This is a genomic window from Streptomyces sp. NRRL S-244, from assembly GCF_000717915.1.
Lineage (GTDB): Bacteria > Actinomycetota > Actinomycetes > Streptomycetales > Streptomycetaceae > Streptomyces.
The window spans coordinates 112,709-167,603 of record NZ_JOCX01000010.1; the positions used below are offsets into that span (position 1 = coordinate 112,709).

At 73.2% G+C, this 54,895-nt stretch carries 55 protein-coding genes and 1 pseudogene (2 of these 56 cut by a window edge); 33 read left to right on the forward strand and 23 right to left on the reverse strand.

Features of this window, described 5'->3' with window-relative positions; all coding sequences use genetic code 11:
• Together IF02_RS0114370 and IF02_RS0114375 are read right to left on the reverse strand one after the other, a co-directional pair.
• Positions 1-2,443, reverse strand: the 5' portion of a protein-coding gene (locus IF02_RS0114370; RefSeq protein ID WP_030156881.1) for a cation-translocating P-type ATPase. It extends 26 nt beyond the left edge of the window; the window shows 2,443 of its 2,469 coding nt (coding positions 1-2,443); it begins with the start codon at positions 2,441-2,443; the stop codon falls past the left edge of the window.
• Between the two features lie 117 nt (positions 2,444-2,560).
• Positions 2,561-2,845 (reverse strand): DUF2530 domain-containing protein, encoded by a 285-nt coding sequence (locus IF02_RS0114375; protein WP_030156883.1) that lies wholly within the window; start codon positions 2,843-2,845, stop codon positions 2,561-2,563.
• 149 nt (positions 2,846-2,994) lie between these two features.
• Here IF02_RS0114375 and IF02_RS0114380 point away from each other — a divergent pair, with 149 nt between their 5' ends.
• Entirely contained in the window at positions 2,995-4,449 is a 1,455-nt protein-coding gene (locus IF02_RS0114380) for an NCS2 family permease (RefSeq protein WP_030156885.1), read from the forward strand.
• Between the two features lie 21 nt (positions 4,450-4,470).
• Here the strand turns inward: IF02_RS0114380 and IF02_RS0114385 are convergent, their stop codons facing one another.
• Positions 4,471-4,653 carry a hypothetical protein gene (locus tag IF02_RS0114385; protein ID WP_030156886.1) on the reverse strand — a complete coding sequence of 61 codons (183 nt, stop codon included), beginning with the start codon at positions 4,651-4,653 and terminating at the stop codon, positions 4,471-4,473.
• Positions 4,654-4,771: 118 nt separating this feature from the next.
• Here IF02_RS0114385 and IF02_RS0114390 point away from each other — a divergent pair, with 118 nt between their 5' ends.
• Both IF02_RS0114390 and IF02_RS0114395 read left to right on the forward strand, forming a co-directional pair.
• Positions 4,772-5,209 carry a MarR family winged helix-turn-helix transcriptional regulator gene (locus IF02_RS0114390; protein WP_030156888.1) on the forward strand — a complete coding sequence of 146 codons (438 nt, stop codon included), beginning with the start codon at positions 4,772-4,774 and terminating at the stop codon, positions 5,207-5,209.
• Positions 5,210-5,364: 155 nt separating this feature from the next.
• Positions 5,365-6,627, forward strand: coding sequence for an MFS transporter (locus IF02_RS0114395; protein ID WP_030156889.1), 1,263 nt, complete (start codon positions 5,365-5,367; stop codon positions 6,625-6,627).
• Positions 6,628-6,637: 10 nt separating this feature from the next.
• Here IF02_RS0114395 and IF02_RS0114400 read toward each other — a convergent pair whose 3' ends face one another.
• Complete coding sequence (locus IF02_RS0114400; RefSeq protein ID WP_030156890.1) at positions 6,638-7,675, reverse strand: membrane protein; 1,038 nt, start codon at positions 7,673-7,675, stop codon at positions 6,638-6,640.
• A 76-nt stretch (positions 7,676-7,751) separates the two neighbouring features.
• Between IF02_RS0114400 and IF02_RS0114405 the strand changes: the two genes are divergently transcribed.
• A complete protein-coding gene (locus IF02_RS0114405; RefSeq protein ID WP_030156891.1) occupies positions 7,752-8,435 on the forward strand; it encodes a GDSL-type esterase/lipase family protein in 684 nt (227 codons plus the stop codon).
• Positions 8,436-8,542: 107 nt separating this feature from the next.
• Positions 8,543-9,130 (forward strand): Uma2 family endonuclease, encoded by a 588-nt coding sequence (locus tag IF02_RS0114410; RefSeq protein ID WP_030156892.1) that lies wholly within the window; start codon positions 8,543-8,545, stop codon positions 9,128-9,130.
• Between the two features lie 74 nt (positions 9,131-9,204).
• On the opposite strand, the gene IF02_RS0114415 is transcribed toward IF02_RS0114410, so the two are convergent.
• From IF02_RS0114415 to IF02_RS0114435, 5 genes are all read right to left on the reverse strand, one after another.
• On the reverse strand, positions 9,205-10,194 hold the full coding sequence (locus IF02_RS0114415; RefSeq protein WP_030156893.1) for an aldo/keto reductase: 990 nt from the start codon (positions 10,192-10,194) through the stop codon (positions 9,205-9,207).
• A gap of 222 nt (positions 10,195-10,416) precedes the next feature.
• The gene (thpR, locus tag IF02_RS0114420) at positions 10,417-10,968 is read right to left on the reverse strand and encodes an RNA 2',3'-cyclic phosphodiesterase (protein WP_030156894.1); all 552 of its coding nucleotides are present in this window, start codon (positions 10,966-10,968) and stop codon (positions 10,417-10,419) included.
• 47 nt (positions 10,969-11,015) lie between these two features.
• The gene (locus IF02_RS0114425; RefSeq protein WP_030156896.1) at positions 11,016-12,500 is read right to left on the reverse strand and encodes a flotillin family protein; all 1,485 of its coding nucleotides are present in this window, start codon (positions 12,498-12,500) and stop codon (positions 11,016-11,018) included.
• A 132-nt stretch (positions 12,501-12,632) separates the two neighbouring features.
• Positions 12,633-12,851, reverse strand: a complete 219-nt coding sequence (locus IF02_RS0114430; protein ID WP_030156898.1) for a hypothetical protein — start codon at positions 12,849-12,851, stop codon at positions 12,633-12,635.
• A 44-nt stretch (positions 12,852-12,895) separates the two neighbouring features.
• Positions 12,896-13,804: a DUF3027 domain-containing protein gene (locus IF02_RS0114435; RefSeq protein ID WP_030156899.1), complete on the reverse strand. Its 909-nt coding sequence runs from the start codon at positions 13,802-13,804 to the stop codon at positions 12,896-12,898.
• A gap of 391 nt (positions 13,805-14,195) precedes the next feature.
• Here IF02_RS0114435 and IF02_RS0114440 point away from each other — a divergent pair, with 391 nt between their 5' ends.
• The 4 genes from IF02_RS0114440 (at position 14,196) to IF02_RS0114455 (ending at position 17,822) form a co-directional block, all read left to right on the forward strand.
• The gene (locus IF02_RS0114440; protein WP_030156901.1) at positions 14,196-15,569 is read left to right on the forward strand and encodes an MFS transporter; all 1,374 of its coding nucleotides are present in this window, start codon (positions 14,196-14,198) and stop codon (positions 15,567-15,569) included.
• Between the two features lie 157 nt (positions 15,570-15,726).
• Positions 15,727-16,212 (forward strand): hypothetical protein, encoded by a 486-nt coding sequence (locus IF02_RS0114445; RefSeq protein WP_030156903.1) that lies wholly within the window; start codon positions 15,727-15,729, stop codon positions 16,210-16,212.
• Positions 16,213-16,225: 13 nt separating this feature from the next.
• A complete protein-coding gene (locus IF02_RS0114450) occupies positions 16,226-16,960 on the forward strand; it encodes a futalosine hydrolase (protein WP_030156905.1) in 735 nt (244 codons plus the stop codon).
• Positions 16,947-17,822: a 1,4-dihydroxy-6-naphthoate synthase gene (locus tag IF02_RS0114455; protein ID WP_051696220.1), complete on the forward strand. Its 876-nt coding sequence runs from the start codon at positions 16,947-16,949 to the stop codon at positions 17,820-17,822. The genes IF02_RS0114450 and IF02_RS0114455 overlap by 14 nt, the downstream gene beginning before the upstream one ends.
• A 102-nt stretch (positions 17,823-17,924) precedes the next feature.
• On the opposite strand, the gene IF02_RS36085 is transcribed toward IF02_RS0114455, so the two are convergent.
• Positions 17,925-18,308, reverse strand: a complete 384-nt coding sequence (locus IF02_RS36085; protein WP_030012939.1) for a cold-shock protein — start codon at positions 18,306-18,308, stop codon at positions 17,925-17,927.
• 201 nt (positions 18,309-18,509) lie between these two features.
• On the opposite strand from IF02_RS36085, the gene IF02_RS0114465 reads away from it, so the two are divergent.
• On the forward strand, positions 18,510-18,761 hold the full coding sequence (locus IF02_RS0114465; RefSeq protein WP_030156909.1) for a hypothetical protein: 252 nt from the start codon (positions 18,510-18,512) through the stop codon (positions 18,759-18,761).
• 40 nt (positions 18,762-18,801) lie between these two features.
• Here IF02_RS0114465 and IF02_RS0114470 read toward each other — a convergent pair whose 3' ends face one another.
• On the reverse strand, positions 18,802-19,473 hold the full coding sequence (locus IF02_RS0114470) for an HAD family hydrolase (protein ID WP_051696221.1): 672 nt from the start codon (positions 19,471-19,473) through the stop codon (positions 18,802-18,804).
• A gap of 80 nt (positions 19,474-19,553) precedes the next feature.
• Here IF02_RS0114470 and IF02_RS0114475 point away from each other — a divergent pair, with 80 nt between their 5' ends.
• The 3 genes from IF02_RS0114475 to IF02_RS0114485 are packed head-to-tail and all read left to right on the forward strand — an operon-like array spanning position 19,554 to position 22,455.
• Positions 19,554-20,603, forward strand: coding sequence for a FecCD family ABC transporter permease (locus IF02_RS0114475; protein ID WP_030156913.1), 1,050 nt, complete (start codon positions 19,554-19,556; stop codon positions 20,601-20,603).
• A complete protein-coding gene (locus tag IF02_RS0114480; RefSeq protein WP_030156914.1) occupies positions 20,600-21,664 on the forward strand; it encodes a FecCD family ABC transporter permease in 1,065 nt (354 codons plus the stop codon). Before IF02_RS0114475 ends, IF02_RS0114480 begins: the two co-directional genes overlap by 4 nt.
• Positions 21,661-22,455 (forward strand): ABC transporter ATP-binding protein, encoded by a 795-nt coding sequence (locus tag IF02_RS0114485; RefSeq protein ID WP_030156916.1) that lies wholly within the window; start codon positions 21,661-21,663, stop codon positions 22,453-22,455. Before IF02_RS0114480 ends, IF02_RS0114485 begins: the two co-directional genes overlap by 4 nt.
• Positions 22,456-22,465: 10 nt before the next feature.
• On the opposite strand, the gene IF02_RS0114490 is transcribed toward IF02_RS0114485, so the two are convergent.
• Entirely contained in the window at positions 22,466-23,479 is a 1,014-nt protein-coding gene (locus IF02_RS0114490; RefSeq protein ID WP_030156917.1) for a hypothetical protein, read from the reverse strand.
• Positions 23,480-23,586: 107 nt separating this feature from the next.
• Between IF02_RS0114490 and IF02_RS0114495 the strand changes: the two genes are divergently transcribed.
• From IF02_RS0114495 to IF02_RS0114520, 5 genes are all read left to right on the forward strand, one after another.
• A complete protein-coding gene (locus tag IF02_RS0114495) occupies positions 23,587-26,067 on the forward strand; it encodes a helicase C-terminal domain-containing protein (RefSeq protein WP_051696236.1) in 2,481 nt (826 codons plus the stop codon).
• A gap of 61 nt (positions 26,068-26,128) precedes the next feature.
• A complete protein-coding gene (locus IF02_RS0114500; protein WP_030156921.1) occupies positions 26,129-26,731 on the forward strand; it encodes a DUF4291 domain-containing protein in 603 nt (200 codons plus the stop codon).
• A 315-nt stretch (positions 26,732-27,046) separates the two neighbouring features.
• On the forward strand, positions 27,047-28,300 hold the full coding sequence (locus tag IF02_RS0114505) for an LPXTG cell wall anchor domain-containing protein (RefSeq protein WP_030156923.1): 1,254 nt from the start codon (positions 27,047-27,049) through the stop codon (positions 28,298-28,300).
• 222 nt (positions 28,301-28,522) lie between these two features.
• Positions 28,523-31,084 (forward strand): tetratricopeptide repeat protein, encoded by a 2,562-nt coding sequence (locus IF02_RS32410; RefSeq protein WP_051696222.1) that lies wholly within the window; start codon positions 28,523-28,525, stop codon positions 31,082-31,084.
• 65 nt (positions 31,085-31,149) lie between these two features.
• A complete protein-coding gene (locus IF02_RS0114520; protein WP_030156926.1) occupies positions 31,150-32,805 on the forward strand; it encodes a DNA repair helicase XPB in 1,656 nt (551 codons plus the stop codon).
• Here IF02_RS0114520 and IF02_RS32415 read toward each other — a convergent pair.
• Both IF02_RS32415 and IF02_RS0114530 read right to left on the reverse strand, forming a co-directional pair.
• Positions 32,759-33,643, reverse strand: coding sequence for a glycosyltransferase family 87 protein (locus IF02_RS32415; protein WP_078622091.1), 885 nt, complete (start codon positions 33,641-33,643; stop codon positions 32,759-32,761). The two genes, IF02_RS0114520 and IF02_RS32415, sit on opposite strands and share 47 nt — an antisense overlap.
• A gap of 68 nt (positions 33,644-33,711) precedes the next feature.
• A complete protein-coding gene (locus IF02_RS0114530) occupies positions 33,712-33,897 on the reverse strand; it encodes a hypothetical protein (protein ID WP_030156930.1) in 186 nt (61 codons plus the stop codon).
• Positions 33,898-34,210: 313 nt separating this feature from the next.
• Between IF02_RS0114530 and IF02_RS0114535 the strand changes: the two genes are divergently transcribed.
• The gene (locus IF02_RS0114535; protein WP_030156931.1) at positions 34,211-36,364 is read left to right on the forward strand and encodes a HelD family protein; all 2,154 of its coding nucleotides are present in this window, start codon (positions 34,211-34,213) and stop codon (positions 36,362-36,364) included.
• A gap of 115 nt (positions 36,365-36,479) precedes the next feature.
• Here IF02_RS0114535 and IF02_RS0114540 read toward each other — a convergent pair whose 3' ends face one another.
• Positions 36,480-37,184, reverse strand: coding sequence for a copper homeostasis protein CutC (locus IF02_RS0114540; protein ID WP_030156933.1), 705 nt, complete (start codon positions 37,182-37,184; stop codon positions 36,480-36,482).
• 116 nt (positions 37,185-37,300) lie between these two features.
• Here IF02_RS0114540 and IF02_RS0114545 point away from each other — a divergent pair, with 116 nt between their 5' ends.
• Both IF02_RS0114545 and IF02_RS0114550 read left to right on the forward strand, forming a co-directional pair.
• Entirely contained in the window at positions 37,301-37,969 is a 669-nt protein-coding gene (locus tag IF02_RS0114545; RefSeq protein WP_030156934.1) for a hypothetical protein, read from the forward strand.
• Between the two features lie 56 nt (positions 37,970-38,025).
• Positions 38,026-39,267 carry a Cmx/CmrA family chloramphenicol efflux MFS transporter gene (locus tag IF02_RS0114550; RefSeq protein ID WP_030156936.1) on the forward strand — a complete coding sequence of 414 codons (1,242 nt, stop codon included), beginning with the start codon at positions 38,026-38,028 and terminating at the stop codon, positions 39,265-39,267.
• 40 nt (positions 39,268-39,307) lie between these two features.
• On the opposite strand, the gene IF02_RS0114555 is transcribed toward IF02_RS0114550, so the two are convergent.
• Together IF02_RS0114555 and IF02_RS0114560 are read right to left on the reverse strand one after the other, a co-directional pair.
• Positions 39,308-39,577: a DUF4031 domain-containing protein gene (locus IF02_RS0114555; protein ID WP_030156937.1), complete on the reverse strand. Its 270-nt coding sequence runs from the start codon at positions 39,575-39,577 to the stop codon at positions 39,308-39,310.
• A 7-nt stretch (positions 39,578-39,584) separates the two neighbouring features.
• Complete coding sequence (locus tag IF02_RS0114560) at positions 39,585-39,962, reverse strand: hypothetical protein (protein WP_030156939.1); 378 nt, start codon at positions 39,960-39,962, stop codon at positions 39,585-39,587.
• A 101-nt stretch (positions 39,963-40,063) separates the two neighbouring features.
• On the opposite strand from IF02_RS0114560, the gene IF02_RS0114565 reads away from it, so the two are divergent.
• From IF02_RS0114565 to IF02_RS0114575, 3 genes are all read left to right on the forward strand, one after another.
• The gene (locus tag IF02_RS0114565) at positions 40,064-40,999 is read left to right on the forward strand and encodes a MurR/RpiR family transcriptional regulator (protein WP_030156941.1); all 936 of its coding nucleotides are present in this window, start codon (positions 40,064-40,066) and stop codon (positions 40,997-40,999) included.
• Complete coding sequence (murQ, locus tag IF02_RS0114570; protein ID WP_051696223.1) at positions 40,996-41,964, forward strand: N-acetylmuramic acid 6-phosphate etherase; 969 nt, start codon at positions 40,996-40,998, stop codon at positions 41,962-41,964. Before IF02_RS0114565 ends, murQ begins: the two co-directional genes overlap by 4 nt.
• Positions 41,965-42,030: 66 nt before the next feature.
• Positions 42,031-43,515 carry a PTS transporter subunit EIIC gene (locus IF02_RS0114575; protein ID WP_030156944.1) on the forward strand — a complete coding sequence of 495 codons (1,485 nt, stop codon included), beginning with the start codon at positions 42,031-42,033 and terminating at the stop codon, positions 43,513-43,515.
• A 38-nt stretch (positions 43,516-43,553) separates the two neighbouring features.
• Here the strand turns inward: IF02_RS0114575 and IF02_RS0114580 are convergent, their stop codons facing one another.
• Entirely contained in the window at positions 43,554-44,879 is a 1,326-nt protein-coding gene (locus IF02_RS0114580) for a helix-turn-helix domain-containing protein (RefSeq protein ID WP_030156946.1), read from the reverse strand.
• A gap of 214 nt (positions 44,880-45,093) precedes the next feature.
• Here IF02_RS0114580 and IF02_RS0114585 point away from each other — a divergent pair, with 214 nt between their 5' ends.
• The 4 genes from IF02_RS0114585 (at position 45,094) to IF02_RS0114600 (ending at position 47,252) form a co-directional block, all read left to right on the forward strand.
• Positions 45,094-45,810: a DUF4232 domain-containing protein gene (locus IF02_RS0114585; protein WP_030156947.1), complete on the forward strand. Its 717-nt coding sequence runs from the start codon at positions 45,094-45,096 to the stop codon at positions 45,808-45,810.
• Between the two features lie 26 nt (positions 45,811-45,836).
• Positions 45,837-46,427: a GNAT family N-acetyltransferase gene (locus IF02_RS0114590; protein ID WP_030156949.1), complete on the forward strand. Its 591-nt coding sequence runs from the start codon at positions 45,837-45,839 to the stop codon at positions 46,425-46,427.
• 142 nt (positions 46,428-46,569) lie between these two features.
• Positions 46,570-46,842, forward strand: coding sequence for a hypothetical protein (locus IF02_RS0114595; RefSeq protein ID WP_030156950.1), 273 nt, complete (start codon positions 46,570-46,572; stop codon positions 46,840-46,842).
• Complete coding sequence (locus tag IF02_RS0114600) at positions 46,839-47,252, forward strand: PIN domain-containing protein (protein WP_030156952.1); 414 nt, start codon at positions 46,839-46,841, stop codon at positions 47,250-47,252. The genes IF02_RS0114595 and IF02_RS0114600 overlap by 4 nt, the downstream gene beginning before the upstream one ends.
• Here the strand turns inward: IF02_RS0114600 and IF02_RS0114605 are convergent.
• Together IF02_RS0114605 and IF02_RS0114610 are read right to left on the reverse strand one after the other, a co-directional pair.
• The gene (locus IF02_RS0114605) at positions 47,242-47,787 is read right to left on the reverse strand and encodes a hypothetical protein (RefSeq protein ID WP_234318208.1); all 546 of its coding nucleotides are present in this window, start codon (positions 47,785-47,787) and stop codon (positions 47,242-47,244) included. The genes IF02_RS0114600 and IF02_RS0114605 overlap by 11 nt on opposite strands.
• Entirely contained in the window at positions 47,784-48,002 is a 219-nt protein-coding gene (locus IF02_RS0114610) for a hypothetical protein (protein ID WP_030156956.1), read from the reverse strand. The genes IF02_RS0114605 and IF02_RS0114610 overlap by 4 nt, the downstream gene beginning before the upstream one ends.
• Positions 48,003-48,117: 115 nt before the next feature.
• Between IF02_RS0114610 and IF02_RS0114615 the strand changes: the two genes are divergently transcribed.
• From IF02_RS0114615 to IF02_RS36090, 3 genes and pseudogenes are all read left to right on the forward strand, one after another.
• Positions 48,118-48,957 (forward strand): helix-turn-helix domain-containing protein, encoded by an 840-nt coding sequence (locus tag IF02_RS0114615; RefSeq protein WP_030156957.1) that lies wholly within the window; start codon positions 48,118-48,120, stop codon positions 48,955-48,957.
• The gene (locus IF02_RS0114620; protein ID WP_030156959.1) at positions 48,941-49,195 is read left to right on the forward strand and encodes a DUF397 domain-containing protein; all 255 of its coding nucleotides are present in this window, start codon (positions 48,941-48,943) and stop codon (positions 49,193-49,195) included. The genes IF02_RS0114615 and IF02_RS0114620 overlap by 17 nt, the downstream gene beginning before the upstream one ends.
• A 42-nt stretch (positions 49,196-49,237) precedes the next feature.
• Positions 49,238-49,510: pseudogene (locus IF02_RS36090) on the forward strand (Uma2 family endonuclease); the annotation flags it as partial.
• Here the strand turns inward: IF02_RS36090 and IF02_RS0114625 are convergent.
• Both IF02_RS0114625 and IF02_RS0114630 read right to left on the reverse strand, forming a co-directional pair.
• Positions 49,446-50,846, reverse strand: a complete 1,401-nt coding sequence (locus IF02_RS0114625; RefSeq protein WP_030156961.1) for a PQQ-binding-like beta-propeller repeat protein — start codon at positions 50,844-50,846, stop codon at positions 49,446-49,448. The pseudogene IF02_RS36090 and the gene IF02_RS0114625 sit on opposite strands and share 65 nt — an antisense overlap.
• A 107-nt stretch (positions 50,847-50,953) precedes the next feature.
• Entirely contained in the window at positions 50,954-52,147 is a 1,194-nt protein-coding gene (locus IF02_RS0114630; protein ID WP_030156962.1) for a S8 family peptidase, read from the reverse strand.
• A gap of 373 nt (positions 52,148-52,520) precedes the next feature.
• Here IF02_RS0114630 and IF02_RS35920 point away from each other — a divergent pair, with 373 nt between their 5' ends.
• Positions 52,521-52,856, forward strand: coding sequence for a protease inhibitor I9 family protein (locus IF02_RS35920; protein WP_030156964.1), 336 nt, complete (start codon positions 52,521-52,523; stop codon positions 52,854-52,856).
• A 105-nt stretch (positions 52,857-52,961) separates the two neighbouring features.
• Complete coding sequence (locus tag IF02_RS0114640) at positions 52,962-54,611, forward strand: serine/threonine-protein kinase (protein WP_030156966.1); 1,650 nt, start codon at positions 52,962-52,964, stop codon at positions 54,609-54,611.
• Positions 54,612-54,627: 16 nt separating this feature from the next.
• On the opposite strand, the gene IF02_RS0114645 is transcribed toward IF02_RS0114640, so the two are convergent.
• On the reverse strand, positions 54,628-54,895 hold the 3' end of the coding sequence (locus IF02_RS0114645) for a phosphoribosylanthranilate isomerase (RefSeq protein WP_030156968.1). Its footprint extends 332 nt past the window's final position; only the last 268 of its 600 coding nucleotides appear in the window; the start codon falls outside the window, past its right edge; it ends in the stop codon at positions 54,628-54,630.

A 54,895-nucleotide genomic window follows, 5' to 3' on the forward strand; every position in this document is an offset into this window, starting at 1 on the left:
AGCGGAAGGTGAGTTCGATCAGGGCCGAGGCGGCGGCCGCGATGGCGACCGCCGTCCAGGGGAGTTCGGTGCCGACCAGCTTCAGCTCGAAGAAGTTCTGGAGCCAGGGGACGACCAGGACGATCAGGAAGGCGCCGCCCATCGAGCCGACCAGGACCACCCGCCACCACGTGTACGGGCGGGCGATGATCACCAGGACCCACATCGAGGTCAGGAACAGCGTCAGCGTCGCCGCGCTGGTCTCGGCCTGGAGGGCCTCCGGGCCCGTGTAGTGGTGGCGGGCCACCAGGTACGTCACGAAGGTGGCCACCGCCGCGATCACGCCGCCCGGGATCGCGTACCGCATCACCCGTTTCACGAAGTGCGGCTTCGCGCGCTCCTTGTTCGGCGCCAGCGCCAGGAAGAAGGCCGGGATGCCGATGGTCAGGGTGGACAGCAGCGTCAGGTGGCGCGGCAGGAAGGGGTACTCGACCTGGAAGCAGACCACCAGGATGGCCAGCAGCACCGAGTAGACGGTCTTCGTCAGGAAGAGGGTCGCGACGCGGGTGATGTTGCCGATGACCCGGCGGCCCTCGGCGACCACCGAGGGGAGCGTGGAGAAGCTGTTGTTCAGGAGGACGATCTGGGCGACCGCGCGGGTGGCCTCCGAGCCGGACCCCATGCTCACGCCGATGTCGGCGTCCTTGAGGGCCAGGACGTCGTTGACGCCGTCGCCCGTCATCGCGACCGTGTGGCCCTTGGACTGCAGCGCGCCGACCATGTCGCGCTTCTGCTGCGGGGTGACCCGCCCGAAGACGGCGTTCTCGTCGAGGACCTTGGCCATCTCGGCCTGCTCGGCCGGCAGCTTGCGCGCGTCGACCGTGTTCTCGGCGCCCGGCAGGCCCAGCTTGCCGGCCACCGCCCCCACCGAGACCGCGTTGTCGCCGGAGATGACCTTCGCGTGGACCTTCTGGTCCTCGAAGTAGCGCAGGGTGTCGGCCGCGTCGGGGCGCAGCCGCTGTTCCAGGACGATCAGGGCGGTCGGCTTGACCCCGGCCCCGACGGCCGGGTCGTCGAGCTCGCGCGCGGCCCGGGCGAGCAGCAGGACGCGCAGGCCCTGCTCGTTGAGGCCGTTGATCTCGTCGAGGGCCGGGTCTCCGGCCGGGAGGAGCACGTCGGGGGCGCCGAGCAGCCAGGTGTTGTTCTCGCCGTCGCCCTCGCTGAAGCTGGCGCCGCTGTACTTGCGGGCGGAGGAGAACGGCAGGGACTCGGTGCACCGCCACTCGGCGCTGTCCGGGTAGGCGTCGATGATCGCCTGGAGGCTGGCGTTGGGGCGGGGGTCGGACTCGCCGAGCGCGCCGAGCACCCTTTTGACGTACGCGGGCTCCGCGCCGCCGAGCGGGCGGAGCTCGGTGACGTCCATGCCGCCCTCGGTGAGGGTGCCGGTCTTGTCGAGGCAGACCACGTCGACGCGGGCGAGGCCCTCGATGGCCGGGAGTTCCTGTACCAGGCACTGCTGGCGGCCGAGCCGGATGACGCCGATCGCGAAGGCGACGGAGGTCAGCAGGACGAGGCCCTCGGGGATCATCGGGACGATGCCGCCGACCGTGCGGGCGATGGCGTCCTTGAGGTTGTTGTCCTTGACGACGAGCTGGCTGATGATCAGGCCGATCGAGGTCGGGATCATCATCCAGGTGACGTACTTGAGGATGGTGGAGATGCCGGAGCGCAGCTCGGAGTGGACGAGCGTGAAGCGGGTGGCCTCTTCGGCCAACTGGGCGGCGTAGGCCTCCCGGCCGACCTTGGTGGCGGTGAACGCGCCTCCGCCGGCGACGACGAAGGACCCGGACATGACGGGGTCGCCGGGCTTCTTCAGGACGGGGTCGGCCTCGCCGGTGAGCAGGGACTCGTCGATCTCCAGGCCCTCGGCCTCGCCGACGGAGCCGTCGACGACGACCTTGTCGCCGGGGCCGAGCTCGATGACGTCGTCGAGGACGATCTCGGAGGTGGAGATCTCGGCGGTCCGGCCGTCGCGGCGGACGCTGGGTTTGGCCTCGCCGATGACGGCGAGGCCGTCCAGGGTCTTCTTGGCCCGCATCTCCTGGATGATGCCGATGCCGGTGTTCGCGATGATCACGTAGCCGAACAGGCTGTCCTGGAGCGGCGCGACGATGAGCATGACCACCCAGAGCACGCCGATGATGGCGTTGAACCGGGTGAAGACGTTGGCGCGGACGATCTCGGTGGTGGAGCGGCTGCTGCGTACGGGCACGTCGTTGACGGCTCCGCGGGCGACGCGCTCGGCGACTTCGGCGGTCGTCAGGCCTGCGGGCTTGAACCGGGGTGCGGGCGGCCGGACCGGGTGTACCGGATCCAGCTCGGCTCCCGCGTCGATGGCCGCGCCGCCGGGCCCGCCGCCACCCGGCTCGGAACCGTTGGGTTCAATGTCTGCCCGCTGCGTCATGCTTTCGACGGTAAAGGGGGTTCTACCGCTTCACCCGCCGAGAAGTCCGAAGATCCGACTTCGGGATGACCCGAATCGTCCCTTGGTCTCCATGGGTCCGCGGACCCATGGTCCCCCTCAGTCGGTGGCGCCGCTCTCCTCGTCCCGCGCGGCCAGCTCGGCCGCGTGCCGCTTGAGCGCGGCGTCGCGGCCCCGGACGTACCAGAGGCCGATCAGGCCGAGGAACCCGCCGGCCGCGCAGCACCAGACCCACCACAGCAGGTCCCGGTCGGCGAACCAGCCGTAGAACGGGAGCTGGGCCAGGAACATGACGAACCACAGGATCGTGCCGCCGGTGACGGTCGCGACGATCGGGCCCTCAAGGGGCGCGGGCGCCTCGTGCTTCGCAGTCCATTTCGCCATGACCCCAAGTCTAGGTGCGTCGAAACGGGGTCTACGCGCGGAGATGGACGGGCTTTCGTTCATGTGTTCATACTGAAACGGTGTGGGCATGGCCCATTTTCTTCGTATGAATCACTCAATGCCCCCGCGATGAAGACCCAGAGGACCGCATGAGCACGTCGGCCCCCGCCCCCGCGCCCACCCTCCCGGACCCCGCCCCGCGCGGCGGGTCCGCCCTGGACCGCCACTTCAAGATCTCCGAGCGCGGCTCCACGGTCGCCCGCGAGGTCCGAGGCGGTTTCGCCACCTTCTTCGCGATGGCCTACATCATCGTGCTGAACCCGATCATCCTGGGCAGCGCGAAGGACATGTACGGGCACCAGCTCGACAGCGGCCAGCTCGTGACCGCCACCGTCCTGACGGCGGCCTTCACCACGCTCCTCATGGGCGTCATCGGCAACGTCCCGATCGCGCTCGCCGCCGGCCTCGGCGTCAACACCGTCGTCGCCCTCCAGCTCGCCCCGCGCATGAGCTGGCCCGACGCCATGGGCATGGTGGTCCTGGCCGGCTTCGTCGTGATGCTGCTGGTCGCCACCGGCCTGCGCGAGCGGGTCATGAACGCCGTCCCGATCGGCCTGCGCAAGGGCATCGCGATCGGCATCGGCCTGTTCATCATGCTGATCGGCCTGGTCGACTCGGGCTTCGTCACCCGCATCCCAGACGCCGCGCACACCACCGTGCCGCTCACCCTCGGCACCGGCGGCCACCTGCACGGCTGGCCCGTCCTGATCTTCATCGTCGGCGTCCTGCTGACCCTCGCCCTGCTGATCCGCAAGACGCCCGGCGCGATCCTGATCTCCATCGTGGTCATGACCGTCATCGCCGTCGCCGTCCAGCTGATCGCCGGGCTGCCGGACTCGGGCTGGGGCCTGACCGTCCCCGAGTGGCCGGGCAACCCGGTGGCCGCGCCCGACTTCGGGCTCGTCGGCCAGGTCAGCCTGTTCGGCGGCTTCGGCAAGGTCGGCCTGCTGACCGGCATCCTCTTCGTCTTCACCGTGCTGCTGTCCTGCTTCTTCGACGCGATGGGCACGATCCTCGGCGTCGGCGACGAGGCCAAGCTGATCGACAAGGACGGCAACTTCCCCGGCATCAACAAGGTGCTGCTCATCGACGGCCTGGCCGTCGCCTCCGGCGGCGCCACCTCGTCCTCGGCGACCACCTGCTTCGTGGAGTCCACGGCCGGCGTCGGCGAAGGCGCCCGTACGGGCCTCGCCAACGTCGTGACCGGCGGCCTCTTCACCGTGGCCCTGTTCCTGACCCCGCTCGCCACCATGGTCCCGTCCCAGGCGGCCACGCCCGCCCTCGTGGCGGTCGGCTTCCTGATCCTGGCGGGCTCGGTCAGGGACATCGACTGGAGCGACTTCACCATCGCCGTCCCGGCCTTCCTGGCCATGGTGATGATGCCGTTCACGTACTCGATCACCAACGGCATCGGCTTCGGCTTCATCGCCTTCTGCGTGCTGCGGCTGGCTACCGGCCGGGGCCGTGAGGTCCCGGCGGCCCTGTACGTCGTGTCGGCGGTGTTCGTCTTCTACTACGCGATGCCGGCCCTCGGCCTCACGTAAGCATCCACGGGCTCGCGTCACTCACGTCAGCCCGTAGAACTTCTCCGTCTCGTCGACGGCCGCCTTGAAGCGCTCGTCGAAGTCATCGCGAATGAGCGTCCGGACGACATAGTCCTGGACGCTCATTCCGCGTTTCGCGGCATGAGTCCGGAGGCGGTCGAGCAGCTCCCCGTCTATGCGCATGCTCAGCACGTGTGTCCCCATGGCGAAAGAGTCGTGGCACAGGACGTGGACGCGTGTCACTTTCCGCTGCGGACTCACCCGTACGAGTGACACGCTTAAATGGCGTTCCTTAGAGAGAGTAATGAGGTAGTCTAAAGAGATGCTCGACCTTACCCATGGCGACGACGCTGCCGCCGTGAACGACCTCCGCTCCGCCGTCATGCGGCTGGGCCGGCGCCTCAAGCACCAGCGCGTCGACGAATCGCTGAGCCCGACCGAGATGTCGGTCCTGGGCACCCTCGCCCGCTGCGGCCAGGCCACCCCCGGTGAGCTGGCCCGGCGCGAGCACGTCCAGCCGCCGTCGATGACGCGCATCGTGGCGCTGCTGGAGGCCAAGGGACTGGTCAGGCTGCAGCCGCACCCGGACGACCGCCGCCAGAAGGTGGTCACCCAGACCGAGGAGGCCGAAGCGATGCTCGAGGAGAGCCGTCGCAAGCGGAACGCCTTCCTGGCCGGGCTCGCGGCCGAGCTCACCGAGGACGAATGGGCCAAGCTGCGCGAGGCCGCGCCCGTCCTGGAGAAGCTCGCGCACTTGTAAGGAACGACGCCAGGAGGCGAACGCTTTTGAGTACGGGAACCGGAGCAGATTCCGCACCCGGCCATACATCCACCACTACCACCGAGTGCGCCGCGCACTCCACGGGCTCCATACGCTCCACACGCTCCATACGCTCCACGGGCAAGAACAACTCGATGTTCAGCTCGCTGAAGATCCGGAACTACCGGCTCTTCGCCACGGGACAGGCCGTCTCCAACACCGGCACCTGGATGCAGCGCATCGCCCAGGACTGGCTGGTCCTGTCCCTGACCGGCTCGGCTTCGGCCGTCGGCATCACGATCGCGCTGCAGTTCCTGCCGATGATGGTGTTCGGCCTCTACGGAGGCGTACTCGCGGACCGGCTGCCCAAGCGGCCGCTGCTGATCGCCACGCAGACCCTGATGGGCCTGACCGGTGTCGCCCTGGCCGCCCTCACCCTCGCCGGACACGTCCAGGTCTGGCACGTGTACCTCGCGGCCTTCCTGCTCGGCCTCGTCACCGTCGTGGACAACCCCGCGCGGCAGACGTTCGTCTCCGAGATGGTCGGCAAGGAGCAGCTCGCCAACGCCGTCAGCCTGAACTCCGCGAACTTCCAGTCCGCGCGGCTGGTCGGCCCGGCGATCGCCGGTGTGCTGATCACCGCCGTCGGCGTCGGCTGGGCCTTCCTGCTGAACGGGCTGTCCTTCGCCGCGCCCGTCGCCGGCCTGCTCCTGATGCGGACCCGCGAACTGCACCCGGTCGAGCCGCAGCCGCGCGCCAAGGGGCAACTGCGGGAGGGTCTGCGGTACGTCGCCGGCCGCCCCGAGCTGATCTGGCCGATCGTGCTGGTGGGCTTCATCGGCACCTTCGGGTTCAACTTCCCGATCTGGCTGTCGGCGTTCGTCAGCGACGTGTTCCACGGGGACGCGGGCACGTACGGGCTCTTCAACACGCTGATCGCCGCGGGCTCCCTGGCGGGCGCGCTGCTGGCGGCCCGGCGCGGGCACTCGCGGCTGCGGCTGCTGGTCGCGGCCGCCGTCCTGTTCTCCGCACTGGAGGTCGTGACGGCCTTCGCGCCCGGCTTCTGGCTGTTCGCGGCGCTGCTGGTGCCGATCGGGATGTTCGGTCTGACGGTCAACGTCACCGCGAACGCGAGCGTCCAGATGGCCACCGACCCCGAGATGCGGGGCCGGGTGATGGCGCTGTACATGATGGTGTTCACCGGCGGCACCCCGATCGGTGCGCCGGTCGTCGGCTGGGTGACGGACACGTACGGGGCCCGGATCGGCATGGCCGCGGGCGGCCTCGCCTCCCTGGCCGCCGCCGCGACGATCGCGGTGATCCTGTCCCGGGTCGGCAACCTCCGCCTGAGCGTGAGCCGCCGCGGAGTCACGTTCGTCCCGTCGCCCCGCCCCCGCGAGCTGGTGACGGCGGCCTGAGGCCCTGTCGTCAGTCGCGCGGCTTGCGGCGCAGGAGCCGCTTGGCTCCGAGGACCAGGACCGTGCCCACGGCCAGGACGGCCGCGCCCTTCGTGAAGCCGCCCCCGCCCTGCTCACCCGCAGGGCCGGGGGCACCGGCGGCCGGGGTCGCGCCCGGCTTCGCCGGGGCCGCCGAGCCGCCGGACGCCGATGCCGCCTTCACCGGAACCGCCACCACCCGGCTCGACTCCCCCTCCGATCCGAACAGCAGCGTCGTACCGTCCGCCGAGTACGTCACCGACTCGGCCTGCCCCTGCCACGGCGCGTCCACCCGCTCGCCCTCGCCCTCCGGCTTCCCGTCCTTCCAGGGATAGGTCTTCGCGAAGAAGTAGCCGCGCAGCGTCAGTCGGCCGCCGTCCGGGGAGAACGCCCCGTCCGTCACCCACGGCAGGTCCGCGATCCGCCGGAACACGTTCGTCCCCGAAGCCGACAGCTTCTCCGGCCCCTCGTACAGCCCGCCCTTGTCCTCGCTCTTGCTCGCGATGTAGACCCGGCCCGTCACCGGATGCACCATCAGCGCCTCCGCGTTGCGCGCCCCGTCCGCGTACTTCACCGTGAACTGCTCGGCCTTGACCGTGACATCGGCCAGCTGCTTCGGCTCCGGGAAGCGGTAGATCCAGACGTGGTCCCAGGTCCCGTTCAGGTTGTCCCCGATGTCGCCGACGTACAGCTGCCCGTCCGGGCCCAGCGAGATCGCCTCGACGTCGCGCGGGGTGCCCACGCCCGTCAGCGTCACCCTCGCCACGGTCTTGCCCGTCGCCGAGTCCACCGCGTAGACGTACGGGCCGTCGTCGCTGTCGTTGTGCGTCCAGTACACGCCCGGGTGGATCCGGCTCGCCGCCAGCCCGCTCGACTCCTTGATCCGCGGATCGGTGATCGTGAACCCGGAGGCGCCGGCGGCGGACGACCGGGCGACGGACGAGCCTGCGACGGACGACTCGGCAGCGGCGGCGGCCGAACCCGGCAGCACGACAAGGGCAATGACGGCGGTCAACGGCAGCAGGCGCATACCCCAAGCGTGCCAGCCCGCCCCGCGTGTCCGGCATCACAGGGGCTCCCGGCGCGTGATCCGCGATGATGACCGGATGCGTTTCATGTTCGTCGGCGATTCCATGACCATCGGACGCGCCGGCGACTACACCTGGCGCTACCGGATGTGGCAGCACCTGGGTGCCGTCCCGGGCGGCCCGTACGAGATCGTCGGCCCGCGCACCGCGCTCTTCGACACTGTCGCGAACGAGCCGGTCAGCCACGCGTACGCCGACCCCGGCTTCCCGGAGCACGCCCGCCGCCACCTCGCCGGCTGGGGCGAGGGCTGGCAGCACATGGCCCCCCTCATCGGCTCCGCCGTCCGCTCCGGCGAGCCCGACGTGCTGCTCGTCTCCCTCGGCCTGATCGACCTCGGCTTCTACACCGGCGCCGAGGAGACCGCGGCCAACGCCCGCCGCTTCATCGCGGAGGCCCGGGCGGCCCGGCCGGACATCCGGATGGTCCTGCTCCCGGTCATCCCGAACGTGCGGGCCGAGTCCGACGCGCCGTTCGCGGCCGAGGTGGCCCGGTTCAACGAGCTCCTCGCGAAGGCCGTCGCCGACCTGTCGACCGACGCCTCGCCGATCCTGCTGGCCGCGCGCCCGGCCGCGTACGAGATCGCGCACGACACGTACGACGGCACCCACCCCAACGCCTCGGGCGAACACCGCCTGGCCGGGGAGTTCGCGGCGGTCCTGCACCAGGCCTGGGGCATCGGCGGCCCCTACCGAACCCTCTGACACCCCGTAGGGCCGCACCCGGCATTCCGGCCGTGGCCCTGTCTCCGTGCGTATCGTTGTACTACGCGGCTGCCCGCGACTGCGCGGCAGCGGGGAGGAGCGCCACGATGACCGTCGTGGAGACCGACAGGATCGAGATGGCCGACATCAGCAGCGAGCATGCCTTGGACGAGATGTTCGAGGCGCTTGAGCCCGTCCCCGAGGGATTGAAGGTCGAGATCGTCGAGGGGACCGTCTACATGTCGCCGCAGCGGGACACGCACTGGGAGATCATCCGCAGGATCGTCCGTGCACTGGAAGACGAGTTCGGCATGGGGGTCAAAGCCCTCTCGGACGTACGCATCGACTTCCCGGGTCGGCTGAACGGGTTCGCGCCGGACGTCGCGCTGCTCAGTACCGATGCCACGAAGGACGAGTCGGCTCACTGGCGCCACGAGGACGTGGAATTCGTCGCCGAGGTGATCTCCAAGGGCACCGCGGCGAACGACTACGGCCCCAAGAAGGCCGCGTACGCCACCGCCGAAGTGCCCGCGTACCTCATCGTCGATCCGTACACCCGCCGCTGCGTGCTCCACACCCGGCCCAAGGACGGGGACTACGCCACGGAGACGAAGATCGCCTTCGGGGACGAGATCGACCTCACGGACGCGGTGGAGGGCCTGAAGCTCGACACCTCCGAGTTCCCCCGCGACTGATCCGCGCCGCGGTCCGCGACCGGTCGGCGCCCCGCACCGGGGCGCGGACCGGTCGCGCCGTCACCTCGGCCGGATCACCAGGCGAAGGCCTCGGGCGAGGGCCCCGGGCCGGGGAAGACCTCGTCCAGGCCGGAGAGCACCTCGTCCGACAGCTCCAGGTCCAGCGCCCGCAGCGCGCTCTCCAGCTGCTCCGCCGTACGGGGACCCACGATCGGCCCCGTCACCCCGGGCCGGGTCAGCAGCCACGCCAGCGCCGTCTCGCCGGGCTCCAGGCCGTGCTTGTCGAGCAGGTCCTCGTACGCCTGCACCTGCGCCCGTACGGAGGTGTTGGCCAGGGCGTCCGCGGAGCGCCCGGAGGCGCGGCGGCCGCCCTCGACCTCCTTCTTGATGACGCCGCCCAGCAGCCCCCCGTTCAGCGGGGACCACGGGATCACCCCGAGCCCGTACTCCTGCGCGGCCGGGACGATCTCCATCTCGGCGCGCCGCTCGGCGAGGTTGTACAGGCACTGCTCGCTGACCAGCCCGACCGAACCGCGCCGGGCGGCCGCCTCGTTGGCCTGGGCGATCTTGTAGCCGGGGAAGTTCGACGACCCGGCGTACAGCACCTTGCCCTGCTGGATCAGCACGTCGACGGCCTGCCAGATCTCCTCGAACGGAGTCCGGCGGTCGACGTGGTGGAACTGGTAGAGGTCGATGTAGTCCGTCTGGAGCCGCTTGAGGCTGGCCTCGACGGCCCGGCGGATGTTCAGCGCCGAGAGCCGGTCGTAGTTGGGCCACGGGTCGCCTTCGCCGGCCATGTTCCCGTACACCTTGGTGGCCAGCACGGTCTTGTCCCGCCGGCCGCCGCCCTGGGCGAACCAGGTGCCGAGGATCTCCTCGGTGCGGCCCTTGTTCTCGCCCCAGCCGTAGACGTTGGCGGTGTCGAAGAAGTTCAGGCCCGCGCCGAGCGCGGCATCCATGATCGAGTGGCTGGTGGGTTCGTCTGTCTGCGGACCGAAGTTCATCGTGCCGAGTACAAGTCGGCTGACCTTGAGTCCGGTGCGTCCGAGCTGTGTGTACTTCATGAACCCCAAGCCAATCGCCTGGAGTCCACTCCAGGCAAGGGCCCGCGCGGGCGGGATGCCGTCGGCGGGTCGCCGTCCGGGGCGCGGCTACTGGCCCACGGCGGCTGCCACGGCCACTACGACGAACATCAGCACGAGTACACCGGCCATCACACGGTTTCGGGTCTTGGGATCCACCCGTCGAGCGTAACGCGGGCGCCGGGGTTCCCGTACCGAGGGGCCTCAGGCGGCCAGCGGCCAGGCCTCGACCACCTCGTAGCGGGGCTGCTCCCCGGGGATCCCGCCCGTCGGGAGGTTGCTGCGGACCAGGCTGAGCTCCCCGGCCCGCCAGGGCGTGCCCTCGAAGCCCGCCAGGGCCTCGACGTACGGGTGCATGTCGGCGCCGGTGCGGCTGCGGGCCAGGGTGAGGTGGGGGGTGTAGCGGCGGTGGTGCTCCATCGGCACCCCGGCCCGGCGGGCGGCGGCGTCGGCGCGCTCGGCGAGCATCCGCATCGGGTCGAGCCCGCCGGCCGCGCCGACCCACAGGGCCCGGTCGCCGAAGTGCCCGGAGCCGTGGATGCGCAGGCTGAAGGGTTCGGTGCGGTGGGCGGCGCGGGCCAGGCGGGCGTGCAGGTCCACCAGGAGCTCCTCGCGCACCTCGCCCATGAAGGCGAGGGTGAAGTGCCAGCCCGCCTCCCCCGTCCAGCGCAGCCGGTCGTCCCGGAGGGGGGCCACGGCTTCGCGCAGCTCCTCGACGGCCTGCTGGGGCGGCATCAACGCGGCGAACAGCCTCATGGGCGCGAGCCTAACCCGGACGACGGGTCAGGCTCGCGCCGGGCGGGTTACGCGTCCGCGATCGGGATCTGCTGAGCCGTCGACGACGCCGGCGTCTTGCCGTTCACCGGGGTGGTGTCCGGGGCGGCGGCCGGCTGGGACATCGACGAGAGCAGCTGGCGGGCCAGGCCCAGGCCCGTGCCGCCCATGGTCAGCGCCTTGGCGAACATCTCCGACATGCCCTCCGCGCCGTTCAGGAGGACCATGTGCTCCACGTTGCCGAAGGCACCCGCGCCCGCCTCCACGATCGCCGGCCAGTTCTCGGCGAGCTGCTGGGCGACGACCGCCTCCTGGTTCTCGGCCAGTGCGGCGGCGCGCGCCTTGATGGCGTCGGCCTCGGCGAGGCCCTTCGCCTTCGCCGACGCCGCGACCGCGAGCCCCTTCGCCTGGGTGGCAGCGGCCTCGGCCTCACCGGTCGCCCGGGTGGCCTTCGCGGCCGCCAGACCCCGGGCCTCGGTGGCCGCCGCGTCCGCGGTCGCCGCCGTCGTGACGCGCGTGGCTTCGGCCGCGGCCGCCAGCTCGGTCTCCTTGGCCTTGGCCTGCGCCGCCGAGATGCGGGCGTCGCGCTCCGCCTCGGCGCGGGTGCGGGTCTCGTACGCCGCCGCGTCCGCGGGCTTGCGTACGTCCGCCTGGAGCTGCTGCTCGCGCCGGTGGGCTTCGAGCTCGGCGACGCGGGTCTCCTGTACGACGACCTCCTGGCGGGCCGCGGCCTCCGAGAGCGGGCCCGCCTGGCGGGCGGTCGCGGCGGCCTTGTCGCGCTCGGCCTGGTAGCCGGCCTGGAGGATCTCGCTGTCGCGGGTGGCCTCCGCCATCCGCGCGAAGGCGGTCTGCTCGGCCTCGGTGGCCAAACGGTTCGCCTCGGCCTGCGCGATGCGCGCGTCCCGCTGGACGGCGGCCGCGTGCGGCATCGCCAGGTTCTTGATGTAGCCCGTCGGGTCCTCGATCTCGTGGATCTGGAGCGAGTCGACGATCAGGCCGAGCTTCTCCATCTCCGTACCGCAGGCCGCCCGGGTCTGCCCCGTCAGCTTCTCCCGGTCGCGGATCATGTCCTCGACCGTCAACCCGCCCACGATGGACCGCAGATGGCCGGCGAAGACGATGTGCACCCGCTCGGGCATCATCTTCTGCTGGTCCAGGAAGCGGCGCGCCGCGTTCGCGATGGACACGAGGTCGTCGCCGATCTTGAAGATCACGACGCCCTTGACCCGCAGCGGGATGCCCTGGTGGGTCACGCAGTCCACGTTCAGCTGGGTCTCGTTGAGGTCCAGCGAGAGCTTGCGCACCGCCTGCACACCGGGGACCACGAGGGTTCCGCGCCCGGTGACGATCCGGAACCCCATGCCCTCGCCGATGCCCTCGGTGCGGTGCGTGGAGCCGGAGATGACGAGTGCCTCGTTCGGTTCGGCCACTCGCCACATGAGCTTGAACAGGCCGATCAAGGCCAGGATTGCGGCGAGAACGATTCCCGCCACGACGCCGATAGCCATCGGCAACGCCCCCTTATCGCAGTGCCGTTCGACACTGACGAGGGCGAGTGTGCTCCTGCGGCGGGCCGTTAAGAAGACGCTGGCGCTTTCTTGTCGCCATCTTGATACGAACCACATCCGCCCAGGTGGCACCGGGGCTCAGTTGTCGTACGCCGCCATCACGTACACCGTGCGCGGCGGCAGGTACTCGACGACGGTCACGACCGTTCCGACCGGCAGCCGGCCCGTCCCGTGCGCCGGATGGGCGAGGAAGTGCTCCGCGCCGCCCCGGATGCGGACGATCACCTCGCCCACGAGCCCGGGGCCCACCGTCCCGGTCACCCGGCCGTCCAGCCCCACCATGCCGTCTTCCCCCATGCGCCGAGGGTACGCCGCCGGGGGACGGCCGTCGCTCCGTACGACTACGAGTGCCCGAGGTCCGCGGCCGGGAGGTCCGTCGAGGGGACCGAGCCCGTGTCGGGGGCCGGGCGCAGCGGGAACTCGTCCGTGGCCATCGAGTCGAGCACCGGCGGCGCCGGGCGCAGCGGCTTCGGCATGACCGCGGCCTCCGAGTGGCCGCCGCAGCCGTACGAGAGCGAGACGAGGTGCCCGTCGGCCGGGCCGAACTCGTTGGCGCAGACCCCGAAGGCCTGGCCCAGCGAGCCGCCGATGGCGACGAGGAACCCGCAGGAGACGCAGGAGGCGGGCGCGGCCTGCGCCATCGGGGTCTTGGCGCCGAAGGACTCGTCCCAGCGGTCGGCGGCGCTGTGCAGCCCGTACCGGGACAGGACCCGGGCGCGCCGCATGCCGAGCTCCTCGGCGACGGAGGTGATGGAGCCCCGTACGGGGACCACGGCGCGGTCGGTGACGTCGGCGTCCTCGGCCTCGACCAGTTCGGCCATTTCGGTGGAGACGACCGAGTTCGGCGGCGGCGCGTCCTCGCCCGACCAGCCCGGCTCCAGCCGCAGGTCCTCGGCGTCGGTGGGCAGCAGGTCGCCGGGGCCCATGTCGCCCGGGCGCAGCCGCTCGCTCCACGGCACCCACTCGGGGGCGAGGAGGGCGTCGTCGCCGGGAAGCAGCACCGTTTCGTCGAGGGTGACGTTCTTGGCGCGGGAGGCGCGCGTGACGGTGACGGCCCAGCGCCAGCCCCGGTAGCCGGGGTCCTTGCACTCGAAGAAGTGCGTGACGACCCGGCCGCCCTCCGCCACGGCGGAGACGTGCTCGCCCACCACGGAGGGAGCGGCGGCTTCCTCGGCCGCCGTGCGGGCGAGGTCTACCGCCTCGGCGCACAGGCGGTCGGGGGTACGGCTTCGCGTCGTCGCAGCACTCACAGGTCTCGTTCTCTCCTACGCCGTCTCACGAGTGCGCCGTCCGTACTGTCGTCCTGAACGACCCGTCGGTCCTGTCCGTACGTGGCGCGGGCGGAGCGGACCAGAGGGCCGCGTCGACGTCCGCACCCGATCGGCCTCGGGCGCACCTACCTGCCATCCATTCTGCGGGATAGCGAAGAGGCGCGCGGCCGAGAGCAACCGCCGGTGGCGCGCTACGCACGCTACCTCCTCCGACGCCTTGGGCCCACATGCAAGGTCCGATTCGCGGACGAGACCGTGTGCCGACATCGCCCCTACGACCTCCCGACGCCGGCCCGACGCCGGCCCGACGGCGATCCGTCGGGCGCCCGTAACGCGCCGGGACGGGACCGGCAGGGGCGCGTGGGGCACTATGGCGGGTGTGGCACCCGTACGGTCGTCCCGCGACGGCTCGGGACCGGCCAGGCGGGCCGGCCGGGCCGTCGGGCGTGCCCTGCAGCGCCCCTTCACCGGTACGGCGCGCGGGATCCGGCGGGCCACGCACGCGCACGGGGCGGGTGAATCGGGTCTCGGCAAGCTGATCGAGCTGCACGCCATCAACGGCGCCGGCGATGTGATGATCACCGTGGCGCTGGCCTCGACGGTGTTCTTCTCGGTACCCACGGACGAGGCACGCGGCCGTGTCGCCCTGTACCTGGCGATCACCATGGCCCCCTTCACCGTCCTGGCCCCGGTGATCGGCCCGGCGCTGGACCGGCTGCCACACGGCCGGCGGGCCGCGATGGCCTGCGCGATGCTCGCGCGGGCGCTGCTCGCGGTGATGATGTCGGGCGCGGTGGCCACGGGCGGGCTGGAGCTCTATCCGGCGGCGCTGGGCGTACTGGTCGCGTCCAAGGCGTACGGGGTGGTCCGCAGCGCGGTGGTGCCGCGGCTGCTCCCGCCGAATTTCTCACTCGTCAAGGCGAACTCCCGGGTCACCCTGGCGGGCCTGCTCGCCACCGGCGCGGCGGCGCCCGTCGCGGCGGGGCTGCACGCCATCGGCCCGCCGTGGCCGCTGTACGGGGCCTGCGCCATCTTCGTCTGGGGCACGTTCGCGGCGTTCTCGCTGCCGCACAAGGTGGACGAGGCCAAGGGCGAGCGGCGGGCCCGGCTGTCCACGCACGAACCGCACTCGCGCAAGCCGGGCCTGCGCACGGTGAGCCCGTCGGTGCTGTGCGGCCTGCTGGCGAACGCCTCGATGCGCGCGCTGTCCGGGTTCCTGATCTTCTTCCTGGCGTTCCTGCTGCGCGAGCACCCGCTCGCCGGACAGAGCGCGGCGGTCTCGCTGGGCATCGTGGGCGTCTCGGCGGGCCTCGGGAACGCCTGCGGGACGGCGGCGGGGGCGTGGCTGCGGGCGCGGGCCCCGGAGACGATCATCGCGTCGGTGCTGTCGGTGACCCTGGGGGTCGCGATCATGGCGGCGGTGTTCTTCAGCGGGCTGTTCATGGCCGTGCTGGGGGCCACCGCGGGCTTCTGCCAGGCGCTGGCCAAGCTGTCGCTGGACGCGATGATCCAGCGGGACGTGCCCGAGGCCGTACGGACGTCCGCGTTCGCCCGTTCGGAGACGCTGCTCCAGATGGCGTGGGTGCTGGGCGGCGCGATCGGCATCGTGCTGCCGCTGAACGGGGTCCTGGGCATGGCCGTGGCCGCGGCGATCGTCGCGGCGGGCACCGTGATGGCCCTGCGCGGCCGCCTCTCCGCCCCCCGCCACCACCAGTCCGGCTCCCCCCGCCCCCGAGTGGCGTAGGGCGTGTCCGGCGGGGTGTCCGGCGGCGTGTCCGGCGGGGTTTCTTGTGGATCATGCCGGGCAAACCGGCCGGGCCGGGGCGTGCCGCGCGCCGCGCGGCAGGCCACGGACACCCCCGTGCGGCGGCGGAGCGGGGTGGCCCGATAGCCTTCGGCTCATGACCGCACCGCTTTTCTCGGGTAGGGGCCGCCGCAGCGTCGCGGCCCTCGGAGCCGTGTCCGCCGGCCTCCTCCTTCTCTCCGCCTGCGACAAGCCGACGCCGCTGGCCACCGTGACGGTCGGCACGTCGTCGGTGTCCACCGAGGCCGTCTGCTCCGACGCCAAGGAGCTCTCCATGGACAAGGTCCAGGAGTGCCTCACCGATATGAAGGACGCCAAGACCATCGACTACGGCCGCGGGGACACCCTGCGTCTGGGCGTCGAGCCGGATGTCGTCGAGGACGGCAAGCGGTGGCAGGCGGTCCTGGACGGCCAGCCGATCACCGAGCCCTCCTCCAACACCTACCGCAGCTTCCCGGGCGCCGACCTCTTCGCCACCGGCGGCCAGGGCGAGGCCCCGTCCTCCAAGAAGCTGAACATCGTCCAGGTCGGCGAGGACGGCAAGCCGCTCGCCGTCTGGGCCTACAACGTCAAGCTCAAGTAGCCACGTACCGACGGTGCGCGCGCTCATCGTGACCGCGGTGGCGGCGGAGGCAGACTCCGTCGTCAGTGGCCTGACCGGGTCCCCCCCTCATCCGGACCCGGTGACGCCGGAGCCGCGCGCCCTTCCCGGCGGATACCTCCTCTCCCGGCGCGATCTGCCCGGCCTCGCCGCCGACGTCCTCGTCGGCGGGGTGGGGCCGGCCGCCGCCGCGGCCGCCACGGCCACCGCGCTCGCGCTGGCCGAGTACTCCCTCGTCGTATCCGCCGGGATCGGCGGCGGGTTCGCGCCCGCCGCCCCGGTCGGCTCCCTCGTGGTCGCCGACGCCGTCGTCGCCGCCGACCTCGGGGCCGAGACCCCCGACGGCTTCCTCGACGTACAGCAGCTCGGCTTCGGGCACAGCGTCCACCTGCCGCCCGCCGAGCTCGCCGCCCGCGCCGCCGAGGCCACCGGGGCGCTGCTCGCCCCCGTGCTGACCGTCTCCACCGTCACCGGCACCGCCGAGGGCGCGGCCCGGCTCGCCGCCCGGCATCCGCTCGCCGGGGCCGAGGCCATGGAGGGCTTCGGAGTCGCCGAGGCGGCCGCCGCCCACGGGCTGCCCGTACTGGAGATCCGCGCCGTGTCCAACGCCGTCGGCCCCCGCGACCGCGACGCCTGGCGGATCGGGGACGCGCTGGCCGCGCTCACCGCCGGATTCCGCGCCCTGGGGCCCGTACTCGTCACCTGGGGAGAACGCCATGAGCACCGCTGACCGGCCCGCCGGACGACCCGCCGGACCGCTCGCCATCGCCTATTCGCCCTGCCCGAACGACACGTTCGTCTTCGACGCCTGGGCCCACGGCCGGGTCCCGGGCGCGCCCGGCCTCGACGTCACCTTCGCCGACATCGACATCACCAACGGCATGGCCGAGCGCGGCGAGCTGGACGTGCTGAAGGTGTCGTACGCCGTGCTGCCGTGGGTGCTGGAGGAGTACGCCCTGCTGCCGTGCGGCGGGGCGCTCGGGCGTGGTTGCGGACCGCTCGTCCTGACGCGCGAGGCGGGGGTGGACCTGGCCGGCAAGACCGTCGCCGTGCCCAGCGAACGCTCCACCGCCTACCTGCTGTTCCGGCTGTGGGCCGCGGACGTGCTGCCCGAGGGCGTCGGCAAGGTGGTCGTGCTGCCGTTCCACGAGATCATGCCGGCCGTCCGCGACGGCCGGGTCGACGCCGGACTGGTCATCCACGAGGCCCGGTTCACGTACCAGGACTACGGGCTGCACTGCCTGGCCGACATGGGCGAGCACTGGGAGTCCACGACCGGCCTGCCGATCCCGCTCGGCGCGATCATCGCGAAGCGCTCGCTGGGCGCCGAGACGTTGCACGCGCTGGCCGAGTCGGCCCGTACGTCGGTCCGGATGGCATGGGACGACCCGGAGGCTTCCCGCCCGTACGTCCGCGCCCACGCGCAGGAGCTGGACCCGGCCGTCGCCGACCAGCACATCGGGCTGTACGTCAACGAGTTCACCGCCGACCTGGGCGATTCCGGTTACGCGGCGGTGCGCGGGCTGTTGACGCGGGCCGCGGCGGAGGGTCTGGTACCGGCCATCGCGCCGGGGGCGCTGGACTTCCCGTAGGCCGTTTCAGGCCGCTTCCCGGCCGTTTTCACGTACCTGCGACGGTGCCCCGGCCCTCTCGGAGGGCCGGGGCACCGTCGTGCGTACGGGCTCGGTACGGGCTCAGACGTCGAGCTGGTCGGCCACCGCGCGCAGCAGGCCGGCGATCTTCGTGCCGTGCACCTTGTCGGGGTAGCGGCCGCGCTCCAGCATCGGAGTGATGTTCTCCAGCAGGGTCGTGAGGTCCTGCACGATCGAGGCGAGCTCGTCGGGCTTGCGGCGCTGAGCGGCCGCGACCGAGGGCGCCGGGTCCAGCACCGTCACGGAAAGCGCCTGGTCACCGCGCTGTCCGGCGACTACGCCGAACTCGACGCGCTGGCCGGGCTTGAGGGCGTCGACCCCGGCCGGGAGCACCGACGAGTGGACGAAGACGTCTCCGCCGTCGTCGCGGGAGAGAAAGCCGAAGCCCTTCTCACTGTTGAACCACTTGACCTTGCCGGTAGGCACGTCCGTCCTCTGTCCTTGTGCTCGTCGGGGTCCGGCACTCCGCGCGGCGGGTCCGGACAACAGCGCAGCGGGTCATGGTGACCCGCCGTATCCAGGCTAGTGGGCGTTTCACAGGAGACAAGACGTTCCCCGGTCCTTCGCCGGCTCTTCGCACTTCGGCTGCGCTGTCGGCTGCTTCGGCCAGGGAACTACCCTGGTGAGGTGACTGTTACTCCTCATTCCGACGAAGCGCGGCCGGGCGACGGCCTGGTGCGCGCCGGTGGCATCGTGTTCATCGTGGGCGCCGTGGCGACCCTCGCGACGATGGCCCCGCTGTTCCTGGACGTCGACCCGTTCCCGTCGTACGCGTGGGCCGTGTGCATGCTGATGGGCGTCGGCTTCCTGATCTCCGCCGCGGGCGTGCTGCGCTCGGCGGCTGCCCAGCGCCGGGCCGCCCGGGCGTCCCAGGCCTGACGCCCCCTCGGGCCGGACCTCGGGGGTCGGACCCGCGGGCTCAGACCGCCTGCGTGCGGACGTACTCCGCGAGCCACTGCGGCAGCGCGGTGAGGTCCGGCAGCACCACGTCGGCGCCCGCCTCCCGCAGTTCCGGCTCGGGGCACGGGCCGGTCGGCACCGCCACCGACAGCGCACCGGCCGTACGGGCCCCGCGTACGTCGCCCACGTGGTCGCCGACGTAGACCTGCGCCCCGTACTCGCGCAGCGCGCCCGCCTTGGCCTCGGCCCACAGCCAGCCGACGACCGCGTCCGGCTCGATGCCGAGGTGCGCGAGGTGCAGCCGGGCGTTGGGCTCGTGCTTGGCCGTGACGACGATCGCGCGGCCGCCGAGCGCCTGGACGGCCTCGATCGCCTCGCGGGCGCCGGGCATCGCGGGGGTCGGCTCGATGGCGTGTGCGGGGTAGATCTCCCGGTAGCGGTCGGCCATGGCGGGGATCTCCGCCTCCGGGAACCAGTACGCGAGCTCCTCGTCCAGCGGCGGACCGAGCCGCGTGACCGCCTCGTCGGCATCGATGAACGTACCCGTCTCGGCCGAAAGCGCCTGGTAGGCGGCCTTGATTCCGGGGCGCGAATCGATGAGGGTCATGTCGAGGTCGAAGCCGACCGTCAGCTGGGCGGACGCGGCGGGCACGGCGGGCACTGCGGGCACGGCGGGGGTCTCGGAGCTCATGCACCCATTGTGCCGAGCCGGGGCCGCCGGGCGGGAACATAGACTTAGCCTCGCCTTACCGGACAGTGAAATTTGGTGACATGTCAGCGCCCGCCCCCGTGGCCCCCGTCCCGCGCGTGGCCCCCGTCACACGTGCCCTGACGGTCCGTCGTACCGCGTGGACCGCGGCCGGGAGCGCCGCGCTGGTGTGCGCCGTGATCCTGAGCCTCTCCGTCGGCGCCCGCTCCATACCGCCCGGCGAGGTGTTCGACGCGCTCCTGCGGGGTGCGGGCGGGCCCGACGCCGACGTCGTCCGTACGCTGCGCGTCCCGCGCACCCTGATAGCCCTGATGGTCGGCGCGGCCCTAGCCCTCGCGGGCACCGCGCTCCAGGGCATCACCCGCAATCCGATAGCCGACCCCGGCATTCTCGGCATCAGCCAGGGCGCCGGGGTCGCCGTCGTCTGCGCCATCTCCTTCGCGGGGGTGCACACGCTGGGCGGGTACGTGTGGTTCGCCTTCGCCGGGGCGGCGGTCGCCGCGGTCGCGGTGTACGCGGTCGCCTCCGGCGGGCGCGGGGGCGCGACCCCCGTGAAGCTGGCGCTGGGCGGGGCCGCGATCAACGCGCTGCTGGTGTCGGTGACGATGGCGGTGCTGACGACGAAGGCGTCGACGCTGGACGAGTTCCGGTTCTGGCAGGTCGGTTCGCTGGCCGGCCGGGACTTCGAGGTGGTCCACCGGATCTGGCCGTTCCTGCTGTTCGGCGCGGTCCTGGTGGTCTTCGTGGCGCGCGGCCTGGACGCGCTCGCGCTCGGCGAGGACGTGGCGACGGGGCTGGGCCAGAACGTGGCCGTCGTACGGGTCGTCGGCGGTCTCGGGGCCACCGTGCTGACCGGCGCCGGGGTCGCGGCGGCCGGGCCGATCGCGTTCATCGGGCTCGCGGTGCCGCACATCGCGCGGGCGGTGGTCGGCGGCGACCACCGCTGGGTGCTGCCGATGGCTGCGCTGATCGGGCCGGTGATGCTGCTGGTCGCCGATGTGATCGGGCGGGTCGTGGTGCCGCCGGGCGAGGTGCCGGCCGGGGTGATGACGGCGCTGATCGGGGTGCCGTTCCTGGTCACGCTGGTGCGGCGCAAGGCGGTGGCCGCGTGAGCGGCGTCTGCGTGGTTCCGGCGGGGTACGCGCTCGTCCGGGCCGGGCGGGGGTCCTTCCTGCTGCACCGCCGCGCCGCCGCGGTCGCGGCCGGGCTGGCGGCCTCGCTGGCCGCCGTGTGCGTGGCGTACCTGTCGGTCGGGGAGTCGTTCACCGCCCCCGCCGAGGTGGTCGAGGTCCTGCTGGGGCAGCCCTCCCCGGACGCGTTCGTCGTCGGGACGCTGCGGCTGCCCCGGATGGCGACCGGCCTGCTGGTCGGCCTCGCCTTCGGGGTCGCCGGCGCGCTGATCCAGAGCGTGGCCCGCAATCCGCTGGCCTCCCCCGACATCATCGGCATCAGCCAGGGCGCGGGCGCCGTCACCGTCGCCGCGCTGACCTTCGGCGTCTCCTCGTACGCCGTCCTGCCGTACCTCTCGGTGCTCGGCGGGGTGCTCGCGGCGGCGCTCGTGTACGTCTTCGCCTGGCGCGGCGGCCTGCACGCGGCCCGGTTCGTGCTCATCGGCATCGGCTTCGCGATCGCCCTGCGGTCGGTGACCACGCTGCTGATGACCAAGGGCGACTACCTGGTGGCCCAGCAGGCGCAGATCTGGATGACCGGCTCCCTCAACGGGCGTGGCTGGGACGTCGCCGGACCGCTGGCCTGGGTGCTGCTGGCGCTGCTGCCCGGCGTCCTGTGGGCCGCGCGGGCCCAGCGCACGGTCTCGCTGGACGACGACACGGCGACCGCGCTGGGCGTCCGGCTGGGCCGGGTCCGCCTGGGCCTGATCGCGCTCGGCGTGGTGCTGGCCTCGGTGGCCACGGGAGCTGCGGGCCCGGTGGACTTCGTGGCCCTGCTGGCCCCGCAGATCGCCCGCCGCATGACGCGGACGGCGCAGATCCCGCTGTTGTGCTCGGCGCTGACGGGAGCGGTGATCGTCGTACTCGGCGATCTGCTGGCCCGGCGGCTGCTGTCCCCGACCGAGCTCCCGGTGGGCGTGCTGACGGCCGCCGTGGGGGCCCCGTACCTGATCTGGCTGATCGTCCGCAGCCGTACCGGCCTGCGTACCGGAGGAGAGTCGTGAGCCGTCTGGCGGCGAGCGGGCTGACGCTCGCGTACGAGGACCGCGTGGTCGTGGAGGACCTGGACCTGGCGGTGCCGGACGGGAAGGTGACGGTGATCGTCGGCCCGAACGCGTGCGGCAAGTCGACGACGCTGCGCGCGCTCGGGCGGCTGCTGCGGCCGCGCGCGGGCGCGGTGCTGCTCGACGGCGCGGCCCTGTCCTCCCTGCCCACCCGGCGGATCGCGCAGACGATCGGCCTGCTCCCGCAGTCCCCGACGGCCCCCGAGGCGATCACGGTCGCCGACCTGGTGGCGCGCGGGCGCCAGCCGCACCAGCGGTGGTGGCAGCAGTGGTCGGAGGCGGACGAGCGGGCGGTGGCCGACGCGATGGCCCGTACGTCGGTCGCCGGCCTGGCGGACCGGCCGGTCGACGCGCTGTCGGGCGGGCAGCGCCAGCGGGTCTGGATCGCCATGGCCCTGGCCCAGGACACGGAGCTGCTGCTCCTGGACGAGCCGACGACGTTCCTGGACATCGCGCACCAGGTGGAGGTGCTGGACCTGGTCCGCCAGCTCAACCACGACCGCGGGCGCACGGTCGTCGCGGTGCTGCACGACCTGAACCAGGCGGCGCGCTACGCGGACCACCTGGTCGCGATGAAGGCGGGCCGGGTGGTGGCGCAGGGCCCGCCGTCGTCGGTGGTGACCGCCGAGCTGGTGCGCGAGGTGTTCGGCCTCGACGCGATCGTCATCCCGGACCCGGTGACGGGCTCCCCGCTGATCGTCCCGTCGGCCCCGTGGAGCCCGCCGGCATAAGCCTCGGCCCTCAGCGGCGGCGGGAGCGCCAGGCCAGGTAGAGGGCCGAGGCGACGGCCGCGCCCCGGGCCAGCCAGGGCCACATGCCCTGGAAGACCCCGCCCAGCCCCTCGTCCGTCAGCGGCGCGCCCCAGCGGCCCTCCAGGCGGCCCCACAGCCACACCACGGCACCCGCGAAGACGGCCCCGGGCAGCCCGAACACGACCGCCTTGCGCTCGGCCGGCCCCAGCACCCGCGAGGCGTACGCGAGCAGCCAGCCGCCGATCAGCAGCAGCCAGGAGCCGGTGACCGCGCCCGCGACGAGCACGGCCGCGGCCAGCAGCAGGAAGGCGTGCGGCTTCGGGCGCGGGGCGGTGGCCGGCGCCTGTGGACCGGCCGCCGCCCCGGCCGCCGCCCTGGCGTCCGCCTTGGCCTTCCGGCGCTGCTTCAGGAACCGTACGAGGCCCCGTACGGCCGAACCGCCCTCGGCGCCGGGCGCACCCTCGGGACCGGCCGCGGGCTCCGGCTTCTTCTCCTCCTCCAGCGGGTTCCTGAACAGCTCCGGGATCTCCACCCCGCCCGCGAAGCCCTCCACCTGCGGACCGGCGCCGAACGGGCCCGGCGCGACGCGCCACCAGTCGGGCTCCGCCCCGCCGTCGGCGCCGAGTTCGTCGAGCCCGGCCAGGTGCGGCGGCGCGGGAGCGGTGTCCGCCGGGCGCGGCTCCGGCACGGCCTTGCGGCGCAGCCGGCCGGGCCCCCGCTGGGTCGGCACCGCCGGAGCCGGCTCCGGGGTGGCGGCCCGCGTCTCGGGAGCCGGCGACGCGCCCATGCCGTCGAGGACCTCCTCCGGCGTACCGATCCGCTCCAGGATGCGCCGTACGGCCGCCGGGGTCTCCGGCTCGTACTTGGCGCGCCGCCGGTCGATCTCGTCCCGCAACCCCGCCACCAGCCGCATCCGGTCCCCGGAGGACAGCTGCCGCCGCTGCGCCAAGTCCCCGACCCGGCTCAGATATTCGTAGACCAGATGGTCGCTCTCGATCCCCATGCCCGGCTCCTCCCGTACCACCCACCGGAAAGGTAGCGCGTGCGCCCGTGGAGCGGCCGAGGGCTCAGCGGATACCGTTGGCCGGATGGGGACCGGCCGACGCGACCATGGAGGCGACCGTGCCTGAGCTGCCCGAGCCCAGCAGTGCTGCGGGAAGCGCCACAGCGAGCAGCGCCCCGCGCTCCCTCGCCGAGGCGCTGCGCGCCCGCGACGACGCGTCGCTCGCCACGCTGCTGCACGCGCGCCCGGACCTGCTCGGCCCGGTGCCGGGTGACATGACGCAGCTGGCCACGCGGGCCGGCACCCGGGCCTCGGTGGTCCGCGCGCTGGACCGGCTCGACCGGTTCGCGCTGCAGACGGCGGAGGCCCTCGCGGTGGCCCCGGACCCGTGCCCGTACCCGGTGCTGGAGTCGCTGCTGGCCGGCGAGCACGGCAGCGGACCCGGCGCGCGGGAGTTCGGCGAGGACAACGGCGCCCGCGCCGAACTCCCGCGCGCCGTGGCCACCCTGCGCGACCAGGCCCTGGTGTGGGGCGACGACGAGCGGCTGCGGCTGGTCCGCACCGCCCGCGAGCTGCTCGCGCCGTCCGCCGGCCGGCCCTCCCCGACCGGCCTCGGGCCGACCGTCGCGGAGGCCACCGCCGGGATGTCGCCGACGCGGATCCAGGAGATCGTGGCGGCCGCCGGGCTGCCCGCCACGCACGACCCGGTGTCCGCGGTGACGGCGCTGACCAGCCTGTTCACCGACCCGGAGCGGATGTCGGCGCTGCTGGACAAGGCCCCCGCCGAGGCCCACCAGGTGCTCGGCCGGCTCGTGTGGGGGCCTCCGTACGGGGAGGTCACGCCGAACCCGACCCCGCCCGTGCGCTGGCTGCGCGACCGCGGGCTGCTGCTGCCGGCGTCGGCGCGGACCGTCGTACTGCCCCGCGAGGTGGCGCTGCACCTGCGCGGCGGCCTCGCGCACCGGGAGACGGAGCCGCTGGCCCCGGCGGTGCCGGCGCACCGCGAGCACCGTCCACAGCTTGTGGACGCCAACGCGGCCGGGCAGGCGCTGGCCGCGCTGGCCACCGTCGAGGAGCTGGTGAAGTCCTGGGAGCACGCCGGGCCGCCGGTGCTGCGGGCCGGCGGACTGTCCGTACGGGACCTGAAGCGGACCGCGGCCACCCTGGACGCCACCGAGCCGGCGGCCGCGTTCTGGATCGAACTCGCCTACGCGGCCGGGCTGCTGGCCAGCGACGGGGAGGCGGACGAGCGGTACGCGCCCACCCCTGCCTTTGACGACTGGGTGGAACTCCCGCCCGCCGAGCGGTGGTCGGCCCTCGCCGAGGCCTGGCTGCCGGCCACCCGGACCGCCGGCCTGGTCGGCGATCAGGACGCCAAGGGCCGCACCCTGTCCGCGCTGGGCCCCGAACTCGACCGCTCCGCCGCCCCCGAGGTGCGCCGACGCGTCCTCGAACTCCTCGCCGCCCTGCCCGAGGGCGGCTCCGCCGACACCGACACGCTGCTCGCGCGGCTCGGCTGGGAGCGGCCGGTACGGGGGACGAGCGTGCTGCGCGCCCACCTCGCGCGGTGGACGCTGACCGAGGCCGAGGTGCTCGGCGTGACCGGCCGCGGCGCGCTCGCGGCGCACGGCCGCGCGCTGCTGGAGCACCGCGATCCGGCGCCGCTGCTGGCGCCGCTGTTTCCGGAGCCGGTGGACCACGTACTGCTCCAGGCCGACCTGACGGCGGTGGCCCCGGGGCCGCTGCGCCGGGCGCTCGGCGATGTGCTGGCCGTCCTCGCGGACGTGGAGTCCAAGGGCGGGGCGACCGTCTACCGCTTCACGCCCGGCTCCGTACGGCGGGCCCTGGACTCCGGGCGGACCGCCTCCGACCTGCACGCCTTCCTCGCCGAGCACAGCATCACGCCGGTTCCGCAGCCGCTGGCGTACCTGATCGACGACGTGGCCCGGCGGCACGGGCACCTGCGGGTCGGCGTGGCCTCCTCGTACGTGCGCTGCGACGACGACGGCATGCTGAACGAGATCCTGGCCGACCGGCGGTCCGCCGGGCTGGGGCTGCGGCGCCTGGCTCCGACGGTGCTGGCGGCGCAGGCCGAACCGGGCGCCCTGCTCGACGGGTTGCGGGCGATGGGCTACGCCCCGGCGGCCGAGTCGCTGACCGGGGACGTGGTCGTGGCGCGGGCCGACGCCCACCGGACGCCGGCGCGCTCGGCGCCGGTCCCGGTGCCGGACGGGCCGCCGGTACCGGACGCGACGCTGCTGGGCGCGGCCGTACGGGCGATCCGCGCGGGCGATCTGGCGGCGACGGCGGTGCGCAAGGCGCCGGCCGCGGCATCCGTCGTACCGGGCGAACTCCCCCGCACGAGCGCGGCGGAGACCCTGGCCACGGTGCAGGCGGCCGCGCTGACCGGGTCGGCGGTGTGGATCGGGTACGTGAACGCGGACGGCGCGGCGAGCCAGCGGGTCATCGCCCCGGTCCGGGTGGAGGGCGGCTTCGTCACGGGGTACGACCACACGGCGGACGAGGTGCGGACGTACGCGCTGCACCGGATCACGGGGGTCGCGGAGCTGGCGGAGGAGCACCTGTAAAGCGCAGGAGCACCTGTAAAACGGCTCGCGGCACGGCATCCCCACCGAGCACCCTGGCCGCATGCAAGAAGCGCAGAACAAACAGAACAACCGGCAGATCAGGGCCGCCCACACCGACACCACGGTGACCGTCTACCAGGCGTACGCGCCCGCGCTGGGGCTGCCCGCGGCCCGCGACGGCCGGTTCCCGCCCGCCTGGAAGCGGGAGCGGATGACGTGGATCAAGCCGTCGTTCCTGTGGATGATGTACCGCTGTGGCTGGGCCACCAAGGCCGACCAGGAGACGGTGCTGGCCGTCGAGATCACCCGCGCGGGCTTCGACCACGCGCTGCGCCACGCCTGCCTGTCCCACTACGAACGCGGCACCCACACCGACCACGAGGCCTGGCAGCGGGCCCTGCGCGACTCCCCCGCCCGCGTCCAGTGGGACCCGGAGCGCGACCTGCACCTGAACCCGCTGGACCACCGCTCGCTCCAGCTGGGCCTGTCCGGGCCGGCCTCGCGGGCGTACGCCGACGAGTGGACGGTCTCCATCCGCGATGTGACCCCGCTGGCACGGGAGATCCACGGCCTGGTCCGGTCCGGCGACGAGGCCGCGGCGCGGGCCCTGCTGCCCGTGGAGACGCCGTATCCGGCGGGGTCGCTGGAGCACCTGGGCGCGTAGCGGTCCGCGGCACGGAAAGCGGAATGCGAAGCATCGTTTTCGCAGCTCAGGGAGGGTGGAAGGGCGCTTCCGGCCCCTGTTGCACAGCGGTGACACACGGGCGATGGATTGGTGATCCACGATGTGTGAAGATCAGTTCATCGCAGCAGCGGCCGAGGGAAAACGATCCGGCGCGAGAGCGAAAACCCCGCACCACCCGCCCCGGCGCTCTGCCGCGGCATCTCGCACGTCTGTTCCGCTTCTCCGTCTGCTCCGCCGGCTGCCACCGCTCTGCGCTGCTCGCCTGCCTTCGTGATTCCTTGGGGGGAGTCCACCATGTCCGCTCGCACCGCCACCCGCCGTACCCTCCGCTCCGCGGCCGCCACCGCCGTCGTCGCCGCCGTCGCCGGCACCGTCCTGATGCCGCTGTCGGCGTACGCCGCCCCGGCCGCCGAGAACCTGCACGCGCTGAAGATCACGATGGGTGCCCCGGCGCCGAGCGGCCCGCTGACCCGCGGCGGTGCGACGGAGACCTTCGAACTGACGGTCGCCAACCCCTCGGACAAGCCCCACTCGTACCACCCGTGGATGATCGGCAAGCCGGCCGGCGCGAGCCCGCTCCAGCAGACCGACGTGACCTTCAAGGTCGAGGGCGTGACCGCGCCGGCGACCGAGTCGTCCATCGGGCAGCAGGACGGCGAATGGCAGGGCATGTTCCGCCCGGCGGGCAAGGCGGGCTCGGAGGGCTTCGAGATCCCGGCGGGCGGGAAGCTGACCTGGAAGGTCACGATCGGCCTCGGCAAGAACTATCCGACCAACAACGGTGACTTCGAGCTGCGTGCCACGAGCTACCAGAACGAGGTGGCGGAGGGCGGCTCCCCGTCGCTGACCTTCAAGACGGACCCGTCGGTCAAGGCCGGCACCCTGGAGACCTGGTTCGACCAGATCAACCCCTGCCAGGACAAGACCGGCGAGTACCAGTGCCGCGAGATGGACCTGCGCTACCGCGCCACGGGCGACGGCGAGTTCAACACGGCGCTGGCCACCTACCTGGACCTGGACCTCGAAGGCGTCCAGCTCCAGATCCAGACCGACGGCCAGTGGAAGGACCTGTCCGCGAAGGACGGCAGCCACCGTCTGCCCGACATCGCGAAGGGCTTCGGCAAGGCCTCCGGCGAGCGCAAGGTGCACCTGCGGGCCAAGCTCGACCCGAAGTCGGCGCTGAAGAAGGAGACCACGGTCACCCTGAACGCGCAGATCGGCCTCGCCGAGGGCAACACCTACCCGTTCGCGAGCGCCGAGGCCAAGTTCCAGTTCGCCCCGGCCACCACCACCTCGCCGGCGCCGACCCCGAGCAAGTCCGCCACCACGCAGCCGTCCACCAGCCCCTCCCCGTCCGCCTCGTCCTCCGCCACCGCGGTCGTCGCCGCGAACAACAACACCAAGGCCACCGGCGCCACGGGCTCCCTGGCCAACACCGGCGCCGACTCGAACACCGGCCTGTACTCCGGCCTGGCCGCCGTCCTCGTCGCCCTCGGCGGGGCCGCTGCCTGGCTCGGCGCCCGCCGCCGCCGCGCCGCCCGCGGCTGAGGGACGGACCGAGAGGGGCCCGGCACACCACGTGCCGGGCCCCTTCGGCGTTCACCGGGCCGCGTGGTCGATCCGGCCGGCCTCGAAGGGCCACGCCTCGGCCGGCCGGCGCGTGACGGCCTCGTACGGCACCGTGTCGCGCGGCACGTCGAACCCGTCCGGCACAAAAGAAAGCCGATCATCCGTCCCCCAACCGGAGGACGAACTCCTACCGTTGGACGTATGACCGGTCCACACGACAAGCAGGGCATCCGCAACCACATCAGCGGCGGCGTGTACTTCAGCGCCGTGGTGCAGGGCGCCAACGTGACCCTTCAGCTCCCGGCCACCATCCCGGCCGCCCTGACCGGCATGCCCGCCCCTTCCCCCGCCTTCACGGGCCGGGAGGCGGAGGCGGAAGCGCTGCTCACGGCGCTCCGGCCCGGCCCCTCGTCGTCGGCCGCCGCCACCCGCCAGGTGATCGCGGGACTGCCCGGGGTGGGCAAGACCGAGCTGGCCGTCCAGACGGCCCACCGCGCACTCGACACGGCGGACCTGCTGCCCGGCGGCGTTCTCTTCATCGACCTCTTCGGCTACGACGACAGGCGCCGCGTCAGCGCCCACCGGGCCCTCGGCTCCCTGCTCCGCGCCCTGGCCGTCCCGACCGAGTACGTCCCGGAGGACGTGGAGGAGCGGGCCGCCCTCTACCGGTCCGTCCTCGCCGCCTACGCGGCGGACGGGCGGCGGATCCTGGTGGTCCTGGACAACGCGATGGACAGCGCCCAGGTCCGGCCGCTGCTGCCGGGCGACCCCGGCATCCCCGTACTCATCACCTCCCGGCACACCCTGAGCGACCTCGGGGCCCGCGTGCTCGACCTCTCCGTCCTCGGGCAGCAGGCGGCGGTGGACCTCATCGGCCGGAACCTGCGGAGCGTCGTGGGCCCCGCGGACACCCGGGTCGCGGACGAACCGGCGGCGGCCGCCGAGCTGGCGGCACTCTGCGGCCGGCTGCCCCTCGCGCTCTCCGTCGTCAGCGCCCTGCTGGCCGACATCCCCGCCCGGCCGCTGCACTCGATGGCGACGGCCCTCGGCGACGCCCGGCGCCGACTGGAGCGGCTCAGCCGCGAAGACCTCGCCGTCCGCGCGGCCTTCGACCTCTCGTACCGGCACCTGGGGCCGGAGCAGGCCCGGCTCTTCCGGCTGCTGACCCTCAACCCGGGCCCCGACCTGGCCACCGAGGCCGTGGCCCGGCTGGCCGGTACGGCGCCCGACGACACGGAGGACCTGCTGCTGCCGCTCGCGCGCGGGCACTTCATCGAGCCCGGGCCCTCGTACGGGCGCTGGCGCATGCACGACCTCATGCGCCTGTACGCCGACGAACTGTGCCGGGCCCAGGACGAGCCGCACGAACGGGAGGCGGCCGCCGAGCGGTTGTACCGGCACTACCTGGGCAACGCCCATGCCGCCGACACCCACGTGGACGCCGGACTCCCGCCCGACCCCCTCTTCCCCGACCGGGACGCGGCCCTGGCCTGGCTGGACGCCGAACGGCACAACCTGCGCGCCGCGGCCCTCGCCGCGCCGGGGCTGGGAAGGCCCGCCGTGCTGGTCCACCTGCAGTCGTCCCTGCTCGAATTCCACTCCTTGCGCCGGCACTTCGACGAGTTCGCCGAACTGGCCGGCGCCGCGCTGGCTGCCGTCCGCTCCTCGGACGATCCGGTGCTGCGGGCCACCGAGGCGGGCATCCTGAACAACCTGGGCACGGCCCGGCGCGAGCTGCGCCGCTTCGACGACGCGTCCGCCGCGTACCGGGAGGCCCTGGCCCTGCACGAACGCGACGGGGACCCCTTCGCGGCGGCGGCCACCCTGACCAATCTCGGCCTGACCTACCAGCAGATGAACCGGCCGGAGGAGGCGGTGGACATGCTCCGGCAGGCCCTGGACCGCTACCCGCCGCAGACCGACCCGCGCGCCCGGGGCATGGCGTACAACAACCTCGGCAAGGCCCTGCACGATCTGCGCAGGCTCCCGGAGGCCTCCGAGGCCTTCGCCGAGGACATCGCCATCTGCCGGACGGCCGGCGACCGCAGGGGCGAGGGCATCGCGCTCAACAACCTGGGGATGGTGCTGCGGGACATGGGGCAGTACGGCGCCGCCGTCGAGGCCCATGAAGAGGCCCTGGCGGCCGCCGAGGAGACCGGGGACCCGCACAGCGCGGGTCTCGCCCTGTCGAACAGCGGGCTGGCCCTCGCCATGGACCGCGACGAACGCGGCCCCCGGGAGGCGATCGACCGGCTCACGAGGGCCATGGACATCCTGGAATCGCTGGGCGACGAGCACATGGCGGCTCTGGCACGGAGCCACCTCGGCCTCGTCCTGATCCGGGCCGGCCAACCCTCGGAAGCGGTCGCCCCGCTCACGTCGGTGGTCGAGACGAGCCGCAGGGCCGGCGATCCGTACACCGCGGCGATGACGCTGACCAACCTGGGCACGGCGCTGGAGCTGAGCGGCCGGTACGAGGACGCGGTGCGGGCCCAGACGGAGTCCGTAGCCCTCTACCGGCAGCTGGGCGAGCGCCACCACGAGGCGAAGGCGCTGCTCAACCTCGGCCTCGCCCTGCGGCGCACCGGCGATCCGGCCGCGGCGCAGGACGCGTTCCGTGAGTCCGCCGACGCCTTCCGGGAAACCGGCGACGAGCAGCTCCTCACCCAGGTCCTGCGGCTCCACGACGAGACCGGGAGAACGCGCACACGGCAGCTGCCCGGGTGGCTCCGGCGATCAGGGCCCCGGACACCGGGCCCCTGATACGGCAGACTGGAGGTTTGGCCGTCCGCGCCCGGGCGGCCACCCCCCGCAGGAAAGGGACGTTTGTGAACGGGCCTCTCATCGTCCAGAGCGACAAGACACTGCTTCTCGAGGTCGACCACGAGCTCGCCGGGGCGGCGCGGCGGGCCATCGCCCCCTTCGCCGAGCTCGAGCGGGCCCCCGAGCACATCCACACGTACCGGATCACCCCGCTCGGCCTGTGGAACGCGCGGGCCGCGGGGCACGACGCCGAGCAGGTCGTCGACGCGCTCGTCGAGTTCTCCCGCTACCCCGTCCCGCACGCGCTGCTCGTCGACGTCGCCGAGACCATGGCGCGCTACGGCCGCCTCACCCTCTCCAAGCACCCCGTGCACGGACTGGTCCTGACCAGCACCGACCGGCCCGTGCTGGAGGAGATCCTGCGCTCCAAGCGGATCGCCCCGCTCGTCGGCGCCCGGCTCGACCCCGACACGGTGGCCGTGCACCCCTCCGAGCGCGGGCAGATCAAGCAGACCCTGCTGAAGCTGGGCTGGCCGGCCGAGGACCTCGCCGGGTACGTCGACGGCGAGGCGCACGCCATCGACCTCGTCGAGGACGGCTGGGCGCTGCGGCCGTACCAGCAGCAGGCCGTCGAGGGCTTCTGGCACGGCGGCTCGGGCGTGGTCGTGCTGCCCTGCGGCGCCGGAAAGACGCTGGTCGGCGCCGGGGCCATGGCGAAGGCCAAGGCGACGACGCTGATCCTGGTCACGAACACCGTCTCGGCCCGCCAGTGGAAGCACGAGCTGGTCAAGCGGACCTCGCTGACGGAGGAGGAGATCGGCGAGTACTCCGGCACCCGCAAGGAGATCCGGCCGGTCACCATCGCCACGTACCAGGTCCTGACGACGAAGCGGAAGGGCGTCTACCCGCACCTGGAGCTGTTCGACTCCCGGGACTGGGGCCTGATCCTCTACGACGAGGTGCACCTGCTGCCGGCACCGGTGTTCAAGTTCACCGCCGACCTCCAGGCCCGGCGGCGGCTCGGCCTGACCGCGACGCTGGTCCGGGAGGACGGCCGCGAGTCGGACGTGTTCTCGCTGATCGGCCCGAAGCGGTTCGACGCGCCGTGGAAGGAGATCGAGGCGCAGGGCTACATCGCGCCGGCTGACTGCGTCGAGGTCCGGGTGAACCTGACCGAGAGCGAGCGGCTGGCGTACGCGACCGCCGAGACGGAGGAGAAGTACCGCTTCTGCGCGACGACGGCGACGAAGCGGAAGGTCACCGAGGCGCTCGTCGCCAAGCACCGGGGCGAGCAGACGCTGGTCATCGGGCAGTACATCGACCAGCTCGACGAGCTCGGCGAGCACCTGGACGCGCCCGTCATCAAGGGCGAGACCTCCAACGCGCAGCGGGAGAAGCTCTTCGACGCCTTCCGCGAGGGCGAGATCAGCGTGCTGGTGGTGTCGAAGGTCGCGAACTTCTCGATCGACCTGCCCGAGGCCACGGTCGCGATCCAGGTGTCCGGTACGTTCGGCTCCCGCCAGGAGGAGGCCCAGCGGCTGGGCCGCGTGCTGCGCCCGAAGGCGGACGGCCACGAGGCGCGGTTCTACTCGGTCGTCGCGCGCGACACGATCGACCAGGACTTCGCGGCCCACCGCCAGCGCTTCCTGGCCGAACAGGGCTACGCCTACCGCATCATGGACGCCGACGAGCTCCTGACGACCGACGGCCCGGCGGACTGACCCCCCGGTCGACGACGCGGACGTCCTGCTGCCCGAGGGGTGATCTGCGGACCGGGACCTGGACCGGGATCAGGACGAGGTCCGGGGGTGGCTTCGGGCGGCGGCGGGCCGCCGTCCGGGCCAGGAGGGCGAGCAGCGGGACGGACCAGACCCACAGGAGCGGCCAGTCCGGCAGCAGGGCCCGGCCGGAGGTGGGCAGGTGCCGGGCCCAGAATTCGGCGGAGGCCTGCGGGAGGACCAGCAGCCCGAGCAGGGCGGTACCGGCGAGGGCGCCCAGTGCCGTCAGCCCGGCCCGGATCCGGCCGGTCAGCAGCAGGTACGGGATGAGCAGCGCCGGGGTCAGGGTGATCCCGGCGGCGGTGCCCAGGGCGAAGCCCTTGCCGAGGGCGGCGCGGGGCCGGCGCAGGTCCCACAGGACCAGGCAGGCCAGCGCCAGGTTGATCTGCCCGGCGAGCAGGCTCTGGACCAGCGGCTCCAGCCAGAGCCCGGCGATGGTGGCGGCCAGGACGGGCCCGGGCCGGGCCCGCAGTCCCGCGAGGCGGCAGGACATCAGGATCAGCAGGGCGAGCAGGCCGGCGTTGCCGAGCGCGAAGACGGCCTTCAGGACGCCGGCGGGCAGCCAGGCGGCCGGGGTGAACAGGATCGCCGCGAAGGGCGGGTACGCGGCGGGAGGCCGCCACTCGGCGGCGCCGAACCCGGCGCTGAATCCGGCGGCGAGCCCGTCGGCGACCGGGATCCGCACCACGATGCAGAGGACGCCGAGCACGAGGAGCGAGCCCGTGACCAGCACGCCGACCAGCGGCGACGGCGGGGGGCTGGGATGGAGGCTCCGGGTCACGCGCGTGACCCTAGTGGATCACCGCGGCCGCCCCGCCGCTATCCGGCCAGGCGGAGCGGAGCCGCGGGTCAGCGGCGTATGACGCCTGCGTCCTCGGCGTACTCGCCCAGGACGACCACGCTGACGGCCGCAGCCGCGAAGACCTTCGCGGCGCGCAGGGCATTGCCCACCAGGTGGCGGGGAGGGGAGTCGGAAGTGGCGGTGGCGCCGCTAGGGCGGCCGCCCCGGATCGGGGTGAAGGTTGCGGTGCTCATGTATCCATGGTGCGTTTTCTTCCCGGATATCACATCGGTCTGCAGGTGGAACCGCATGCTCTCCCGCCTACTCCTCCCGGCCCATGCCGTCCCCTAGTGGGTCTGTCCGAGGTCTGACACTCCCCGGTATGACACCCGTACGGGCCTACCCCTCCAGAGGGACCTCCGCCCGGTAAATCCGTTCGCGCCGCGACCACCCACTGACTACAATCTCCGCTCTTGCCGCCTCCCGCCGCCGTTTCGGGGAGAGCCGCCCGCCGGACGGAAACCGGCGGGCATCGTTCCGTACCGATCAGCAGCTGGAGGCATTTCCGTGTCCGCGCACGCCCCCGAAGCCGACTCCGAGACCGACCCAGAGACCGGCACCCACCCCCTCGCCCGCGAGCAGGCCCACCTCACCGCCTCCCGCGCCGCGCTCCGCGCCATGCGCGCGGACGTCGAGGCCCTCGACATCCGTGACGTCACCGCGAACTGGGTCAACGCGATCGTCCTCCAGGCCCAGATCGACGACCGGATCAAGGCCCTCGCCGACCTCGCGCACACCCCGCTCTTCTTCGGCCGCCTCAACTACCTGCACGCCCCCGGCGCGGACCTCGCCGAAGGCGCGGAAGGCGAGCAGTTCTACATCGGCCGCCGCCACGTCCACGACGCCGACGGCGACCCCATGGTGATCGACTGGCGCGCGCCCGTCTCCCAGCCCTTCTACCGGGCCTCCAAGAACGACCCGCAGGACATCGCGCTGCGCCGCCGCTTCGGCTACACCGGCGGCGAGCTCACCGCGTACGAGGACGAGCACCTCTCCGGCCCCACGGCTGTGACGCTGTCCGGCTCCGCCGGGGGGACCGCCGTCAGCAAGCTGCTCCAGCAGGAGATCGAGCGCCCGCGCGTCGGCCCCATGCGCGACATCGTCGCGACGATCCAGCCCGAGCAGGACGAGATCGTCCGCTCCGGCCTGTCCGGTTCCGTCTGCGTGCAGGGCGGCCCCGGCACCGGGAAGACGGCCGTCGGCCTGCACCGCGTCGCGTACCTGCTGTACGCCCACCGCGAGCGGCTCGCCCGCACCGGCACGCTCGTCATCGGGCCGAACCGTTCCTTCCTGCACTACATCGAGCAGGTCCTCCCGGCCCTCGGCGAGCTGGAGGTCAAGCAGGCCACGGTCGAGGACCTCGTCTCCCGCGACGGCCTGGAGATCCGCGGCGCCGACGCCGCCGCGACCGCCGTCGTCAAGGGCGACGCCCGCATGGCGGAGGTGCTGCGCCGCGCGGTCCGCTCGCACGTCACCCCGCCCGCCGAGCCTCTGATGGTGGTGCGCGGTTCGCGCCGGTGGCGGGTGCCGGCGTACGAGCTGGAGGAGATCGTGGCGGAACTCCTCGACCGCGACATCCGATACGGCGCCGCCCGCGACGCGCTGCCGCAGCGGATCGCGCACACCGTTCTCGTACGGATGGAGCAGGCGGGCGAGGCGCCGGACGACCGCGTCCAGGACTCGGTGGCCCGCAACGCCGCCGTGAAGGCGGCGGTCAAGGCGATGTGGCCGGCCGTCGACCCGGCGAAGCTGGTGCTGCGCCTGCTGTCCGACCCGGAGTTCCTGGCGGAGCACGCGCAGGGGGTGCTCTCGGACGACGAGCAGGCGCTGCTGCTGTGGGCGAAGCCCTTCCGCAGCGTGAAGTCGGCGAAGTGGTCGGCGGCCGACCTGGTCCTGATCGACGAGGCTGCCGACCTCGTGGAGCGCACGCACTCGCTGGGCCACGTCGTCCTCGACGAGGCGCAGGACCTGTCGCCGATGCAGTACCGGGCGGTCGGGCGGCGCTGTACGACCGGCTCGGCGACGGTCCTGGGCGACCTCGCGCAGGGCACGACCCCGTGGGCCACGCGCAGCTGGGACGAGGCGCTGACGCACCTGGGCAAGCCGGAGGCGGCGGTGGAGGAGCTGACGGCGGGCTTCCGCGTACCGCGCGAGGTGATCGCGTACGCCTCGCGGCTGCTGCCGTCGATCTCGCCGGGGCTGGCCCCGGTCTCCTCGGTGCGTGAGACGCCGGGCTCGCTGGTCGTCGCTCCGGCGGCGAGCCCGTCGGACCCGGCGGACCCCTCGGACCTGGCGGACCCGGCGGACCTCACCGGCTCGGTGATCGACGCCTGCCGCGCCTCGCTCGGCCACGAGGGCTCGATCGGCCTGATCGCGGCGGACGCCCGGATCCCGGAGCTGGCGAAGGCGCTGGAGGCGGCCGGGATGGCGTACCTCTCGCCCGGCGAGGAGACGACGGCGCAGTCGCGCCTCACCCTCGTTCCGGCGTCGCTGGCGAAGGGCCTGGAGTACGACTACGTGGTCCTGGACGAGCCCGCCGCGATCGTGGCGGGCGAGCCGGACGAGCGGACGGGCCTGCGCCGCCTGTACGTCTGCCTCACCCGGGCCGTCTCCGGCCTGACGCTGCTCCACGCGGATCCGCTGCCGGCGGCACTGGCGTAGCGGGGGCGGGCCGGGGCCCGGGGGCTGCGCACCCCGGCCCCCGCGCCCCGAACGCCGGCGGGGCGAACCCGTCGGCGTTCGGGGCGCGAGCCGTCAGGACAGGGCGGCCGACCCGTCAGGACAGGGCCGCGCGCCAGTCGGCCACCGCCGCCGCGGAGACCGGGGCCGACCAGCCGTCGGGGCGGGCCGCGCCGCCGATGTGGAAGGCGTCGATCCCCGCCGCGCGCAGCTCCGGCAGGTGGGACAGCGCCAGCCCGCCGCCCACCAGGATCTGCGCGGTGTACCCCGGCTCGCCCCGCCGCGCCGCCTCGGCCAGCAGCACCGGCAGCCCGGCGTCCACCCCGGCCGCCGACCCCGCCGTCAGGTACGTGTCCGGCCCGGCGGACTCCGGCAGTTCCGCGAGCGCCTTGCGCAGCTGGTCCCGGTCCGCGGCCCGGTCGATGGCCCGGTGGAAGGTCCACTTGCAGCCGCCCAGCTCCGCGACGACCGCCTCGATCGCGGCCAGGTCCGGGCTGCCGTCCGGGGTCAGGAACCCGAGGACGAACTCGTCCGCCCCCTCCGCCCGCAGCGCCCGCGCCCGCGCGGCCAGCAGTTCCACGTCCGCGGCCGAGCCCGCCGCGAATCCGTCGGTGGTTCGGAGCATCACGCGCAGCGGGACGTCGACCGCCGCCCTGATCGCCGCGAAGGTCTCGCGCGGCGGGGTGAGCCCGTCGGCGGCCATGTCGGTGACCAGTTCGAGGCGGTCCGCCCCACCGGCCTGGGCCGCGACCGCGTCCTCCGCGTCGAGGGCGATCACCTCCAGGACTGCACGGTTGCTCATTGGGCCCCACTCCTCCGGAAAGCTGCTGGTATGGAAAATAGGTCTAGTCCAATATCCAGAGTACGGGCCTCCCCCACCCTCCACCAGCACAATCACGCCACACGCACAATGTGCGCATGGACACCGCGCCCGAGACCGCGACCGACACCGCCCCGCTCCGCGCCCGCTGGCACGCGAGCACCGCCGCCGCGGGCGCCGCCGCGGATCGCGACCCCGCCCCCTACGCCGACCGGCTCCTCGCCGCCTGGGCGGAGCCCCAGCGCCGCTACCACACCACCGCGCACCTGGCCGACGTACTCGCGCGGATCGACGTACTGGCCGCGCACGCCGCCGACCCCGCCGCCGTGGAGCTCGCCGCCTGGTTCCACGACGCCGTCTACCGCCCCGACCGCTCCGAGAACGAGGAGCGCAGCGCCGCCCTCGCCGAGCGCGCCCTGCCCGAGCTCGGCATCGACGCCGACCGCACCGCCGAGGTGGCCCGCCTGGTCCGGCTCACCGTCACCCACGACCCCGCCCCCGGCGACACCAACGGCGAGGTGCTCTGCGACGCCGACCTGGCCGTGCTCGCGGGCGCGCCCGACGCGTACGCGGCGTACGTCGCCGCCGTCCGCGCCGAGTACGGCTTCGTGCCCGAGGACGCCTTCCGCACCGGCCGGGCCGCGGTACTGCGCCAGCTGCTCGGGCTGCCCCGCCTCTTCCGCACCCCGTACGGCACCGCGCACTGGGAGGCCCCGGCGCGCCGCAACCTGGCCGCCGAGCTCGCTGTTCTGGCTGCCGGGGAATGAGATCCGCTTCGCGGCGGTTCGTGCAGAACATGCCCTCAGCCGCAGCACGCTCCCGCATGCCCGTCGCCGTCTACGTCCTCGGCCTGTCCGTCTTCGCGCTCGGGACCAGCGAGTTCATGCTCTCGGGGCTGCTGCCGCCCATCGCCGAGGACATGGACGTCACCATCCCGCAGGCCGGTCTGCTCATATCGGCCTTCGCGATCGGCATGGTCGTCGGGGCGCCGCTGCTGGCGGTGGCCACCCTGCGGCTCCCGCGCCGCACCACCCTCATCGCCCTCATCAGCCTCTTCGGCCTCGGGCAGATCGCGGGCGCGCTGGCCCCCTCGTACGAGCTCCTCTTCGCCTCCCGCATCGTCTCCGCGCTCGCCTGCGCCGGGTTCTGGGCGGTCGGCGCGGCCGTCGCCATCGCGATGGTGGACAAGGACCAGCGGGCCCGCGCCATGGCCGTCATGATCGGCGGCCTGTCCATCGCCAACGTCCTCGGCGTCCCCGCCGGCGCCTTCCTCGGGGAGCACCTGGGCTGGCGGTCCGCGTTCTGGTCGGTCGGCGCGGCCTCGGCGGTCGCCCTCGTCGGCATCCTGGCGCTGATCCCGGAGATCCCGCGGCCCGCCGTACGGCCCACCCTGGCGCGGGAGCTGCACATCTACCGCGACCGCCAGGTGTGGCTGTCGATCGGCGTGACGGCGCTGGCCGCGGGCGGGGTGTTCTGCGCCTTCAGCTACCTGTCGCCGCTGTTGACGGAGGTCGCCGGGCTGGACGCCGGCTGGGTGCCGTGGATCCTCGCCCTCTTCGGGGTCGGCGCGCTCGTCGGCACGACGGTCGGAGGGCGGATCGCCGACGCGCACCTGTTCGGCGTGATGCTGTGGGGGATCACCGCGTCGACGGTCTTCCTCGTCGCGCTGGCCCTGTTCGCGTCGTCGGCGGTGGCGGCCGTCGGGCTGTCGTTCCTGATGGGCGTCTCGGCGTTCTTCACGGCGCCGGCGCTCAACGCCCGCATGTTCAACGTGGCGGGCGCCGCCCCGACCCTGGCCGGAGCCACCACCACGGCGGCGTTCAACCTGGGCAACACCGGCGGCCCGTGGCTCGGCGGCACGGTGATCGACGCCGGCCGCGGCTTCGCCGCCACCGCCTGGGCGGGCGCCGCGATGACGGTGACGGCCATCGCCCTGGGCGCGATCGCGCTGCGCCTCCACACCCGTACGCCGCAGCCCCCGACCCGGGTGATCGCGTCGTCGACCCCGGAGGCCTCGGCCCCGGAGGCATCGGCCGCGGCCACCGCACAGCCCGCCACCTGCTGACCGGGCTGACCGGGCCGACCGGGAGCACGACGCCCCGCCGCTACGCCGCCGGGCGGCCCTTCGGCCGTCGCAGGCCCGCGGCCGTCAGGCGGCGTACGAGCTCCTTGCTGCCGATCTCCACCGCGCCCGCGCCCACCGCGTCCGCGTAGCGGTGCGACGGCACGTCGTAGTGGTCCCGCTCGAACGCCTTCGCCGGGCAGCCGATCGACGCCGCGAAGGCGTGCAGTTCCTCGTACGAGACGTCGCTGACCAGGTGCGACCACATGCGGCCGTGGCCCGGCCAGGTCGGCGGGTCGATGTAGAGCGTCACCGGCGGCTCACCGGCCGGCGCCGAACACGGGGCCGAGGGCGCCGACGGCGGCGACCTTCACCCCTGCCTTGGCGCACACCCAGTGCGGATCGGGTCCCAACTCCGGCTCCACGTCCAGCGCGTGCGGATCGCCGTGCGAGCAGACCGGGCACAGCGGCCAGCGCCCGTACTTCTCCAGCAGCGCGTCCTGTACGTCCTGGGCGACGAGTCCGGGAAGGTAGTCGACCCCCTCCGGCCACTGCTCCACCCACCACCGACGGTGCGTGACCGAGTCCTCGACGAGGGAGACGACATCGGCGTCGGCCACCTCGCCCGCGGCGAGATCGGCGAGAACAAGGGCACGGGCGACGTGCAGCGCCTGCTCCAGTGGGGTCGCGTGGTCCATGGGCCCATTGTGGCCCCGTATGGGCCAAGTGGTGAAGGTCCTTCCCCACCGGTACCGAATGGTGCCTTGACCGTCACCCCCGCCGAAAATAGATTTCAAGAATGAGCGACGACCCGAAAGTAACTTTCAGCGATGACGTGGAGGGCGGCGCCACCGCCTCCGCCGTCCCGCTGCGGGCCCGCGTCCGCAGCCTCGGCCCCTCCATGACCCGCTCCGTCCGGGCCGTCGCCGAAACCGTCGCCGCCGACCCCGCCGGCTGCTCCCGCCTCACCGTCAGCGCGCTCGCCGCGCGCACCGGCACCAGCGAGGCCACCGTCGTCCGCACCGCCCGCCTCCTCGGCTACCCCGGCTACCGCGACCTGCGGCTCGCCCTCGCCGCGCTCGCCGCGCAGCAGGAGTCCGGCGCGGCCCCCGCCGTCACCGCCGGCATAACCGTCGACGACCCCATCGCCGACGTCGTCGCCAAACTGGCCCACGAAGAAGCCCAGACCCTCGCCGACACCGCCGCCGGACTCGACCTCGGCGCGCTCGCCGCCGCCGTCACCGCGCTCGCGACCGCCCGCCGGATCGACATCTACGGAGTCGGCGCCTCCGCCCTCGTCGGCCAGGACCTGGCCCAGAAGCTGCTGCGCATCGGCCTCGTCGCCCACGCCCACGGCGACCCCCACCTGGCCGTCACCGGCGCCGTCCAGCTGCGCCCCGGCGACGCCGCCGTCGCGATCACCCACTCCGGCGCCACCGGCGACGTGATCGACCCCCTCCGTACGGCCTTCGAGCGCGGCGCCACCACCATCGCCCTCACCGGCCGCCCGAACGCCCCCGTCTCCCACTACGCCGACCTCGTACTGGCCACCTCCGCCGCCCGCGAGACCCGGCTGCGCCCGGCTGCCATGTCCAGCCGGACCAGCCAACTCCTCGTCGTCGACTGCCTGTTCGTCGCCGTCGCGCAGCAGACGTACGAGACCGCCGCGCCCGCGCTCGCCGCCTCGTACGAGGCACTCGCCCCCCGCCGATCCGCCAGGAGCCCCCGCCCATGACCGGCTCGTACACCAACGGCTCGCACGCCAACGGCTCGCACGCCGCACTCCGCGCCCAGCTCGACACCCTGACCACCGAGGCCTTCCGCCCCGAACTGGCCGAGATCGACCGGCAGTCCACCCTCGACATCGCCCGCACCATGAACGCCGGTGACGCCACCGTCCCGGCCGCCGTCGCCGCGCAGCTGCCGCAGATCGCCGCCGCGATCGACGCCATCGCCGTACGGATGGCCCGTGGCGGGCGGCTCGTGTACGCGGGCGCCGGCACGGCCGGGCGGATGGGCGTACTGGACGCCAGCGAGTGCCCGCCCACCTTCAACACCGACCCGGCGCAGGTCGTGGGCCTGATCGCGGGCGGGCCCGGCGCCATGGTCCGGTCGGTCGAAGGCGCCGAGGACTCGAAGGAGCTGGCCGCCGAGGACCTGGCCGCGCTGGACATCGGACCGGACGACACGGTCATCGGCGTCTCCGCCTCCGGCCGCACCCCGTACGCGATCGGCGCCGTCGAGTACGCCCGTACGCGCGGCGCGCTCACCGTCGGCCTGTCCTGCAACGCCGGCTCGGCGCTCGCCGCGGCCGCCGAGCACGGCATCGAGGTGGTCACCGGGCCCGAGCTGCTGACGGGGTCCACCCGCCTGAAGGCCGGCACCGCGCAGAAGCTCGTACTGAACCTCGTCTCGACCATCACCATGATCCGGCTCGGCAAGACGTACGGGAACCTGATGGTCGACCTGCGCGCCTCCAACGAGAAGCTGCGCGCCCGCTCCCGCCGCATCGTGGCACTGGCCACCGGCGCGCCGGACGAGGAGATCGAAGCCGCGCTCGACGCCACCGGCGGCGAGGTCAAACAGGCCGTCCTCGTCCTGCTCGGCGGCGTGGACGGCCCGGCGGCGGCCGGACTGCTCACGACCGCGCGCGGCCACCTCCGCGAGGCCCTGGCCCTGGCCCGTACGCCCGCCGGCTAAGCCGCTGACCTGCTGACCTGCTGACCTGCTGACTGCCCCGTTTCCCCGACGCAAGGCGATCACCACATGTCCACTGACAAGAACCGCGCCACCGCAGCCGCGATCCTCCCCCTGGTCGGCGGCCCGGACAACATCGGCTCGATCGCGCACTGCATGACCCGGCTGCGCATCGCTCTGCACGACCGCTCGCTGGTCGACGACGAGGGGCTGCGGGCGCTGCCCGCGGTGCTGGGCGTCGTCGAGGACGACACGTACCAGATCGTGCTCGGGCCGGGGGCCGTCGCCCGGGTGACCCCGGAGTTCGAGGCGCTGGTCGAGGAGGGCCGCTCCCGCCGCACCACCGGGGCCCCGGTCACCGCCGAGGAACTCGCCGACCGGGGGGCCGCGTTGAAGCAGGAGCAGAAGGCCCGCAACAGCACCCCGGTCAAGCTGTTCCTGCGCCGGATCGCGAACGTCTTCGTCCCGCTGATCCCGGCGCTCATCGGCTGCGGCATCATCGCGGGCCTGAACGGCGTGCTGCTCAACACGGGTTGGCTGCCGGCCGTCGTCCCGGCGCTCGCCGCGATCGCGTCCGGGTTCATGTCGCTGATCGCGGTGTTCGTCGGCTACAACACGTCCAAGGAGTTCGGCGGTACGCCGATCCTGGGCGGGGCCGTCGCCGCCATCATCGTCTTCCCGGGCGTGGCGAAGATCGACGCCTTCGGCCAGCACCTCTCCCCCGGCCAGGGCGGGGTCCTCGGGGCCCTGGCGGCCGCGTTCCTCGCCGTGCACGTGGAGCGGCTGTGCCGCAGGTGGGTCCCGGAGACGCTGGACGCACTGGTCACCCCCACCCTCACCGTCCTGGTTTCCGGGCTGGTCACGATCTTCGGCCTGATGTTCCTGGCCGGTGAGGTCGCCACCGCCATCGGCTCCTTCGCCACCTGGATGCTCGCGGGCGGCGGCGCCTTCGCCGGGCTGGTCCTCGGCGGGCTGTTCCTGCCGCTCGTGATGCTCGGCCTGCACCAGGCCCTGATCCCGATCCACACCACCCTCATCGAGCAGACCGGCCACACCGCCCTCCTGCCGATCCTCGCCATGGCGGGCGCGGGCCAGGTCGGCGCGGCGCTCGCGGTCTACTGCCGCCTCCCGCACAACCGGTCGCTGCGGACGACCATCAAGTCCGCGCTCCCGGCGGGCTTCCTGGGCGTCGGCGAGCCGCTGATCTACGGGGTCTCGCTCCCGCTCGGGCGCCCCTTCGTCACCGCCTGCGTGGGCGGCGCGGCGGGCGGCGCGTTCGTCGGGCTCTTCAACCAGCTCGGGGTCGCGTTCGGCGCCACGGCCATCGGCCCGTCGGGCTGGGCCCTGTTCCCGCTGCTGGACGGCCCGTCGGGGCTGGGCCCGAACCTCGCGATCTACGCGGGCGGCCTGCTGGTCGGCTACCTGGCCGGCTTCGCCGCCACGTACTTCTTCGGGTTCACGCGCCAGATGCTGACGGACCTCAACACCGGCCCGCAGCCCGCGGCGAACGCCGCCCCGACCGCGGACCCCGACAAGGAACCGGCGATGACCTGACGGCGCCGCCGCCCGACGTGGCGGTCCGGTCCGGCCCGTCAGGAAGTCGTTCCCGCCTTGACCCAGCCGTCGCCGCCGAGGGGGAACTCGTAGCCGGGCCGCCCGTTGTGACCGCTGGTGCGGAAGGGTTTTCCGTTGTTGTCGATCGTGACGGTGCCGTGGCGGGACCCGCTGGACCAGGCGAGCTCCAGGTACCAGCTCACGTCGTACGCGGAGGCGTCGGCCTTGACGTAGAACACCTCCGGTTCGGACTCGCTCACCTTGAACGGGAAGTTCGGCTGCCCCGCCTCGGGTACGACGGCCGGGCGCACGGCGTCGAGGGTGACGGTGAAGGAGCGCGTCGGCACGCCGGCGCCGCAGCCGACGCCCGGGTAGCCCATGGCGTAGTCGTTCCAGGCGAGCGGCGCACGCTTGCCCGCCGTACGGACGGTCAGGCTGTCCAGGACCACGGTGTCCTTGCCGGAGCCCTGGAGGGTCAGCGTGACGTACTGCTCGCCCGCGGACACGGCTCCGACCGCCCCCACCCACGCGGGCGCGTCCCGTTCCAGGGGTGGCGGGGCCACCTGGGCCGGAGGCTTCTCGATCAGGTAGTGCTGGCCGCACGGTGCTTCCCAGGTGTAGGGCTGGGTGGTCACCTTCACCGGCGTACCGGACGCGGTGTCGTCGCCGCGGCCGGCGGGAGACGGGCTCGCGGCGGGGGCGGTGGGCGCGGTGGGCGCGGTGCCGGCAGCCGGCACGGAGTCCGAGGGCGAGGCTTGCGAGCGTGCCGCCTCGGGCGCCGCCGTCATCCCGCCGCCCGTACGCTGCCCGGCGCCGTCCGCGAGGGACGCGGCACCGACGGGGCGCTCCCGGACGTCGTCCTCTCGTGTCGGCAGGTACGCGGTGAGCGCGACCGCCCCGGCCACGACGGCCACGGCGATCCCCGCGAGGACGGCCGCGCGGATCCGGCGGCGTCCCTTCGGCGCGGGCGGATCGGAAGGGCCGTCCGGGGCCGCCGGAGCCGCCGGCTCGGCCGGGTCCGCCGGGTCCGCCGGGTCCGCCGGGTCCGCCGGAAGCGTCTCCACGGGCGACTCGGCACTCGATGTCCTGGCGCCCGGCTCACCGCCCTTGCGCGGGCGGTTGGCGTCCGCCAGCACCCAGGCCCGGTGCAGTTCGACGAGTTCCTCGGGCGATGCCTTGCAGAGCCGGGCGAGCCGTTCGACCGGTGCGTAGTCCGCGGGGACGACGTCGCCGATGCAGTACCGGTGCAGGGTCGACGTACTCATGTGGAGACGCTTGGCGAGCGTTCCGTAGCTGAGCCCGGACCGGTCCTTCAACTCTCGCAGCAGCCGGGCGAACCCGGCATCAGCAGTGTCTTCCGACACTGTTCCTCCCACCCCGTGTCCCGTCCCGCATCCCAGCAACAGGATGTTTCAGCAGCTCAGAGCCCATTTCAGCATCCCAGCGTCCCTGACTGACCCTCGGGTGTCGCGGCTGGGACGGATCACCGCACAGGCTGAGGTCATCCAAGCACACGGCTCCCGGCGCCGGTCCCGACCAACCGCCGCTCCTGCCGGGCCACATGAGAGGGAATCAGCCATGACCGCGTTCCGCACGACCCGTACGACCCGACGCCTCACGAGTGCCGCCGCCGTCGCCCTCGCCGCGCTCGCCCTCACCGCCTGCCAGAACGGCACGGGCCTCAAGGACGGAGGAGCCGCGACCGCCTCGGGCCCCACCACGGAGACCCCCTCCCCCACGGGCAGCACGAGCAATGCCCCGAGCACCCCCGCCCCGGGCTCCACGAAGACCGGTACCGGCACGGGCTCCGGCACGGGCTCCGGAGGCGCGAAGGGCGGCTCGTCGGACCCTGCCGCCGCCGCGGGCAACCGCGTCCTGTGCAACGGCTCCAACACCGAGGTGACCGTCCAGCCGGTCGCCCGTCCGCTCAACCACATGCTGATCTCGGTGAAGAACACCGGCTCGAAGCCCTGCGACCTGACGTACTACCCGGTGCTCCGCTTCGACGAGATGCAGTGGGCCCCGGCCCCGCGGCAGGAGACCCACCCCCAGGCCGTGGTGTCCCTCGCGCCCGGCCAGTCGGGCCACGCGGCGGCCATGCTGGCGGCGGCCGACGGCAGCGGCGAGGGCGGAACGACCGGCCAGAAGCTCACGATCGCCTTCCAGGGCCGTACGCCCAACAGCAGCGGCGGCGCCTCCGCCACCCCGTCCCTGCCGGCCAAGGGCGTCTATTACGACAGCTCGCTGACGGTCACGTACTGGCAGCAGAACATCGAGGACGCGCTCGGCTCTTGAGCCGGAGCCCCGGCATACTCTCGGGCATGGAGATACCCCCCGTCGTCCCGGCCGGCCGGATGAGCGCGCTGCCCCGGACCGTGCTCGGCCTCCCGGGCGGGTGGCTCCTGCGGCCCTGGGAGCCGTACGACGCCCCCGCGCTGGTCGCCTCCGGCACGGACCCCGACATCCAGCACTGGAACCGCACGGGCCGGTTCACCGAGGCCCGTGCCGAGGAGCGCATCGCGCGCTACCGCGCCAACTGGGAGGCAGAGAAGGCCGCGATCTGGGCGGTCGCCCCCGCCTCCGGCGGCCTGCCCGTCGGCCTGATCGGCCTGGCCGACCTCGACCTCCCCGGCGGGAGCGGGGAGATCCTGTACTGGCTGCTGCCCGCGGGCCGCGGCAGCGGTGTCATGGTCGCCGCCGTGGGCCGGGTCGGCAGCTGGGCCTTCGAGGAACTCGGCCTGCACCGCATACGCATCACCCACTCCGTGGCCAACCCGGCCTCCTGCCGCGTCGCGGAGAAGGCCGGCTTCCCCCTGGAGGGCACCATGCGCGGCGCCCTCCTCCACACGGACGGCTGGCACGACGAACACCTCCACGCCCGCCTGCGCACGGACGGCCCGGTCCCCGCCTGAAGCTCGCCGCATGATCACACCATCGAGCTAACACACCGCGACGAACGCCCCATGGCGCCGCATATGCCAGCAGCCTATGCACATGTATTCCCTCACCCCATACGCCGGGCACCGCGGTGGCATCGGAAGTAGCATGGGTGGCATGAGCGAGCCCACCCAGAAGTACTCGATCTCGATGCCCCGCGACGTCGCCGAGGCCGCTCGCGCCCGCAGCGGCCCCTCGGGCCTGTCCGCCTACGTCACCGCCGCCGTGGCCCGCCAGATCGAGCGGGACAACCTGGCAGAGCTCATCGCCGTCGCCGAGGCGGAGCACGGGCCCATCACCGAGGAAGAGATCGAGGCCACGCGCGAGATCCAGCGGCGTGCCCGCGCCGAGCAGACGGCCGACAGCGAGCCGGAGAGGAAGGCCTCATGACCCGTCAGGCGGCAACACCGGGCGGCACGCTCGTGCTCGACAGCGAGGGACTCGCCAAGGCCGTACTGCGGGACCGCGTGATCACGCGGTGGCTCGCCCTCGCCCTCGCCGACGACTTGCGCGTCATCACCAGCACGGCCACCCTCGTCGAAGTGATCCACCCTCAGATCAACGTGCCGGCACTGAAGTGGGCGCTGTCCCGCGTGGTGGTCGAACCCGTCACGGAGGAGATCGCCCACCGTGCCACCGACCTGCTCCGCGAAGCCGGACTGCACGGGCACAAGCACGCCATCGACGCCATGCTCGCCGCCACCGCGCTCGCGGCGCCCGGGCCCGTCACCGTCCTGACCTCCGACCCGGAGGACCTGACGGCCCTCTGCGGCAAACGCCTCGCCACGGTCAAGGTCTGACCACCCCCGCGGGGCCCGACCCGTCACGGCACGACCCGGCCGCGGTCCGCAGGAAGCGGACCAGGTCATCGACGCCGTAGCCGAGGCGCGGGCCCCGCTCGGCGGCCATCAGGAGCAGCTGGCCAACGATCTCGGCACCCCAACCGTCCGTGCCGTCCGCCGACCACTCCCACAGCTTCTCGATCCCGAGGTCGGTCATGAGCAGCCCGTGCCCGGTCCGGACCTCCCCGCACAGCTCGGCCACCGCCTCCAGCAGCCGCGCGCCCGGCCGCTCGCAGCGCAGCCCGAAGCGCCCGCCGATCTCCTCGACCGCGCAGCCCGCCGGCGGCCTCGCCTTGATCCCCTCGTAGCGGGCGTCCTCGAACCGCGCACACTCCCCCACCGGCCAGTGGACCAGGGTGAACCGCTGTACGCCCGGCTCGGAAGGCCCCGCGCCGCCCCCGCGCTTCCATCCACTGCCCAGGAGGGCGTGCTCCAGTCCCCGCAGCTTCCAGCCGAGTTCGAAGCCCCACTCGGCGGCGGCGTCCCCGATCACGGGTTGGCCCGCTCGTGGAGCACGGCGGCCAGCCGGAGCGCGGTGTCCAGGTTGCAGCGGCCCAGGTCGACCAGCGGCAGACCGTACGTACCGGCGGCCGAGACCCGCTCCACGTCCAGCGAGGGGAACAGCACCCCCACCCCGGCCAGGGACTCCTTGAGCTGGCGGACGGCCTCCTCGGCCGCCTGCATCCGCTCCTGTGGAGAGAGCACCATGACATGTCACCTTTCTACTCTGAGTGTTCAGCTTCGACACACAGAGTGGCGGTGGGCTCGCTAGCCTTTCCATACGGACACCTCAACAACGGCACGTGTTGCCAGGAGAGTTGCCATGGCAAGTAAGAAGAACCTCGACCCCTCCTCCTCACCCCGCGCCCTGCTCGGCGCCGAATTGCGGGTGGCCCGCGAACGCGCCGGCCTCAGCCAGGCCGAGCTCGGCGAACCCCTCTTCGTGAGCGGCTCGTTCATCGGCCAGCTCGAAGCAGGCACGCGACGCATGCACATCGACTTCGCCCGGCAGATTGACGAGATCCTCAACACGGACGGCTTCTTCGTCCGCAACTGCGGGGCGGCGGCCAAGTCCAAGTACCCGGACCACTTCGCGGCGGCGGCCGAGGCCGAAGCTCTGGCGAAGGCCATCCGGGAGTACGCGCCTCAGATCATCCCGGGACTACTCCAGACCGAGGCGTACGCACGCGAGGTCTGCCGCGCATACCAGCCGACGGCGACGGAAGAGACCATCGACGAGCTGGTCATGAACTGGCTGGCCAGGGCCGCCCTCCTCGGTGATCCAACAACTCCCCTGTTGTGGTGCGTCCTTGATGAGGCAGTACTCCGACGGGCCGGGGAGAACCCGGCAGTCCTGGCCGAGGCCCTGCGCCACATCGCGAGCCTGATTCGGTCGCGCAGAATCATCGTGCAGGTACTGCCGTTCAGTGCAGGCTTCCACGCAGGCCTGGACGGCGCCCTAAAGCTCATGTCCTTCGACGACGCACCCCCACTCGCCTACGTGGACGGCATCGGGATGGGCCAGTTGTTCGACGATCCGGCCACCGTCGCCCGCCATACCCTGACCTACGATCTCCTTACGGCCAGCGCGCTGTCACCGCGCAAGTCCCTGGCTCTGATCGAATCGGTGGCGGAGGATTACGAACATGATCAGCATGCCTGAGTACGATCTGTCGGCAGCCACTTGGCACAAGTCCAGCTACAGCGGTGGCGACGGCGGCAACTGCCTGGAGATGGCCACCTGGCGCAAGTCCACCCACAGCGCCGGAGACGGCGGCAACTGCCTCGAAGTCGCCGACGGCCACCCCGGCCTCGTCCCCGTCCGGGACTCCAAGGTCCCCGACGGCCCGCACCTCACCTTCAACGGCCCGGCCTGGACGGCGTTCGTCACCAGCCTTTGACCGTCGACGTTCGCCGGTGACGGCGAGTGGTCTGATCCCGCAGGGGTTCTCGTGGTGCTGGAGGTGACCTCCCGCGACTCCGAAACCAACCGGCGTATCCGTCATGCGAAGCGGGACGGATACGCCGCCGCCGGCATCCCGGTCTTCCTCCTCATCGACCGGGACCGGCAGACCCTGACCCTCTACAGCGAGCCCGAAGGCGGCACGTACCGCCTCGACACCGAGGCGCTCAAGGGCTTCGCGGCCTGGCTCACCAGCCGATCGTCGGGGCCACGTCGAAGATCGGGGGGAGGCGGCCGCCGTCGTCGAGGTTGACGAACGTCCTGCCGTAGAGGGCGAACGACTCGCCCAGCCGGAGGCCCCGAAGGACCGTCGGCTCGCCGGTCGGCTTCCCGGTGCCCGGGGCGAGGTGCCGGAGGTGGGTGTACCCGCCCTCCGTGACCACGGCGATCCGGCCGTACCGGTCGGCGGCCAGGGAGCGGATCCGCCAGTCCTGGTCGAAGGCGCGGGTCCACAGGTGGCGGCCGTCCTTCAGGGAGAACGCCGCCAGGACCTCCCGCGTCTCCCGTTCCGGGACCGACGCGTACAGCACGTCACCCGCGACCAGCCAGTCCGCCTCGCCCGTGGTCGGGACGTACGGCGCCTGCGACTCCGCACGCGGGCGGCCCGCTTCGTCGAACACCAGCAGGCGGCCGTCACCGACGGCGGCGGCCGGGGAGGCCGACACGATGCGCGGGGACTCGTACCCGGCCGGCACCGTGAACCGCCAGCCGACGGCACCCGTACGGGCGTCGAGCGCGAACAGCTCGACCCCCTCGCCGGTCCGGGCCAGGAGCAGGACCCGGTCGGGGCCCGCGGCGACCTCCATGGCGTCGGCGCCCGCAGGCAGCGGGGAGCGCCACCGCTCGGCACCGGTGACCAGGTCGTACGCGACCACGGCGTCCGCGGTCGCGGTCACGGCCAGGGAGCCGCCCGCGGACGGCCGGCCCACGAGTTTCGGGATGTCCTTGGTCCAGCGCTGCTTGCCGGAGGTGATGTCCACCGCGACGAGGCGGTTGCCGCAACCGCTCCCCGCGGTGGCCACGGTGAGCAGGCCGGTACCGGAGGGGGTGTCCGCGCTCATCGCGCACACCGCGCCGCCGTCCGGGGCTGGCAGGCCCCAGCCGTGGCGGCCCTCCCCGTTGTAGCCGGTCACGCCGTCCGCGCGGGCCCGGATCACGAACCCCGTGGCCGGGTCCCCGGCCCAGGAGCCCAGCGGCTTCCCGGCGGCCGCGCCCTCCGGGGCCTGGTACGAGAAGAGGTCCATGTGCGGGCCGCGCAGCCACGAGAAGCCGAGCCAGCCGGGCCACAGCGCGACGAGCGCGATGGCGACAGCCATGGTCCAGCCGACGGCGGAGCGGTACCCGCGGTCCTTCACGGCCGACCACCACAGCCCGCCCGCGGCCAGCCCGGCGGCCACGGCCCACAGCACCAGCGTGCCGAGCCCGCGCGGACAGCCCCCGTCCCCGCACACGAGGGCGGGGGCCATGTCCGCGGCGGTCAGCTTCATGCACAGGACGGCCCACAGCACCGCGACGGCGCTGAAGGCGCAGGCCGCGGCGAGCCGTACGTGGTCCCGGAGCCGCTTCACGAGCGGCGGTGGCGTGTCCATGATCCCCCCGGCCCGCAGCCTAGCCGCGATCCGGCCGCCCGTGCCGCCGGCCCGTGCGCGGGCTGCCGCGCACGGGCCGGGGAAGGTCCGTCAGGACCCTGCGACGGTCAGAGACCGGCGGTGAACAGCAGCGCGTTCGGGCTGGACTTGGTGAGGTTGCCCAAGACGTCCTTGGTGGACTCCGACTCCAGGAACTCGGCGAGCTCCGCCGGATCCGCCGTGGGGTGCGCCTGCTTGTAGAGGGCGGCTACACCGGCAACGTGCGGCGCGGCCATCGACGTACCGTCCTGGGCCACGCTGCCACCGCCGAGCTTCGCCGAGACGATGCCCTCGCCGGGTGCGTAGAGCGTCAGGCACGTGCCGAAGTTGGAGAAGGACGTCTCCTCGTCCCACTTGTTGCTCGCCCCGACCGTGACCACGCGCTGGGCGGACGCGGGCGAGATGAAGCAGGCGTCCTTCGCGCTGTTGCCCGCCGCGATGACCGGCAGCACGCCCGCGTCGGAAAGCGCGGTCGCGGCGTCGTTCACCGCAGTCGACTTGTCCCCGCCCAAGGACCCGTTCAGCACGGCCGGCTGCTTGGCGTTCTTGGCCACCCAGTCCATGCCGGCGATGATCCCCGACCAGGTGCCCTTGCCGTCGCAGCCGAGGACGCGGACGCTGACCAGGTTCGCCTTGCGCGCGACCCCGTACGTCTTGCCCGCGACCGTGCCGGCCACGTGCGTGCCGTGGCCCTGGCAGTCGAGGCCGTTGCGGCCGTCGCCCACGGCGTCGAAACCGAACGTCGCCCGGCCGCCGAACTCGGTGTGGTTGTAGTCGATGCCGGTGTCGAGGATGTACGCGGTCACCCCGGCGCCGTTGCCCTGAGTGGTGAACTGACCGTCGCCCTGCCCGTTCACCTTGTCCCAGGTCTGCTGGTCGATGCGGTCCAGACCCCACGAGTTCGACGGGGCGCGCAACCCGGACGCGGACGGCATCGGTACGGACTGCACCGCCGCGTCCTCCTCCACCGACTTCACCCCGAGGCTCACCCGGACGATCTGCAGCTGGAGCGGGGTCAGCGGGACGGCGAAGCCGTTCATGGCCGAGGTGTAGACGAAGGACGGCTTCAGGCCGAGCTTCGTCGCGGCCTTCGCCGCGTCCACCCCCTTCTCCAGCGTCACGATGTACTTGCCGGGTACGGCACTCGCGGAGGTGTGCAGCGGGACCGGGGTCGGCTCCGGGGTGTCGGCGGCGGCCGTACCGGCCGCTACCGGTGGCACGGTGAGGAGGGCGGCGGCGGCCAGGCGTGCGAGCAGGCGCATGGAAGAACTCCCTGAAGGGGGGTGAGCGTCGGCATGGGAGAGGCGCCCCACGACGACTACTGCCTCGTGCGGGTGCGGCCTCCGTTCCATCGGTGCCACCCCGGAACGTTCTGAACCAGCGCCCGCCTACTGGCCGATCGTCCCGCGCGGCGTCAACACGCGCTGTCGCACAAGCTGCAGAAAGGGTTATCCCGTTGTGGCGTCCAGCCCGTGCCCCGAGCGGCCCCGGTCGCCGCGGCCGACGGGCCGCCAGCAAGATCACCCGTACGGCCCGCCCCCACACCAGGGAGCGCACGGCGGGTGCGCCCCCGGTGCTTCCGCCACCCCCGTACGCGTCGTTGACCTGCGGCGATGTACGTGATGGCCTCGCCCCATGCGCACCCGCCTGAGCCGATCCCTGCCCGTGGCCGCCGTCGTCCTGGCCGCCGCCTTCTCCGCCCTGCCCGCGTCGGCTGCCGGCGCCGCCGACGTGCCGGATCCCGCGCCGTACGCGGCCCCCGTCGACCACCACCCCACGTACATCGTCACCGTACGGAAGGACCTCGACCCGGCCGACGTGGCGCGGCTGGTCGGTGTCACCCCGGTGCACGTGTTCCGCTCCACCCTGCACGGCTTCGCCGCCCCGCTCAGCCCCGGCCAGGTCGCGGCCCTGCACGCGCTGCCGGGCGTCGAGGCCGTCGAAGAGGACGGCACGGCCTCGGCGGGCTGACGGGCTGACGGGCTGACGGACTCCCGGCCGTTCCCCCGCCCTGCCCGCCACTTAGGGTGAGGACGATCAACTCGGCAGTTGATCGGGGGAGTCGGGGGGAGACCGATGAACAGCGCGACCGAGGTGTTCCAGCCCCTGCGGGCGGACGATCCGCAGACCGTTGCCGGCTACCGCCTCGCGGCCCGGCTCGGCGCGGGCGGCATGGGCCGGGTCTACCTGTCGCACACCCAGGGCGGCCGCCCCGTGGCGATCAAGGTGGTACGGCCCGAGCTGGCCGAGGACCCGGCGTTCCGGCGGCGGTTCCGCCGGGAAGTGGAGGCGGCCCGGCGGGTCCGCGGCGCGTACACCGCCGAGCTGATCGACGCCGACGTGGACGCGACGCCGCCCTGGCTGGCCACCGTGTACGTACCGGGGCCCTCGCTGTCGGAGGCCGTGGCCCGGCGCGGACCGCTGCCGGTGTCCGCGGTGCTGTGGCTGGTGGCGGGGGTGGCGGAGGCCCTGCAGGTCATCCACGGTGCGGGGATCGTGCACCGCGACCTGAAACCGTCGAACGTCCTGCTGGCCTCCGACGGGCCCCGCGTCATCGACTTCGGCATCTCGCTGGCCTCCGGCACCACCTCTCCCACCGCCACGGGCAGCGCCATCGGCACGCCCCAGTACATGGCCCCGGAGCAGGCGCTGGCGGGCGACACCACGGCGGCCACCGATGTCTTCGCGCTGGGCCAGACGGCGGCGTTCGCCGCGCTCGGCGAGCCGTTGTACGGAGACGGCCCCTCCGTCAGCGTGCTGTTCCGGATCGTGCACTCCGAACCCGACCTGTCCCGGCTGCCGGAGCCGCTGCGCCCGCTGATCGCCCGGTGCCTGGCAGCCGATCCGGAGGATCGCGCCACCCCTGCGGAGATCGTGGCGTGGTGCAGGCAGCGGCTGGGCAAGGACGCCGACGCGGGCGGCGGTCCGGCCGTCTGGCGGGAGGTGACGGGGCCGGAGCTGGTGGTCCCGGCTCCGGTACCGCACCCCACCTCGGTCCACACACGGGCCCTGGATCCGCAACCCCAGCCGCCGCTGCCGCCTCCGATGGCCTGGCAGCCGCCGCAGACGACGCCCCTCACGCAGGAGGAGCAGCGGAGGCGCAGGCGGCGTACCGCCCTGATCGTCACCGCGGCGGTGACGGCTTCGGCGGCCCTGCTGACCGGTCTGGCCTGGACGGTCATGGACGCGGCGGACCGGGCGCGCGAAGGGAGCGCGGCCGCGGCCACGTCTCCCGGTCCGGCGAGTGGCGGCAAGGCCACCGGATCCGCGGGAGCCGGTGGAGCCGCCGGAGCCGCCGGATCGAGCGGTTCCGCAGCAAGTACGCCCAAGGCCTCCAAGCCGCCCGCGCCCGTCCCCCACCCCCAGGTACGGCTCGACCAGAAGAACTCGATCGGCATCAAGGACCCGGTCACGCGGGAGGACCGCACGGGGGACATCCGCCTGGACTGCGAGACGAACAGCTGCGAGCTGGCGAGCGACGCGACCGTGCTCGTCCAGCTGTACGCCGAACCCGGCACCGGCAACCTCGACACGTGCGGCCTCCTCACGAAGGCCGCCACGCAGCACACGCTGCCGCTGGCCGCATCGGCGCCCGGCACCGAGATCTGTGTCCGGCACCCCTCGGGAGACATCGCGCTGCTCGTGATCCAGACCAAGCCGGTCGTGCGGCTGCCGGACCTGCCCGGCTGGATCACCGCGGACATGACGGTCTGGCGCGCGTCCTGACGGCGACGCCACGGGATCAGCCGCGGGCGGCCTCGATGAAGGCGCGGATCAGGGCGGGGTCCTTCACCCCGCGCTCCCGCTCCACCCCGCTGGAGACGTCCACGCCCCAGGCGCCGGTGGTCTCCACGGCCTCCCGTACGTTCCCCGGGGTCAGCCCGCCGGCCAGCAGCCAGCGGCCCTCGGGCGCGGTGAACTCCTCGGAGCCCCAGTTCCACGGCTTGCCGGAGCCGGGGTCGGGGGCGTCGAGCAGCAGCAGGTCCTCCCCGTACTCCCCGCACCGCTTC

Excerpts from the sequence above, each read along its gene's own strand:
- IF02_RS0114625 (WP_030156961.1), bottom strand. The coding sequence starts at position 50,846 with ATGGACACGCCACCGCCGCTCGTGAAGCGGCTCCGGGACCACGTACGG.
- IF02_RS0114415 (WP_030156893.1), bottom strand. The coding sequence starts at position 10,194 with ATGAAGTACACACAGCTCGGACGCACCGGACTCAAGGTCAGCCGACTT.
- IF02_RS0114430 (WP_030156898.1), bottom strand. The coding sequence starts at position 12,851 with ATGGGGGAAGACGGCATGGTGGGGCTGGACGGCCGGGTGACCGGGACG.
- IF02_RS0114545 (WP_030156934.1), top strand. The coding sequence starts at position 37,301 with ATGGACACCGCGCCCGAGACCGCGACCGACACCGCCCCGCTCCGCGCC.
- IF02_RS0114600 (WP_030156952.1), top strand. The coding sequence starts at position 46,839 with ATGACCCGTCAGGCGGCAACACCGGGCGGCACGCTCGTGCTCGACAGC.
- IF02_RS0114590 (WP_030156949.1), top strand. The coding sequence starts at position 45,837 with ATGGAGATACCCCCCGTCGTCCCGGCCGGCCGGATGAGCGCGCTGCCC.
- IF02_RS0114620 (WP_030156959.1), top strand. The coding sequence starts at position 48,941 with ATGATCAGCATGCCTGAGTACGATCTGTCGGCAGCCACTTGGCACAAG.
- IF02_RS0114395 (WP_030156889.1), top strand. The coding sequence starts at position 5,365 with ATGTTCAGCTCGCTGAAGATCCGGAACTACCGGCTCTTCGCCACGGGA.
- murQ (WP_051696223.1), top strand. The coding sequence starts at position 40,996 with ATGACCGGCTCGTACACCAACGGCTCGCACGCCAACGGCTCGCACGCC.
- IF02_RS0114380 (WP_030156885.1), top strand. The coding sequence starts at position 2,995 with ATGAGCACGTCGGCCCCCGCCCCCGCGCCCACCCTCCCGGACCCCGCC.
- IF02_RS0114500 (WP_030156921.1), top strand. The coding sequence starts at position 26,129 with ATGCAAGAAGCGCAGAACAAACAGAACAACCGGCAGATCAGGGCCGCC.
- IF02_RS0114575 (WP_030156944.1), top strand. The coding sequence starts at position 42,031 with ATGTCCACTGACAAGAACCGCGCCACCGCAGCCGCGATCCTCCCCCTG.
- IF02_RS0114495 (WP_051696236.1), top strand. The coding sequence starts at position 23,587 with ATGGAGGCGACCGTGCCTGAGCTGCCCGAGCCCAGCAGTGCTGCGGGA.
- thpR (WP_030156894.1), bottom strand. The coding sequence starts at position 10,968 with ATGAGGCTGTTCGCCGCGTTGATGCCGCCCCAGCAGGCCGTCGAGGAG.
- IF02_RS0114540 (WP_030156933.1), bottom strand. The coding sequence starts at position 37,184 with ATGAGCAACCGTGCAGTCCTGGAGGTGATCGCCCTCGACGCGGAGGAC.
- IF02_RS35920 (WP_030156964.1), top strand. The coding sequence starts at position 52,521 with ATGCGCACCCGCCTGAGCCGATCCCTGCCCGTGGCCGCCGTCGTCCTG.
- IF02_RS0114595 (WP_030156950.1), top strand. The coding sequence starts at position 46,570 with ATGAGCGAGCCCACCCAGAAGTACTCGATCTCGATGCCCCGCGACGTC.
- IF02_RS0114630 (WP_030156962.1), bottom strand. The coding sequence starts at position 52,147 with ATGCGCCTGCTCGCACGCCTGGCCGCCGCCGCCCTCCTCACCGTGCCA.
- IF02_RS0114505 (WP_030156923.1), top strand. The coding sequence starts at position 27,047 with ATGTCCGCTCGCACCGCCACCCGCCGTACCCTCCGCTCCGCGGCCGCC.
- IF02_RS0114405 (WP_030156891.1), top strand. The coding sequence starts at position 7,752 with ATGCGTTTCATGTTCGTCGGCGATTCCATGACCATCGGACGCGCCGGC.
- IF02_RS0114400 (WP_030156890.1), bottom strand. The coding sequence starts at position 7,675 with ATGCGCCTGCTGCCGTTGACCGCCGTCATTGCCCTTGTCGTGCTGCCG.
- IF02_RS32410 (WP_051696222.1), top strand. The coding sequence starts at position 28,523 with ATGACCGGTCCACACGACAAGCAGGGCATCCGCAACCACATCAGCGGC.
- IF02_RS0114410 (WP_030156892.1), top strand. The coding sequence starts at position 8,543 with ATGACCGTCGTGGAGACCGACAGGATCGAGATGGCCGACATCAGCAGC.
- IF02_RS0114530 (WP_030156930.1), bottom strand. The coding sequence starts at position 33,897 with ATGAGCACCGCAACCTTCACCCCGATCCGGGGCGGCCGCCCTAGCGGC.
- IF02_RS0114560 (WP_030156939.1), bottom strand. The coding sequence starts at position 39,962 with ATGGACCACGCGACCCCACTGGAGCAGGCGCTGCACGTCGCCCGTGCC.
- IF02_RS0114390 (WP_030156888.1), top strand. The coding sequence starts at position 4,772 with ATGCTCGACCTTACCCATGGCGACGACGCTGCCGCCGTGAACGACCTC.
- IF02_RS0114490 (WP_030156917.1), bottom strand. The coding sequence starts at position 23,479 with ATGGGGATCGAGAGCGACCATCTGGTCTACGAATATCTGAGCCGGGTC.
- IF02_RS0114475 (WP_030156913.1), top strand. The coding sequence starts at position 19,554 with ATGTCAGCGCCCGCCCCCGTGGCCCCCGTCCCGCGCGTGGCCCCCGTC.
- IF02_RS0114455 (WP_051696220.1), top strand. The coding sequence starts at position 16,947 with ATGAGCACCGCTGACCGGCCCGCCGGACGACCCGCCGGACCGCTCGCC.
- IF02_RS0114615 (WP_030156957.1), top strand. The coding sequence starts at position 48,118 with ATGGCAAGTAAGAAGAACCTCGACCCCTCCTCCTCACCCCGCGCCCTG.
- IF02_RS0114565 (WP_030156941.1), top strand. The coding sequence starts at position 40,064 with ATGAGCGACGACCCGAAAGTAACTTTCAGCGATGACGTGGAGGGCGGC.
- IF02_RS0114470 (WP_051696221.1), bottom strand. The coding sequence starts at position 19,473 with ATGAGCTCCGAGACCCCCGCCGTGCCCGCAGTGCCCGCCGTGCCCGCC.
- IF02_RS0114440 (WP_030156901.1), top strand. The coding sequence starts at position 14,196 with ATGGCGGGTGTGGCACCCGTACGGTCGTCCCGCGACGGCTCGGGACCG.
- IF02_RS0114640 (WP_030156966.1), top strand. The coding sequence starts at position 52,962 with ATGAACAGCGCGACCGAGGTGTTCCAGCCCCTGCGGGCGGACGATCCG.
- IF02_RS0114585 (WP_030156947.1), top strand. The coding sequence starts at position 45,094 with ATGACCGCGTTCCGCACGACCCGTACGACCCGACGCCTCACGAGTGCC.
- IF02_RS0114445 (WP_030156903.1), top strand. The coding sequence starts at position 15,727 with ATGACCGCACCGCTTTTCTCGGGTAGGGGCCGCCGCAGCGTCGCGGCC.
- IF02_RS0114610 (WP_030156956.1), bottom strand. The coding sequence starts at position 48,002 with ATGGTGCTCTCTCCACAGGAGCGGATGCAGGCGGCCGAGGAGGCCGTC.
- IF02_RS0114385 (WP_030156886.1), bottom strand. The coding sequence starts at position 4,653 with ATGGGGACACACGTGCTGAGCATGCGCATAGACGGGGAGCTGCTCGAC.
- IF02_RS0114550 (WP_030156936.1), top strand. The coding sequence starts at position 38,026 with ATGCCCGTCGCCGTCTACGTCCTCGGCCTGTCCGTCTTCGCGCTCGGG.
- IF02_RS0114375 (WP_030156883.1), bottom strand. The coding sequence starts at position 2,845 with ATGGCGAAATGGACTGCGAAGCACGAGGCGCCCGCGCCCCTTGAGGGC.